The following is a 57027-nucleotide window of genomic DNA, read 5'->3' as shown; positions in this document are numbered from 1 at the left end:
TGGGGTCGGGCGGCTCGACGAGGGACAGCGCCTCGGTCGGGTCCCCGTAGTCCAGCTCGGCGAGGTCGACGCCCCCGAGGTCGTCCGGCGACGTGCCGGGGACGTCGTCGAGCGTCCCGACGGCGGGGTCCGCGAGGGGCTCCGCGACGCCGGGTGCCGCGGTGAGGGTCACCACCAGGGCGGCCGAGGCCGCCATCGCGGTGGCCGTGGTCCATCGTCGTGCCGCCGTGCGTCGCTCGCGCCGGGCAGGTCCTGCGGCCATGGGAGTCCCCTCTCGCACGGCCGAACGCCCGCCCGACCTCTCTCGAGACTACGGATGTGATCTGCGCCACGGTCGGGCGGGACGGCCCCTCGCGCAGATCTCACCCGGGTGAAGCCGGCCCACGGTGCACCTCTGGGAGGATGGAGCCATGTCCACGACGCTCGCCGACCTGGGCATCGACGTCGACCTGCGGGTGACGCCCTGGCACTACCCGGGCCCGGCCGCTCCCACGTCGGGCCTGCTGCACGACGGCACCTTCGGTGCGCTCCGGCACGACGGCGGCACCTGGGTCGGCGAGGACGGCACCTCCCTGGACGAGCTGCTGGCACGCGCCCGCGTCCCCGCGCGACGCCACCGGCACGCGGTGGTCGCCATCGGCTCCAACGCCGTTCCCGGGGTGATGCACCGCAAGTTCACCCGGCTGGGCGTGAGCACGACGGTGCCCATGCTGCACGGCGCGCTCTCCCACGTGTCGGTCGGGCACATCCCCCGCGTCAACCCGGCGGGCTACGTCGCCGCCGTCCCGCGCAGGGCGTCCGACGTCCGCAGCGCCGTCGTCGTCTCCCTCCTCACGACGGAGCAGGTCGTGGCGCTGGACGTGACCGAGCACAGCTACGTCCGCCGCTCGGGCGCGGACGGCCTGCACCTGGCCGGGCACGACGGGCCGTGGTCGCTGTACGTCTCCACGATCGGTGCGATCTCCGGCGCCGACGGCGCGGCCGTGCCGCTGGGCACCCAGTCGGCGCTGTGGGACCTGCTCCACGTCGACGCCGACCTGGCGGCGGTGACGGGCCGGGGCGGTCACCGGGCGGTCGCCCGACGGCTCGCCGCCGACCGGTGTCGCCGTGACCGCGTGAGCCGCCACCTCCTCGAGCGCGGCCGGGTCACCGGGACCGGCCTGGAGTCGCTCGCGGCCGCGGCCTGAGGAGATCATCGCTGGTCAGACCTATCGCCCGGAGTGTCCGCCCCGCTACGATTCAGGCGTTTGAGACCGAATCGATCCAAGGACGCTCATGAAGATCGCTGTCGTCGGGGCCGGGTTCGCAGGACTGGCCAGCGTGAAGACCCTCCGCGAGTTCGGCCACGAGGTCGCCGTGTTCGAGAAGGCCCCCGACGTCGGCGGCGTCTGGAGCTCGACCCGCCGGTACCAGGGTCTGTTCACCCAGAACAACAAGGACTCGTACTCCTTCACCGACCTGCCCATGCCGAAGGACTACCCCGAGTGGCCCAGCGGTGAGCAGGTCCAGGCCTACCTCGAGCAGTACGTCGCGGTGAACGACCTGGCCGGGTCGCTGCGGCTGTCGACCGAGGTCGTGCGCGCCGAGCTGACGGACGCCGAGGACGGCTGGCTGGTCACCGCGCGCCGCAGCGGCGAGGCGGTCGGCGACCCGGAGCGCTTCGACCACCTGGTGGTGGCCAACGGGATCTTCTCCGACCCCGTCATCCCCCGGTTCGAGGGGATGGCGCAGCTCCTGCGGGCCGGCGGGAAGGTCGTGGCCTCCGGCCAGATCGGGTCGGTCGAGGACGCCCGCGACAAGCACGTCGTGGTGGTCGGCTACGGCAAGTCCGCCTGCGACGTGGCGGCCGAGATCGGCCCGGTCGCCGCCTCGACCTCCGTCGTCGCACGCCAGCTGCTGTGGAAGCTGCCCAAGAAGCTGGGCAAGGCGCTGAACTACAAGTACCTGCTGCTGACGCGCCTCGGGGAGGCGCTGTTCCGCTACCAGACGCTCGACGGCTCGATGGAGCGTTTCCTGCACGGAGCGGGCGACCCGGTCCGGCGGTCGATGGTCTCCAGCGTCGGCACCGTCTCGCGCAAGCAGCTGCACCTGGACGAGCTGGGTCTGGTCCCGCGCGGCGAGTTCTCCGACATCGCCCGGTCGACGGTCTCCCTCGCCACGGACGGCTTCTACGAGCAGGTGGCCGACGGCACGATCGTCGTCCACCGGGACACCGAGATCGAGCGGTTCGCCACGGACGACGACGGCGCCCCCGTGGCCGTGCTCAGCGACGGCGACACCGTGCGCGCCGACCTCGTGGTGTGCGGCACCGGGTTCCACCAGCGCGTGCCGTTCCTGGACGCCGACCTGACCGCGCGGCTCCTCGACGACCGGGGCAACTTCCAACTCTACCGGCAGGTGCTCCCCCACGACGTGCCGCACCTGACCTTCGCCGGGTACAACTCGTCCCTGTTCAGCCCGCTGTCGGCCGAGATGGCCGCCGTCTGGACCGCCGCCCACCTCGCGGGCGCGATGGACCTGCCCCCGGACGAGGTCCGGCGCGAGCACGTCGCCGACAGGGTCGACTGGATGGAGAAGCGCACCGAGGGCCGGCACGCCCGGGGCACGAACGTCATCCCCTTCTCCCTGCACCAGATCGACGAGATGATGCGCGACCTCGACGTCGACCTGCCGCGCCGGACCCGGGTGGCCCAGTGGCTGCTGCCGGTGGACCCGGGTGCCTACCGTCGGGTCGCGGACACGGTCCGGGAACGGGTCACGACGTCGGCCTGAGCCGCGGTCAGCGGAACCGGACCGGGAGCTCGCGCGGGTAGCGGAACCACGCGGAACGCACGACGGGCACCTGGTCCGGTTCCGTCGCCAGCTCGATCTCGTCGACGCGCGCCACGACGTGCCCGACGATCAGCCGGGTCATCAGCGGGGCGGTGCGGTGCGCCGGGCAGGCGTGCGCGCCCAGGCCCCAGGTGAGGTGGAACCGGGAGTCGACCTGCTCCCACGGGTCCACCGCCTGCACGGCGTCGTCCCCGTTGGCCGCCACCACCGCGGGCACGACCGCGTCGCCGGCGGCGATCGGCTGGCCGCCGAGCACCGTGTCCGTGATCGCGTAGCGCGGCAGGAGGTGCGGCATCGGCGGCTCCCGGCGGGAGATCTCGTCGAGTGCGTCGTCCAGGGACAGCCGCCCGCCGTGCAGCCGCGCGCCGAACGTCGGGTCGGCCACGACCCGACGGATCGCGCTCGCCGCGGCGGCGGTCGCGGCGTCGTGCGCGGTCCGGAACAGCGCGCCGACGGCGCCCATGAGCTCCAGGTCGTGCTGGTGGCGCGGGTCCGCGATGAGGGCCGAGGCGAGGTCGTCGCCGGGCTCGGCGCGCCGGCCGGCGACCATCGTGGCCAGCAGGTTCTCCATCTCGTCCGCCGCGTCCGGGGCGTCCTCGCCGCCGGCGCCGAGGGCGACGGTCAGCTCGTGCATCCGGCGGGAGTCGGCGAGGTTCATCCCCAGCAGGTCGGCGAGGACCCGGACCGGCACGTCGACGGCGTAGTCGGCGACCAGGTCACCCCCGCCGCGCGCCGCCAACCGGTCGAGGGCCGACGTGCAGGCCACGGTCACGGTGCGGGCGAGACGGCGCTCGTCGAGCGTCGCGAGCGCGTCCTGGACCGGCCCGCGCAGCCGCCGGTGCTCGGCCCCGTCGACGTCGAGGAGCGAGTCACGGGAGGCCAGGACGGCCCGGACCGGCGACCTCCAGGCGACCAGGCGTTCCTGCTCGTAGCGCCAGCGGCGGAACTCCCGGGTGAAGTGCACCTCGTCGCGCAGGAGGCTGCTGACCTCGTCGTAGCCGAGCGCGAGCCAGGCGGGCACCCCCGGTTCCAGGTCGACCGGGGCGACGGCACCCCACCGCGACCGCAGCGCGTCGTAGCGCTGGTGCGGGTCGGGTGCGCCCGCGAGATCGGCCAGCAAGGGCCGGTCCGCCACATCCTCGAGGCGGACCATCCGTCCCGCGGCGGTGATGCTCATGCCGCCGCGGCCTGGCGTGCACGCTGCTCGAGCGCGTGGGCGACCAGCGTGGTGAGCGCCTGGACGGCCCGCGGGCGACCCCGGACGTCACCGCTGACCACGGGCGTGCCGGCCGGCAGGTCCAGCGCGGTGCGCACCTCCTCGACGCTGTGCCGCGGGGCGCCGGGGAACTCGTTGACGACGACGGTGAGCGGCAGCCGCGTGTGGTCCTCGAGCTGGTCCAGGACCTCGAAGCTGTCGGCGAGGTTGCGGGTGTCGACCAGCACCAGGACGCCCACCGCACCGTCCGCCAGGCCGGACCACAGGTCCCAGAAGCGGCGCTGCCCCGGGGTGCCGAACAGGTAGAGCGCGGTGTCACCGCCGACCGTGACCCGCCCGAAGTCCATCGCGACGGTGGTGGTGGACTTCTCCCCCGTGCGTCGGTCGACGCCGACGCTCGCCGTGGTGATGCTCTCCTCGGTGCTGAGCACCGGGATCTCGCTGACGGACTGGATCAGCGTCGTCTTGCCGACGCCGAAGGGGCCGACCACCAGCACCTTGACGGATCGCTTGACCGTCGCGGCGAGGTGTCGCGCCCGGGCCGGTGCGGTGCCGGCCGGGTCAGAGGCTGCGGAGTCCATCGAGCACCTCCTCGAGCAGCTCGGTGTCGGGCAGGTCGTGCGTCGCCGTCGAGCGCAGCGCCAGGAAGCCGCCGTCGAGCAGGTCGGAGGCCAGCACCGCCACCAGGCTCACCGGCAGACGCAGGTAGGCGGCGACCTCGGCCAGCGCCAGCGTCCCGCGGCAGGTGCGCAGCAGCGTGTGCTGGTGCCGGCCGGCGTGGCTCGGCAGCTCGCGGCCGTCGTCGACCGTGCACAGCAGCGTCTCCGGGCGCAGGGTGTTCCGGGTCGGGCGGGACCGCCCGCCGGTCAGGACGTACGAACGCACCGGGTGGTCGCGGTAACCCTCGGTGTCCATCGTCCGCCCCCCTCAGGCCCCGACCGGGTCCGTGCCGAGCGCCCGCTCGCCGATCATGAGCACCTGGGCCTGCATCTGCTGGGCGACCAGGCCCGGGTCGACGCCGGCGTCGGTCACCACGGCGAGCCGGGACCCGTCGCCGGCACCGCGGACGAAGAGGAACCCGCCGCCGAACTCGACCACGACCTGGCGCAGCCGGTCGCCCTCGCCGAACTCCCGGCCCATCGACAGCCCGAGCGCGACGAGGCCGGCGCAGGCCGCGGCGACCTTGTCGGCGGTGTCGGGGTCCGTGACGTCCGTGCGGACCTTGACCAGGCCGTCCGAGCTCAGCACGACGGCGTGCCGGACCCCGCGGACCCCCGAGACCAGGTCGAGCATCCAGCTGTCCGGGTGGTCGGTCGCGGGCGGCGTGTCAGCGCTGCTCTGCGTCGTCATCTGTCCTCCGAGGTCCCGTCGCGTCGGACGGATCATGGGTGTCCGTGTCCTGCAGCGGCGCTGCGTCGGTGGCGGCGAAGAAAGCGCCGATCCAGGCACCGGCCTCCTCGGCCGTCGGTTCCGGCGCCGGGGGCGCCGACGGTGCGGTGGAAGGTGCCTGGACAGAGGGGATGCCGGGGCCGCTGGTCGGGGTGCGGTCCGTCGCGGCGCGACGGGAACGGCGCTGCGGCAGCACGGGCGGGCCCGCGGAGGAGACCGGGTCGGAGGCGGACCGGGGGTCCGTCAGCGCCTCGGGGACGTCGGCGCCGACCGGTGCGGGGACCGGCGGCGGCTCGTCGACGCTCGCCGCGAGCACGTCGGGCACGTTGTCGACCGTCTCGGTGATCTCCTCCGGGATGCGGACGACCGCTCGCAGACCGCCGTAGACGGAGTCGGCGAGCTCGACCCGGAGGCCCAGCGAGCGGGCGTACGTCCCCACGACCGCGAGCCCGGTCTGCGGGACCTCGCCCAGGTCGGAGATCGTGATCTCGTGCTCGCCGGCCGCGATGCGCCGCACGCGGTCCAGCTCCCGCGGGTCCATGCCCACGCCGCAGTCGTCGATCTCGATGACGGCGCCGCGCTGCACCTGCCGGATCACGACGAGCACCTGGGTGTTGGGCGGCGAGCACTGCGTCGCGTTGGCGAGCAGCTCGGCGATCACGTGGATCAACGGTTCGACGGCCCGACCGGTCACCGCGAGCCCGGGGTCGCCGGAGACCTCGACGCGCCCGTACGCGGTGATCCTCCCGGCGGCCCCGCGGACCACGTCCGGCAGGGCGAGCGGGGCGTCCCAGGCCTGGCCCGGCCGGCGCTGGCCGCAGAGCGCGACGAGGCTCTGCGCCTGGCGGGCGTGCTGGGCGGCCGCGTGGTCGACACGCATGGACGTCTCGAGGACGTCGTGGTCGGCCGCGTGCCGCTGCGCCATCCGGGTGGCCTCTTCCTGGATGCGGTGGGCGGACGCCTGCACCTTGCGGCTCAGGGCGATGACCGCCGTCTCCACGGCGGCACGCTCATCGGCCCGCTCCGCCTCCAACGCCTCCGCGGCGCGCCGGGTGTCGTCGAGGTGGCGGGACGTCCGGTCCAGGGCGGCCGCGAGCTCGTCGCGCTCGGCGGCGAGCGCACGGAACGCGGCGTCCTCACGGCGTGCCGCCCCCGACAGCAGGACGGCGGCGAGGACCGGCAGCAGCAGCGCGGCGGCGCCCACGACCCACACGGACCAGCCGGGACCCCGCTGGCCGAGCAGCGGCAGGGCCGCGATGCACAGCACCATCGCGGCGACGCACACGGCCGCCAGGACGCGACCCATCACGGGCGGTCTGACTGAGGTCGTCGTGCTCACCGCACCCCCGGTCGGCAGGATGGCGGGTTCCGCGAACCCCCCGGACGGACTGTGGGGGTGTCGGCCCCCTGACCAGGGTGTTTCTACCACAGGGGATCCGCGCGCGAAAGGGCGCCCCACCGTCGGGCGGACGACACCGGGATAGGGTCCCCGCATGAGTGCCGACCCGCTCCCGCCAGCCGCCCGTCCCGACGCCCCGGACCCCGACACCGACCCGTTCGCCTGGCTGGAGGACGTCGTCGGCGACGAGTCGCTCGACTGGGTCCGGCAGCGCAACGAGCACGCCCAGCAGGCGCTCGGCGGGGCGGACCTGACCAGGACGCGAGCGGCGGTCCGCGAGGTGCTGGACTCGGACGACCGCATCCCCGCGGTGTCCCTGATCGGCGACCACCTCTACAACTTCTGGCGCGACGCCACGCACGAGCGCGGTCTGTGGCGTCGCACGACGCCGGACTCGTACCGCAGCGAGGACCCTGCGTGGGAGACGGTCCTCGACCTCGACGCCCTGGCGGAGGCCGAGGACGAGTCGTGGGTCTGGCACGGCGCCTCGGTGCTGCGCCCGACCCCGGAGCAGCTGGCGGCCGGGGAGCCGTGGCGCCGGGCGCTGGTCGACCTGTCCCCCGGGGGTTCGGACGCCGACGTGACGCGCGAGTTCGACCTGGTCGAGAAGCGGTTCGTCCCGGTCGCCGACGGCGGGTTCCACCGCCCCCTGGCCAAGGGCGGGCTCGCGTGGGCGGACGAGGACACCGTGTACGCCTTCACCGACCTCGGCGAGGGCACCACGACGTCGTCCGGCTATCCGCGCACCGTCGTGCTCTGGCGCCGCGGGACGGAGCTGGCGTCGGCCCCGGTCGTCTACGAGGGCTCCACCGACGACATGGCCGTCATGGGCAGCCGCTCGCGCACGCCCGGCTTCGAACGCGACCTGGTCCGCCGGTCGATCGCGTTCTACCGGTCCGAGACGTACCTCGTCGAGGGCGTCGGGACGCCCGACCAGGAGCTCGTGCGCCTCGACGTGCCCCTCAGCGCCGAGACGGGTCTCCATCGCGAGTGGCTGACGATCGAGCTGCGCGAGGACTGGGAGGTCGACGGCCGCACCTACCCCGGCGGCGCCCTGCTCGCCGTCGTGCTCGACGACTTCCTCGCCGGCTCGCGGGACCTCACCGTGCTCTTCGAGCCCACCCCGTCGACGTCGCTCGTCGGCGGTGCCTGGACGCGGCACCACCTCGTGGTGACGGTCCTCGAGGACGTCGCGCACTCCGCGTACACCCTCACCCCGCCGGACCTGGACGCCGGGGAGGACCCCCGGGCCCCCTGGGCCCGCGGCGACCTGCCCGTCGGGGGCGAGCTGCTCACCGTCGGTGTCCGGGCGGTCTCGGCCGTCGACAGCGACGACGTCTGGGTGACCCGCAGCGGGTACCTCGAACCCACGACGCTCGCGCTCGCCACCGTCGTCGGGCCCGGGCAGGAGCCGCGCGAGCCGGAGGCGCTGAAGACGGCACCCGCGTTCTTCGACGCCTCCGGGATGGTCGCCGAGCAGCACTTCGCGACCTCCGACGACGGCACCCGCGTGCCCTACTTCGTCGTCGGACGCTCCGACCTCGTGCGGCCGGCCGACGGGTCGGGGCCGGGGACGGCACCGACGCTGCTGTACGGGTACGGGGGGTTCGAGATCCCGCTGCTGCCCGGGTACTCCGGCACGGTCGGCCGTGCCTGGCTCGCCCGGGGCGGGGTGTACGTCGTCGCGAACATCCGCGGCGGGGGCGAGTACGGGCCGTCGTGGCACCAGGCCGCCCTGCGCGAGAAGCGGCACCGCGCGTACGAGGACTTCGCCGCCGTGGCCCGCGACCTCGTCGCGCGCGGCGTCACCACGCCCGAGCACCTCGGTGCGCAGGGCGGCTCCAACGGCGGCCTGCTCGCCGGGAACATGCTCACCCGGTACCCCGAGCTGTTCGGTGCCGTGGTCATCCAGGTCCCGCTGCTGGACATGCGGCGGTACTCCCACCTGCTGGCCGGCGCCTCGTGGATGGCGGAGTACGGCGACCCGGACGTGCCCGAGGACTGGGACTTCCTGCAGACCTTCTCGCCGTACCACCGGCACGACCCGGCACGGGAGTACCCCCCGGTGCTGCTCACGACCTCGACGAAGGACGACCGGGTGCACCCGGGCCACGCGCGGAAGATGGCGGCGAAGATGCTCGCCGCCGGCCAGGACGTCACGTACTACGAGAACATCGAGGGCGGGCACGGCGGCGCGGCGAACAACGCCCAGGCCGCGCACATGGCCGCTCTCGCGTGGACGTTCCTGCGCGACCGGCTCTCCTGACGGGCCCGCGCGGCGGGCCGCCGGTCAGGCGTGCGGGACGATCGCCGTGATGAGGGTGCCGTCCGCACGGCGGTGACCCGCCAGCGCCCGGCGGCCCGGACGCCCGTGGCGCACGGGTCCCTGGCCGGCGAGCGGGACCGTCGCGGGCACCCCGGGACGGACCCTGACCTCCTCGCCCCGCACCGCGACCGTGACCTCGTCGCCCGACTCGGCCACGAGCTCGATCGATCCCGGCAGCACGGTCACCCGCAGCCGCGTGCCCTTCCAGGTCAGGCGGTACCTCAGGGACTCCCAGCCGCGCGGCAGCCGCGGGTCGAACGTCAGGTCGCCGTCGTGGTCGCGCATGCCGCCGAACCCGCTGGCCAGGACGGCCCACGTCCCGCCGGCCGAGGCCACGTGCACACCGTCGGCGGCGTTGCCGTGCAGGTTCGCGAGGTCGACGTAGAGGGACGACAGGAAGTAGTCCAGCGCCAGCCGGTGGTACCCGACCTCGGCCGCGATGATCGACTGCGCGACGCCGGACAGCGTCGAGTCCCCCGTCGTCAGCGGGTCGTAGTACTCGAAGTTGGCGAGCTTCTGCGCGGGGGTGAACAGGTGGCCCTGCAGGACCATCGCGGCGACGACGTCGGCCTGCTTGAGCACCTGGAAGCGGTAGATCACCAGCGGGTGGTAGTGCAGCAGCAGCGGCCGCCGGTCGCGCGGGGTGCGGGCCAGGTCCCAGATCTCCCGCTCGAGGAAGTGCGAGTCCTGCGGGTGGATGCCGACGCCCTCCTCGAACGGGATGGCCATCCGCTCGCCCGCGCGCGCCCACTCCATCGGCTCCGAGGGCTCGAGCCCCAGCCGCTTGACCAGGTGCTCGTACTCGTCGGGGTCCTCCCTGCGCAGGGCACCCACGACGTGCGCCGCGGCGCGGAGGTTGAAGCGGGCCATGACGTTCGTGAAGAGGTTGTCGTTGACGACCGTCGTGTACTCGTCCGGGCCGGTGACACCGTGGATGTGGAAGAGGTGGTCGCCGTTGGCACGCCAGAACCCCAGGTCCGCCCACAGCCGGGCGGTCTCCACGAGGATGTCCACGCCCTCGCGGTGCAGGAAGTCCGTGTCACCCGTCGCCCGGGCGTACTGGAGCAGCGCATAGCTGACGTCGGCGTCGATGTGGTACTGCGCCGTGCCCGCCGCGTAGTAGGCCGACGCCTCCTCCCCGTTGATCGTCCGCCACGGGAACAGCGCACCGCGCTGGGACAGCTCCCGCGCCCTCCGGCGGGCGGCGTCGAGCATGTGGTAGCGGACACGGAGCGCGTTGCGGGCGAACCGCGGGCTCGTGTACGTCAGGAACGGCAGGACGTAGATCTCGGTGTCCCAGAAGTAGTGGCCGCCGTACCCCGACCCGGTCAGCCCCTTGGCCGGCACCCCGCTCCCCTCGCTGCGCGCCGTGGCCTGCGCGACCTGGAACAGGTTCCAGCGCACCGCCTGCTGGATCTCCTCCTGGCCGCCGACCTCGACGTCCGACCGCTCCCAGAAGGCGTCCAGCCAGGCCCGCTGGTCGGCGTACCGCGCCGCCAGCGCGCCGTCCGCCGCCCGGTCGAGCGTGCGCCGGCAGCGGTCGACCAGCTCGCGCGGCGGGACACCGCGCGAGGTGTGGTACGCGACGGTCTTCGTCAGGCGGATCGGACGTCCCGGCTCCGCCTGGACGCGGAACACGTGCTTGGCGAGGTCCTCCTCGACCTGGGTGCGGACGGTCCACTGGTTCTCGGTCTCGAACCGGTCGTCCGCCGCCACCGCGAGGGTCATCCCGGAGTTGGTGCACCGGTAGCCCAGCACGAGACGCTCGTCGTCGCCCCACTGCGCACGGGGCTGGAGCACCCGGCCCCGGAAGTCCTCCGCCTTGCGGGGGTCGAACCCCTCGCCGAGGGCGGCGGAGCTGACGTGGTACTCGTCCTCCCCGTCCTGCCGGTTGAGGATCTGCGAGGAGATCGCGACCGGCGCGGCCGCGTCGAGGAGGGTCACCTCGAAGGTCATGACGGCGAGGTGCCGTTCGACGAACGAGACCATGCGGTCCGAGCGCACCCGCACCAGCTTGCCCGACGGCGTGCGCCACAGCAGGTCGCGACGCAGCATCCCGTCACGCAGGTCGAGCGACCGCTCGTACTCGAGGAGGTCGGCGACGGACAGCAGGAGCGGCTCGTCGTCGACGTAGAGCCGGATGACCTTGGTGTCGGGCACGTTGACGATGGTCTGGCCCACCTTGGCGAACCCGTAGGCCTCCTCGGCGTGGCGGATCGGCCACGTCTCGTGGAAGCCGTTGACGAAGGTCCCGTGCGCGAAGGACTCGCGCCCCTCCTCGACGTTCCCGCGCATGCCGAGGTAGCCGTTCCCGACGGCGAACAGCGTCTCCGTCGTGCCGAGGTCCTCGTCGGAGTACCTCGTCTCGACGAGGCGCCACGGTTCCGCGGGGAACCGCTGCCGGTCGACGGTCCTCTCCTCGTCAGGGGTCTTGAAGCTCACGCCGCACCCCGGGGGCTGGGTCCGTCGAGCACCGAGGCGTCGACCTCGCCCAGGTCGGCCACGACGAGGTCGGCGCCGTGCTCGCGCAACGCCTCGGCGCCCACACCGCGGTCGACCCCCAGGACGAGGCCGAAGGGTCCGGCGGCGCCGGCGCGGACGCCGGAGATCGCGTCCTCGACGACGACCGACTCCGCCACGGGGACGCCGAGCAGCTCGGCGGCGCGCACGTAGGTGTCGGGCGCCGGCTTGCCCGCGATGCCCTCCCGGGTCGCCACGTTGCCGTCGACGACCACGTCGAACCGGTCGGCCAGGCCCGCGGCGGCGAGCACGGCCGGCGCGTTCCTGGACGACGAGACGACGGCGACCCGCGCACCCGCGCCGGTGACGGCGTCCAGGAACCGCACCGAGCCGGGGTACGGGTCGACACCCTCCTCGACGAACATCCGGTTGACGATCTCGTCCTTGCGGTTGCCGAGCGCGCAGACCGTGTCCTCGCCCGGGGGGTCGTCGGCCGTGCCGTGCGGGATCCGGACACCCCGGGACGCGAGGAACGTCGCGACACCGTCGTAGCGGGGCTTGCCGTCGATGTGGGCGAAGTAGTCGGCCTCGGTGTAGGGCTCCAGGCCGTGGGCCGTGGCGTAGGGGGCGAAGAGCCGCTCCCACGCCCGCATGTGGACCTCGGCCGTCGGGGTCAGGACCCCGTCGAGGTCGAAGAGCACGGCACGCAGGGCGGGCATCCGGGGTCCTTCGGGTCGGCACGGGAACCGGCCGGCCCCCACCCCAGGTTATCGGCACCTGGGGCGCGAACCGCCGGTGAAGCACGCCGCGCACGCACGGGACAGGGCACCGGCTCGTGGTCCGGTGCCCTGCCGGGACGTGCGGGGGGCGTCGTGGTCAGCGACCGAGCGAGGTGTACCCGCCGTCGGACTTCCGCGCCTCGGCAGCCGCCTTCTGGGTGGTGCCGTAGTAGGCCGCGACCATGATGTCCTTCATGTCCTGCAGCATCGGCAGCCGCGGGTTGGCCGGTGCGCACTGGTCCTCGTAGGCCCGCATCGCCAGCGTGTCGAGCCCGCCGATGAAGGCCTCCTCGGCGACACCCTGCGCCCGGAACGACGGCTCGATGCCGATGCTCCGCGTCAGCTCCTCGACCGCCCGGGCGTAGGACTCGACGCCCTCGGCCGGGGTGGCGGCCGGCAGCCCGAGGTGCTTCGCGATCTGCTGGTACCGCTCCGGGGCGACGTACCGCTCGGCCTTCGGCCAGCCGGTGACCTTGCCCGGCATGAGGCCGTTGTAGCGGATCGCGTGCGGCAGGAAGATCGCGTTGGTGCGCCCGTGCACGAGCTTGAACGTGGCACCGACGGTGTGCGACATCGCGTGCACGATGCCGAGGAACGCGTTGCCGAACGCCATGCCCGCCATCGTCGCGGCGTTGTGCATCTTCTCCCGCGCCTCGATCGCCTCGCCGCCCTCGAGGACGGAGGTGCCGATGTTCTCGAACACCAGCTTGATCGCGTGCAGCGCCAGGCCGTCGGTGAAGTCGTTCGCGTAGACGGACACGAAGGCCTCGGTGGCGTGGGTCAGCGCGTCCATGCCGGAGTCGGCGGCGAGCTTCGCCGGCATCGTGGCGGTGAGCACCGGGTCGACGATCGCCACCGACGGGGTCAGTGCGTAGTCGGCCAGCGGGTACTTGAACCCGGTCGAGTGGTCGGTGATCACGGCGAACGGGGTGACCTCCGCCCCGGTGCCCGAGGACGTCGGGATGCAGACCAGCTGGGCCTTCTCGCCGAGCTCCGGGTACCGGAACGCCCGCTTGCGCACGTCGAAGAACTTCTCGCGCAGGTCGCTGAAGGCCACCTCGGGGTGCTCGTACTTGAGCCACATGACCTTCGCGGCGTCCATCGGCGAACCACCGCCGATCGCGATGATCGTGTCCGGGCGGTGGTCACGCATCAGCAGGGCACCGCGCTCGACCGTCTCGACGCTCGGCTCGGGCTCGACGGTGTCGATGATCTGCACGGCGACCTTGTTCGCGCGGCGCTGGAGCACGTCGAGGATCTTGTCGACGATCCCGAGGGACTGCATGACGCCGTCGGTCACCACGGTGACGCGCTCGACGTCCGGCATGTCGACCAGGTACTGGATCGCGTTGGGCTCGAAGTACGTCTTCGGCGGCACCTTGAACCACTGCATGTTGTTGTTCCTCCGCGCGACCCGCTTGATGTTGACGAGGTTCACGGCGCTGACGTTGTTCGACACCGAGTTGTGCCCGTAGGAGCCGCAGCCCAGCGTCAGCGACGGGATGAGCGCGTTGTAGATGTCCCCGATGCCGCCCAGGGCGCTGGGCTGGTTCCACAGCACCCGCACCGCCTTGACGGCGTGCCCGAACCGCTCGGCGAGCCCGGCGTCCGTGGTGTGGATCGCCGCCGAGTGGCCGAGACCGTCGAACTCGACCATCTGCTCGGCGAGGCGGACACCCTCGTCGGTGCTGCGCGAGCGCAGCACGGCGAGCACGGGCGACAGCTTCTCGCGGCTCAGCGGCTCCTGCGGCCCGACGCCGGAGATCTCGGCCAGGAGCACCGAGGTGTCCTCCGGGACCTCGAAGCCGGCCTGCTCGGCGATCCAGGCCGCCGACCTGCCGACGGCGGCGGCGTTGAGCTTGGCACCGCTGCAGGCGGCCGTGTCGGCGCAGGCGCCGAAGAGGTACTCCTCGAGCCGGGCCTTCTCCTCGGGGGAGGCGACGTGGGCGTGCATGGTCCGGAAACCGTCCATCACCTCGTCGTAGACCTCGTCGTCGATGATGACGGCCTGCTCCGAGGCGCAGACCACGCCGTTGTCGAAGCCCTTGGACAGGACGACGTCGTTGACGGCACGGCCGATCTTCGCGGTCTTCTCGATGTAGGCGGGGACGTTGCCGGCGCCGACGCCGAGGGCGGGCTTCCCGGCGGAGTAGGCGGCGCGCACCATGGCGTTGCCGCCGGTGGCCAGGATCAGCGAGACGCCGTCGTGGTGCATCAGCGCGCTGGTCGCGGCGAGGCTGGGCTCGGTGACCCACTGGATGCAGTCCTCGGGCGCGCCGGCCTCGATCGCGGCGTCGCGCACGATCCGGGCGGCCTCCGCGGAGGAGCGCTGGGCGTTGGGGTGGAAGGCGAAGATGATCGGGTTGCGCGTCTTGAGGGCGATGAGGCTCTTGAAGATCGCGGTCGACGTCGGGTTGGTGACCGGGGTGATGCCGGCGACGACCCCGACGGGCTCAGCGATCTCGACGATGCCGCGCAGCTCGTCGCGCGCGACGACCCCGACCGTCTTGAGCTCGGCCATCGAGTGGGTGACGTGCTCGCAGGCGAAGATGTTCTTGGTGGCCTTGTCCTCGAAGACACCACGCCCGGTCTCGTCGACCGCGAGCTGGGCCAGGTTGCCGTGCTCCCGCAGCGCCGCGACCGACGCCTTCTTGACGATGTGGTCGACGTCCTCCTGCGTCAGCGTCGCGTAGGCCGCCAGCGCCTTGAGCCCGCGCTGGACCATCGCGTCGACGGCGACCTCCGGCGCCGGGGGCTCGACCGTCGGGACGTCGGTCGGCGTGACCTCCGGTGCGGCGCTGGTCGTGGTGGTGTCGGTGCTCATGTCGCCCTCCCCTGAGGGGCTGTGGCCGTTCCTCGGCCTCCGGATCTGACAAGTGAAGACTTTCACAAGATGTGGTCAGACCACAAGTCGCCCAGGGCGAGAGACAGGACACATCCGCAGGTCAGATGGCTGAGGCAACCATCTGCGAGGGGTGGCGCGGGGTCAGTCCGCGGCGCGCTCGGCGAGCGCCTCGGCCACCCGGCCCAGGTTCGCCAGTCCCGCCCGGTGGTCGTCCACCGAGCCGGGGGTGCGCCGCGGGGCCGCCAGGACGGTGACCGACTCCAGCCCGGCGGCGGGCAGCCCGATGCGGCGCCACGGCTCGGCGACGAGCCGCACGAGACCGCCCAGCTCGGGGCCTGCGCACTGCGACACCCTGGCCGGGGGCAGGCCCGCCCAGAGCCCGACCTTGCGCTCGGTCGCCCGCGCCACGAGCTCCCAGGCACGTTCGTTCCAGCCCTCGGGGGCGACGTCGGCCAGGTCCAGACCGATGGCGTCGGCTCCGGCGAGCACCACGGGCGGGATCCCCACCCACGTGCCGCCGAGGTGGACGACGACCCGGGCACCGGCGTCGTGCACCGCCTCGACCACGGGGCGCAGACCCTCCACGATGTCCGGACCGGGCACCCCGCGGAGGCGCGAGAAGCCGGAGAAGGTCGGCAGCACGCCGGCGTGCACCTGCCCGAGCAGCGGCTCGGCGAGCTGCACGACGACGTCCGCGCCGGGCACCTGGTCACGCACCTGCGCGACATGGTCGGCCAGTCCCACGGCCAGCGCCTCGGTGAGGGCCGCCCGCCCGCCGACATCGGCCAGCACCCGGTCGCCCCGCGCGGACCACAGCTCGGCGGCGAGGGTCCACGGGCCCGTCACCTCGACGGCCAGCGGCCCCGTGTACCCGTGCCCGGTGATCGCCAGGGTGGCGAGGTCCTCGGCCAGCAGGGACCGAGCGCGGCGGGCGTCGACGCCGTCGTGGTCCGCGAGCTTCCAGCCGTGCGGGCCGAGCTCGACGGCGTGCTCGGCCAGCAGCAGCGAGGTCCGGGCGGTCGCCCCTGCGCCGGGACCGCGGCCCGTGAGCTGGACGAGGAAGGGGATCGGCTCGACGCCGGTGGGCAGGTCGGCGAGGTCCCCGAGCACGGTCTGCTGGGCCTCGAGCACGTCGCGCTCTCCCCCGGGCCAGGGCCCGTGCCCGCTGACCGCCGTCACGCGTGCACCACGGTGGCCGTGGGTGTGGCCGACGCGGCGGTGTCTCGGCGCGCGCCGGAGACGGTGCCCTGGCCCAGCACCTGCGTGCCGCGGTAGACCACGATCGACTGCCCGGACGCGATCCCGCGCAGCGGCTCGCCGAGCCGGACCTCCAGGCCCGCCGCGCCGTCGGACGTCGCCCGGACCTGGGCGGGGACCGCCCGGCCGTGGGCGCGCACCTGGACGGTGACGTCGGTCCAGTCGTTCGGGGCCGGGACGAGCCACGTCGCCCGGCCCGCGTCGATGTGGTCGACCGTGAGCAGCTCGGAGGGGCCGACGACGACGGTGTTGGACTCGGTGTCGACGTCGACGACGTAGCGGGGCTTGCCGTCGGCGGCGGGGCGGCCCAGGCCGAGGCCCTTGCGCTGGCCGATCGTGTAGGCGAAGGCGCCGCGGTGCTCGCCGACGACGGTGCCGTCGGTGTCCACGACCTCGCCGGGCTTCTCGCCGAGGCGGTCGCGCAGGAACCCGCGGGTGTCGCCGTCGGCCACGAAGCAGATGTCGTAGGAGTCCGGCTTGGCGCTGACCGAGAGCCCGCGGCGCTCGGCCTCGGCGCGCACCTCGTCCTTGGTGGCGAAGTGGCCCAGCGGGAACACCGAGCGGGCGAGCCGCTCGGGGCCCATGACGGCGAGCACGTAGGACTGGTCCTTGGCGTCGTTCGGCGAGCGGTGCAGCTCGGGGCCGTCGGGGCCGTGCTCGATGCGCGCGTAGTGGCCGGTGGCCACGGCGTCGAAGCCCAGCGCGGTGGCCTTGTCGAGCAGCGCGGTGAACTTGATGTGCTCGTTGCAGCGCACGCACGGGTTGGGCGTGCGGCCGGCCGAGTACTCGGACAGGAAGTCCGCGACGACGGTCTCCTCGAAGGTCTCGGACAGGTCCCACACGTAGTACGGGATGCCGAGCACGTCGGCGGCGCGGCGGGCGTCCCCGGCGTCCTCGATGGAGCAGCAGCCCCGCGACCCGGTGCGGAACTGGTCCCGGTTGCGGCTCAGGGCCATGTGCACCCCGACGACCTCGTGCCCGGCCTCGACGGCGAGCGCGGCGGCGACGGCGGAGTCCACTCCCCCGGACATGGCGGCCAGGACCCTCATGCGGCACCTCCGGTCAGCGGGCGGGTGGAGACCAGACCCGCGGCACGGGCGCGGTCGGCGACCTGGGGCAGCGCCTCGAGCAGCCGGTCGACGTCGGCGCGCGTGGACGTGGCGCCCAGGGAGAACCGTAGGGCACCGCGGGCGTCGGCCTCGGCGACCCCCATCGCGAGCAGCACGTGGCTGGGCTGGGGCACCCCGGCCTGGCAGGCCGAGCCGGTCGACGCCTGCACCCCGGCGGAGTCGAGCAGGTACAGCAGCGAGTCCCCCTCGGCGCCCGGGAACGTGAAGTGCGCGTTGGCCGGCAGCCGGGCCGGGCCGCCCGAGGCCGTGGTGGCGGCCGGGTCGGGGCCGCGCAGGACGGCGTCGGGCACCACGGAGCGGACGCCGTCGACCAGGGCGTCGCGCAGCGCGGCGAGGCGCTCGGCACGCTCGGCGCGGTGGGTGACGGCGTCGTGCAGGGCGACCGCGAACGCGTGGATGGCGGCGCCGTCGAGCGTGCCGGACCGCACGCCGCGCTCCTGGCCGCCGCCGTGGGAGACGGCCTCCAGCGGCAGGTCGCGGCGGGCGAGCAGCGCCCCGACGCCGACCGGTCCGCCGAGCTTGTGCCCGGTGACGGTCAGGGCGTCCACGCCGGAGGCGGCGAACCCGACCTCGACCTGGCCGACGGCCTGGATGGCGTCGGTGTGCACGGGGACGCCCTGCTGGTGGGCCAGCCGGACGACCTCGCGGATCGGCTGGACGGTCCCGACCTCGTTGTTCGCCCACATCACCGAGACGAGCGCGATCTCCTCGGGGGCGTTCGCGAGCTCGGCCTTGAGCGCGTCGAGCTCGATGCGGCCCTCGTCGTCGACGTCGAGCAGCGTGATCTCGGCCCCGGCGTGCCCGGCGAGCCAGAAGGCCGGGTCGAGCACGGCGTGGTGCTCGACGGCGGAGATCAGCACGCGCCGTCGGCGCGAGTCCTGGGTGCGACGCCCCCAGAAGATGCCCTTGACCGCGAGGTTGTCCGACTCGGTGCCACCACCGGTGAAGATCACCTCGCTGGGGCGGGCGTCGAGGGCGGCGGCGACGGTCTCGCGCGACTCCTCGACGGTGCGCCGGGCGGAGCGGCCGGCCGAGTGCAGGGACGAGGCGTTCCCGGTGCGGGAGGCCTCGGCGACGTACGCCTCGAGCGCCGCCGACGACATGGGTGTCGTCGCGGCGTGGTCGAGGTAGGCGCCGGGCGCCCGGGGGTCTGTCACGGTCATCAAGTCTACGAACCGTGACGCCCCCGTCCCGCATTCCGCGAATCAGGACCGATCACGCCGGGTCAGGGCACTTTTCCGCGGGTCAGGACAGATCTTCGCGGGTCAGGACAGATCTCCGCGGGTCAGTACCGGTCCTGGCGAGTCAGGGGCCCTTCTCCGGCCACCGCTGACGGATCCGCACGGGCCGGGCCCTGACTCGTGCGGATCCGCCCTGACTCGGCGAGGCGTGTCCTGACTCAGCGGCCGCCGCGGGGCTCGCGGAAGGGGCCGGGCCCCTGGTGCTGCCCGCGCGGCGTCTCCCCGGCACCGGCCGGGAACACCTGGATCGTGGACGGCCGCGGCCCGCGCCAGGCACCGGCCGGGACCGTCTCGCCGTCGGCCAGGTAGTCCGGGAAGTACGACGTCTGCGCGCCCCAGCTGCCGTCGTCGCCCGGGTGCTGGACGTTGACGTACGCCATCGAGTCCCGCACGTCGACGACGGGACCGCAGGTCTCGGCGCTGCGCGGCACGGCGAGGAACTGCTCGACCCGGCCCCGCTGCGCGCCGTCGAGCGTCACCTTGAACAGGCCGTCGCTCTTCTGGATCGACGACGGCTGGCCGTCGGTGGAGATCCACAGGTTGCCGTCGGCGTCGAAGGCGACGTTGTCGGGGCAGGAGATCGGCGAGACCTTGTCGGCCGGGAAGCCGGAGAAGTAGGTCGAGTCGTTGACCTCGGGGTCGCCGGCCACGATGAGCAGGTTCCAGGTGAACGTGGTGGCCGTCTGGTCGCCGCCGTCCTCGATGATCTCCACGACGTGGCCGTCGCGGTTCGACCCCCGCGGGTTGGCCTCGTCGACGCCGGGGTAGCCGTCGCGAGCGCGGTTCGAGTTGTTGGTGCAGGCGACGTAGATGCGGCCCGTGAACGGGTTCGGCTCGACGTCCTCGGGGCGGTCCATCTTGGTGGCACCGACGGTGTCGGCCGCCACGCGGGTGAAGACCAGCACCTCGGCCAGCGACATCCCGTCCACCTGCGACTCGCCGTCGAGCACCAGCGGCAGCCACTCGCCGGTGCCGTCGAAGGCGCCGTCGGAGGGCACCGCGCCCGAGCCGTCGATCTCCGAGGCCGGGGAGTCGCCGTCGAAACGCGCGACGTACAGGTCGCCCGAGGACAGCAGGGTCTTGTTGTGCTCGCGGGCGGCGGCGCTGTTGCCCTCGCGCATGCGGTCGGTCGAGACGAACTTGTAGACGTAGTCGAACCGCTCGTCGTCGCCCATGTAGACGACGGCGCGCTTGTCCGCGGCCAGGATGACGTTGGCCCCCTCGTGCTTGAACCGGCCGAGCGCGGTGTGCTTCACCGGCGCGGCCGTCGGGTCGTACGGGTCCATCTCGACGACCCAGCCGAAGCGGCGGTTCTCGTTCTCGTAGCCGGGGTTGTTGCCGTCGAACCGCGGGTCGTCCAGCTCCCAGCCGTAGCGGGTGGCCGTGTTGCGCAGGCCGTAGCGGGCGTCGCGCGCGTCCTGACCGTTGACGCGCAGGTACCCGTGGAAGTTCTCCTCGCCGGAGACGACGGTGCCCCACGGGGTCGTGCCGCCGGCGCAGTTGTTCAGCGTCCCGTAGACCTTCGTGCCCGTGGGGTCGGCGACGGTCTTGAGCAGGTCGTCGCCGGCGGCGGGGCCGTCGATCGTGAACGCGGTGCCCAGGTGGATGCGACGGTTCAGCGGGGCGATGCGGGAGTACTCCCACGGGGTGCCGGTTCTGTCACGGGTCACCTCGACCACCGACATGCCGTGCGCGGCCCGCTCGATGGCCCGCCGCGTCGCGGCGTCGTAGGAGGCGTCGAACATGATGTCCGGGTTGGTGTACTCGTGGTTGGCCACGAGCAAGCCCTTCGTCCCGCGGCGGGTCTCGACCATGGACCGGATGTGCTGCGGGTCCTCGGGCAGGATGTCCAGGTAGTCGCAGTTGTAGCCGAACTGCCGGGCCTGCTGCTCGGGGGTCTGGTGCGCGGGGTCGAACGCGCGTCCGCCCGGCAGGATCGGGTCGCCCCACCGGATGATCGGCGACCACGCGTAGCCCTCGGGGACGACGACGGCGTCCTGCTCCATGGGCTGGGCGGCGATGGCGCCGAACGCGAGGCCCTTGACCGGCTTCTTCCCCGCGACGGAGGCCGCAGCGGGCGGGGCGCCGAGGGCCTGGGCACCGACGACGACGGCCGCCGCCGCAGCGGCAGCACCGCCGAGCATCACGCGGCGGCTCAGCGCCCGCGAGGCGATGTCACGGAAGTACTCGTTGGCGCTGAGGTTCGGCGCGGGGTGCGCGCAGGCGTCGGCGCACTTGAACCGGCACGTCGCCGCGGCACGCTTGCCGCGGGCGTAGTGGGGCGTGGCCACCACGGGCAGCTGCGGCCGGGACTCGGGCGTGATCGTCATCAGGGCTCTCCTGGGCAGAGGGGGCATGACCAGCCCTGACGCTAGGAACGCTGCGTGGCGGGACGGCGTCAACCACCTGTCACCAGGGTAAACAGCGGATGAGTGCCCGGGGTCAGCCGAGCGAGGCCACCCACTCGCTGGAGCCGTCGGTGAACCCCTGCTGCTTCCAGATCGGCACCTCGGCCTTGAGCTCCTCGATGAGGTCGCTCGCGGCGGTGAAGGCGCCCTGGCGGTGCCCGGCGGCCACGGCGGCGACGACCGCGACGTCCCCGACCTGCAGGTCCCCGGTGCGGTGCACGACGGCGGCGCGCACGGTGTCGCCGGTCACCGCGGCCGTGCGGGTGGTCACCCGCTCGGCGACCTCGTGGAGGATCTCGGCGGCCTGCGGGTGCGCCTCGTAGTGCAGGGCGGTCACGCCGCGGCCCTCGTCGTGGTCGCGGACGTGCCCGACGAACGTGGCCACCGCCCCGCAGGTGTCGTCGCGGACGAGGTCGCTCAGCTCGACCAGCAGGCCGTCGAGCGGGGTGTCCAGGACGTCGGCGCGCAGGACGGTCGCCCGGTCCGTCGCCGTGGCGGCCTCGCTCGCGACTCCTGCCTCACCACCGTCCGCCGCGGTCGTACCCTGTGTCACGGCGTCGTACCCGGCGGGTGCGACCCCGTGACGGACGGTACGACCGGGCGCGACTTCGTGGTGGTGGCCGTGGCCATGACCCTGGGGGTGTCCGCCGTCGTGGTCGCGGCCGGCGAGCTGGTCGACGGCGTGCGGCAGCACGTCGGCGAGGGCGTCGAGGCCGTCGACCACTCCCCCGACCGACCCCGGCAGGTTGACGATCAGGGTGCGGTCGGCGACCCCGGCGATCCCGCGGGAGAGGGCGGCACCCGGGACGGCCTTCTTCGCCGGGTCCGTGGGCGCCAGCGACCTGGCGCGCACGAGCTCGGCGATGCCGGGCACCTCACGGTCCAGCACGGCACGGGTGGCCTCGGGGGTGGCGTCCGTCGGCGAGATCCCCGTCCCGCCGGACGTGACGATGACGTCCGGGGCGGCGTCGTCCCCCTCGACCAGCTCGAGCAGGGCGTCCCGGACAGGTTCGCCGTCCGGCACGACGACGACGGGCAGCACCTCCCAGCCCCGGGCGGTGAACCACTCGGTCGCTGCCGGTCCGGAACGGTCCTCGTAGACGCCGGCGGCGGCGCGCCCCGAGGCGACGACGATCGCGGCTCTCATGCCTGCTCCTCCCGGGTCCAGTCGCCCGACTTCCCGCCGGACTTGGCGACGACCTCGATGTCGGTGAGGACGGCGGCCTTGTCGACGGCCTTGATCATGTCGTACAGCGTGAGCCCGGCAACGGTGACGGCGGTCAGCGCCTCCATCTCGACACCGGTGCGGCCGGTGGTCTTCACGGTCGCGGTGATCTCGACGGATCCGGAACCGTCGTCGGCCGGGGTGATGTCGAGGTCGACGCCGGAGAGCGGCAGCGGGTGGCACAGCGGCACGAGGTCCGGGGTGCGCTTGGCGCCCATGATCCCCGCGATGCGGGCGGTCGCGATCGCCTCGCCCTTCGGCAGGTCGCCCGACGCGATCCGGTCGACGACGTCGGCCCGGGTGCGCAGCACGCCCCGGGCGGTGGCGCGGCGTTTCGTGACGTCCTTCGCGGTGACGTCGACCATGTGGGCGGCGCCGTCGTCGCGGTAGTGGGACAGGTCGCTCATCGGATCTCCCAGTAGTCGACGTCGTCCCCCGCGTCGAGGTGCGCGACGCCGGGCGGTACGTGTACCAGCAGCGTAGCCATCGCGAGGTGGGCCAGGAGGTGGGATCCCGGCCCGCCGACCATCTCGACCCGGCCGTCGGCGTCGAGGCGGCCCCGGCGGACCTGGTGCAGGTGCTCGGGTGAGTCGATCGCCTCGGCGAGCGGCGCCCGGCCGCGGGGCCGGTGGGCGGGGACGGCGCCGGTGGCCTCGGCGAGCACCGGGCGCAGGAACAGCTCGAAGGAGACCAGGGCGCTGACCGGGTTGCCGGGGAACGCGACCAGCGGCACGTCGCGCGGCGCCGTCGGGTCGCGCAGCGCGATCGTGCCGAGTCCCTGCGGCCCGCCGGGCTGGACGGCGACGTGGCCGAACCAGGCATCCGCGAGGGTCTGGCGGACCACCTCGTACGCACCGGCGGAGACACCGCCGCTGGTGACGACGAGCGCGACGTCGTCCGGCGGCTCGGCCAGGGCCGCACGCAGCGCGGCCGGGTCGTCCGGGACGACCCGGTGCGTGACGCGGCACCCCACCTCGGCCAGGGCGGCGGTCAGGGCGGCGCCGTTGGCGTCGTAGAGCTGTGCCGGGCCGAGCGGCTCGCCGGCCGCGACGAGCTCGGACCCGGTGGAGATCAGCAGCACGTGCGGCGGCTCGGCGACCTCGACCTCGGTGACGCCCGCGGCGACGAGGACGCCGAGCTGTGCCGGACCGAGCCGGGTGCCCGCGGGGACGACGACGTCACCGGCGGCGACGTCGGAACCCGCGCGGCGGACGAAGGTGCCCGGCGCCACCGGTGCGCTGAACCGGACCGTCGCTGCCATGCCGGGCTCGGGAAAGGCCGGCGGGTCGGCCTCCTCGATCTTGATGACGGCATCGGCGCCGTCAGGGATCGGGGCACCCGTCATCACGGGGGCCGCGGTGCCGGGCGTGAGAGGTGGCGGCTGCGTGCCCGCCGGGACCGGCGCCCCGACCGGCAGCTCGACCGGGTCCGACGGGGTGGCGTTGGCGAGGTCTGCGGCGCGGACCGCGTACCCGTCCATCTGCGAGTTGTCGAAGCCCGGCAGGTTGATCACTGCAACGGCATCGGCAGTCAGGAATCGCGGCGCCTTCCCTACGCCTGGCCGCTGGACGGCAAGGAGTCCCGTCAACTGAACCGTCGAGCGCCGCGGGGCCTTTAGACCGGCACACACCGCCTCTCTGACGGCTCGTTGATGCCTCTCCACAGTCCGCCGGCCAGCCTCGTGATCCACAGGCAAAGCATACGAGCGCCACACACGCGACCCGAGGAGCACTCCTTCCCGGCAGTCGCCGCAAGCTGCCCGCGAGGCCGCAGATACACGACTCGCATGGAGTGCCATGATGGCCCTGCAAGATGCAGTCGAACACCAAAACTCAGATCGCTGATCGCGCATCTCGAACGATCCGCCAATGATTGGCCGCTGGCGAACTGAAGAGGTCCTGATAGAGCAGACGCAGGCCGAATGCCTGCACTCAGCCCGCCGACTTTCTCCAGCGACACGAAAATCAAGCACCAGCCAATGCGCCTTGTGGGCCACCTATCATCACGCTAGCGCACGCCAGCTCGTCGGCCAAGACATGCCACGCCGCCGCGCGGACCGTCGCACTATTCATCTAGACTTTCGTCAGCATCCCGCCGGCGCCGGTAGGCAAGATATCCTGGCGTACCCTGCCCTTCGGGGGGTACCAGCACGCTGGGCCAGGCGAACAGGCCTTCGATCACCGCCCAGAGGCAAAAGAGCCCGGTGAACGCCAAAGTCACGACCAAAGCCTTGTCATACATGGGCAACACCGCTGGCCCCAAGATCCCGGTCCAACCCAGGAGCAATCCCCACGTCAGCATGATAAGAGATGTCTGCGCCCTAATCCTTACCAGGACTAGGGCGACCTCCACGCTTCCGGCGCCAATTTCTGAGGCAAACCTGGCCACGTCAATGCGGCCCGCTTTTGGACCAAAGGCTCGTAGAACGCCGCCGCCGATTGCATAAACACTTACCAGGACCGCCAGCACCCCCGCAACCAACCACAGAGCCCTGCGGATTGGAGAGGTTAGCATCAATTCGAACTTGCCCATACGTTAGTCCATCCATTCCCTTCCATCTCAACCTAGCGGCGCCAACATCTGCACAAGAGAATCTTCGAGGTTCTTTCAACCTCTCAGGGCCCGCTGTGCACAACCTCCGCCCAACGCTCAAGAAGATCAGCCGAGAGGTCCCTGTTCAGGAAAGCATCGAGTGCGAGTCGAATGTTTGCGCGACCAAGTTGGACCGCGGAACCCGCGTCGAGCGGACCAGAAGTTCGGAGCCTCGACAAGGTGGGTAATATTCCCGTTCAACGAGACAAGAGACTCCAGGAGGCTTCGGTGATCGAGATGTGCGCTCATGGGTTCAACACGTTCTTCGCGCGAAGAATTCATGGCGCGGAACGAGGGCAGGCCCTTCAGGCCGCACCGCGCGAGGATGTTGCCATCATTCTTCCCAGGAGGAACGTCGACAGCCCGACGAGGACGCATGCGACACCAGCCGCCGCCGCTCCCCAAAATTCAGAGGCGAGATAGACGACGCCCACTGATGACACCAGTGCAGAAACTGCTATCAACCACACAAAGCCATTCCTGAGCGCCGGGAATGGTCGTGAGGCCTTCTTGCTGACGGCGTACGATCTGGCGAGCGCCGTCCCCGGAAACACTCCGGCGAACGCAATCCACGGAATCCCACCCGCCCAGTCTATCGCTACCAACATCACGATGGCGGCCGCCGCAACCAGTGAAGACGCCAATCTGCTGGCATGGTTAATTCTCGCCATTCGCGCGTGCTGCCTGGCCCAGAACTCGTCAGCAGTGACCATTCTTCTCGAATCTCCCGCTCGCCGTCGTGGACACACCGGACGCACACGCACCTTCCGTGAAGGATGACGCCCTATCGCTTCCGCCCGGTTGCCGGCCACAACCTAGCCATGCCCTGGACTCGGCACAAGGGAATCTTCAACACTCCTTGACGCTCTTCGACGCCGCCGCCTGCAGGAACGACGTTCAGCCGCAGCCCGACCGAGGCCACGGCACGCAATCGCGCCGCGTATCCTCGAGGAATGCCGCAGATGAGGATCAGCGAAGCCGCCGTCTACCTCGGCGTCAGCGACGACACCGTCCGCCGCTGGGTCGACCGCGGGCTGCTCACCGCCGACCGCGACGACTCCGGCCGCAAGGTCGTCGACGGCTACGAGGTGGCCGTGGTCGCCCGCGAGCACGCCACCCCGCCCGGGCTGCCACACGGCATGAAGAGCTCGGCCCGCAACCGGTTCGTCGGGCTGGTCACCGACCTGACGGTCGACACCGTCATGGCGCAGGTCGAGCTGCAGTGCGGCCCGTTCCGCGTCGTCTCCCTGATGAGCAGCGAGGCCGTCCGCGACCTCGGGCTGGAACGCGGCTCGGTCGCGGTGGCCACCATCAAGTCGACGAACGTCGTCATCGAGACCCCCCACCGGGGCCACGCATGACGACGGCACTCCCCCGCCGCACGACGCGCGCCACCGCAACGCTGGCCGTCGCCGCGAGCGCCACCGTCGCGCTCACGGCCTGCAGCACCGGCACGGCGGCCACCTCGGACGGTGAAGCGGACACCACGCTGACCGTCTTCGCCGCCGCGTCCCTGACCGCGGCGTTCGACGAGATCGCCATGGACTTCGAGGCCGACCATCCCGGCGTCGAGGTCCGACTCAGCCTCGCCGGGTCGTCCAACCTGGTCGCGCAGGTCCAGCAGGGCGCCCCCGCCGACGTCGTCGCCACCGCCGACACCGCGACCATGAACACGCTCGTCGCGGACGAGCTCGTCGGCACCCCCCAGGCTTTCGCCACCAACACGCTCGAGATCGCCGTCCCGGCCGGCAACCCGGCCGGCATCGCCGACCTCCAGGACCTGACGGACCCGACCGTGAACCTCGTGGTCTGTGCCCCGGAGGTGCCGTGCGGCGCCGCCACGACCGCCGTCGTCGACCACGCCGGCCTCACGCTGCAGCCGGTCAGCGAGGAGCAGAGCGTCACCGACGTGCTGGGCAAGGTGAGCGCGGGCGAGGCCGATGCCGGGCTCGTCTACGTCACCGACGTCGCCCGGGCCGGTGACCAGGTCGAGGGCATCGCGTTCGACGAGTCCGACGCCGCGGTGAACACCTACCCGATCGCCACGGTCGACCGGACCGGGCAGAACCCCGACCAGGCCGACCTCGCCCAGCAGTTCGTCGACGCCGTCCTCTCCCCCGACAGCCAGGCCGTGCTCGCCCACCTCGGGTTCACCGCACCATGACCGCCCCGGCCACCGCCGAGCGCGCCGCAACCGCCCGCGCGCGACACGACCCGGCCGAGGTCCCCGCCGGGCTCCCCCGCTGGGCCTACCTGCCCGCCGTCGTCGGCGGCCTGTTCATCGTGCTGCCCCTGGTCGCGATGGGCACCCGCGTCGACGGGTCGAACTACGGGGCCCTGGTCACCAGCGAGTCGGCCCGCGCCGCCCTGGTGCTCAGCCTGCAGACGGCGACGGCGAGCACGCTGCTGTGCCTGGTGCTCGGCATCCCGATGGCACTCGTGCTGGCGCGTGGCCGGTTCCCCGGCCAGCGCCTGCTGCGCTCCCTCGTCCTCGTCCCCCTGGTGCTCCCGCCCGTGGTCGGCGGCGTCGCGCTGCTGTCCACCTTCGGCCGCCGCGGCCTGCTCGGGGAGTCGATGGAGGTGCTCGGCCTGCAGATCGCGTTCTCGACGACGGCGGTGGTGCTCGCCCAGAGCTTCGTCGCCCTGCCGTTCCTCGTCGTCAGCCTGGAGGGAGCCCTGCGCACGGCCGGCGGGCGGTACGACGTCGTGGCGGCGTCGCTCGGCGCGAGCCCGACGACGGTGCTGCGGCGCGTCACCCTGCCGCTGGTGTGGCCGGGCCTGGTCTCCGGGACGGTGCTGGCGTTCGCGCGGGCGCTCGGCGAGTTCGGCGCCACCATCACCTTCGCGGGCAGCCTGCAGGGCGTCACGCGCACGCTCCCGCTGGAGGTCTACCTGCAGCGAGAGACCGACCCGGACGCAGCCGTCGCGCTGTCCTTGCTGCTGGTGGCCGTCGCCGTCGTCGTCATCGCCGCCACGCACCGCCGGGGCGCTGGAGGTGTCGTGCGATGACGTTCACCCTGTCCGCCACCGTCCCCTCCCGCGGGCTCGACGTCCGCCTCGACGTCGCCGAGGGCCGCACGCTCGCGCTGCTCGGACCCAACGGGGCCGGCAAGTCCACGGCCCTCGGTCTCGCCGCCGGGACGCTGCGCCCGCACGACGGCGAGATCACCCTGGACGGCCGGGCGCTCGCCGGCGCGCGGGACGGACGCCGCACCGCGTGGGTGCCCCCGCACCGCCGTCGGGTCGCGCTGCTCGCCCAGGACCCGATGCTGTTCCCGCACCTCAGCGTGCGCGAGAACATCGCGTTCGGCCCCCGGGCCCAGGGCGCGACCCGCCGCGAGGCCGTCGCACGGGCCGACCGGTGGCTGGCAGAGATCGGCCTCACGGAGCTCACCGACCGCCGCCCGGCGGCGCTGTCCGGCGGGCAGGCGCAACGCGTCGCGATCGCCCGGTCGTTGGCCGCCGCGCCCCGGCTGCTGCTCCTCGACGAGCCGATGGCGGCCCTCGACGTCGACGTCACCCCCGCGCTGCGCCAGACGCTCCAGCACCTGCTCGCCGGGCAGACGACGATCCTGGCGACCCATGACGTCCTGGACGCGCTGCTGCTCGCGGACGAGGTCGCCGTCGTCGACGGCGGGCGCGTCGTCGAACGCGGCCCGACGGCGGAGGTGCTGTCCCGCCCGCGCAGCGCCTTCGCCGCGTCGATCGCCGGCCTCAACCTGCTGTCGGGGACCTGGACGTCCGACGGCGTCGCCACCGTGGGCGGCGAGGTGGTGCACGGTCACGGCGCCCCCGACGTCGCCGTCGGCACCCCGATGACGGCGGTGTGCCGGCCGGCCGCCGTCGCCGTCTACCTCGACGCCCCGCACGGGTCCCCGCGCAACACCTTCCGCGCCACCGTGCGGTCCCTCGCACCTCACGGCGACCTCGTCCGCGTGCGCACCGACCGGCTCGCCGCCGACGTCACCCCCGGGTCGGTGGCCGAGCTCGGGCTGGTTCCCGGCCGGGAGGTCTGGCTGGCGGTCAAGGCCGCCGAGGTCGACGTCTACCCCGTGTGAGGGTCTGTCCACGTCCGGCGAAGCCCGCGGGCAGTCTCTTCCACCGCGGTCAGGTCGACGGTCACCGCAGTGCGTAGGAGCTCGACATCCAGCACCGCGTACTCGTGGACCAGGAGGTTGCGCATCCCCACCATCCTGCGCCAGGTGTCCCCGAAGGCCTCGGCCACTTCTCCTGCACCGACCGTCTCGGCGGCGATCAGGGCGTCGATGGTCGCCACGAGCTGCATCGCCACCGCGTCCTGGAGCAGCGGATCATCCAGGTCGAGGCCACGGTGCAGGTGCTCCCGCAGCTGTCCGACGTGCTGCAGTGCCCGGTCGACATGCCACTCCGGGCTCCGGCGCGCCGCACTCACAGCTCGACGGCCTCTCGCGAGATCGTCTCGGCCACCTCGGGTCGCACCGCTCGGGAGTTGATGATGTCGACCGGAACTCCCAGAAGGTCCTCGGCATCAGCCGCGAAGGCACCGAGGTCAGCGAACGAGCGCCCCCGCGGGACGTCGACCAGCAGATCGACGTCCGAGTCCGGACGATCTTCGTTGCGCGCCACCGACCCGACGAGGCGGAGCCGCAGTAGACCGTGCGTCGCGGCGAGCTCACGCAGCCGTGACCGATGTCGCGCCACGACCCAAGCGAGCGGGGACGAGGGCCTGAACCTGCCGGTCGCCGTCGCGCCGAGCATCATCTGGAGGCCAGGCACATAGGGCGAGGACTCGTCGAACGAGACCAGCATCCGCCGCCCGGCCCGACGCCCCGTGAGCACACCGGCTGCCATCAGTGATCGGACCTCGCGGGATACCGAGGACACGGGCTCCCCCAGCCGACGGGCGATGTCGGACGACGTCAGCGCGCTCGACGACCGGAAGATCTCGCGCAGCACCTGCTCCTGGAGGCCGGAGCGGAACAGCGGTGCGGTCGTCGTCACGGCCCCAGTATATTGCTCATCTGGTGAGCAATACCAGCGTCAGGACGACACGTCCGCCGTCGTGAACCGGCTCCAGGCGAGCGCCCCGAAGATCGCGACCCACGCCCCCTGCACGGCCAGGCCCGCCAGCAGCGTCGAGGCGTCCACCTCCAGGCGGAGGAACTCCCCGAAGTCGAGCCAGTGGTGCGTCAGCAGCCCGGGGTGGATCGCGGAGAGCTGCGGCAGGGCGTCCAGCACACCGCTGACGATCGCCACGACCACCGTCGAGGCCATCGCGGCCACCGGCACCTCGGTGAGCGTCGACAGGAACAGGCCCACGGCGACCAGACCGGTCAGCGACGCGATGACGTAGCCGACCACGCCCAGGGTGCGCAGCATCCCCTCGGCCAGCGGGATCGTGTCCCCCGAGAGCAGCACGACGTCCCCCACCCCGAAGTAGGCCGCCCCCGCCGCCAGGCCCACGACGGCGATCGCCACGACCGCCGCTCCCGCGAACGTCAGGGCGGCGACCGCCTTGGCCAGCAGCAGCCGGGTGCGTGGGACGGGCACCACCAGCAGGTAGCGCAGGGTGCCGGTGGACGCCTCCCCCGCGACCGCGTCGCCGGAGACGATCGCCACGCACAGCGGCAGCAGGAACGGCAGGCAGCTCACCAGCGCGGCGAACACGAGGAACACCCCGTTGCCGGTCACGCGGTCCAGGAACGGCGGCCCCTGGCCGGCCACCGGCGTGCTCTGCGTGACGAACAGGACGGTCCCGATGAGCAGCGGGACGGCCGCCAGGCCCGCCAGGAGCACGAGGTTGCGCACCCGGCCGAACACGAGGCGCAGCTCGCTGCGCAGCAGGCGGGCGGTCGCGCGGGCCGGTGCCGCCGGGGCCACGGGGGCGGGCGCGTCAACGATCGACATCGAAGCCCTCCCCCGTCAGCCGGACGAACACGTCCTCCAGGGTGGGCCGGCGGACCTCCAGACCGAGCAGGTCGATGCCGTCGCCGACCACCGCCTGGGCGACCTTCTCCACGGCCGTGCCGCCCAGCGGCGCGGCGACCACCTCGCCGTCGACGCGCACGTCCTCCAGCCCGAGCCCGGTCAGGACGCGGGCCACGTGAGCGCGCTGGTCCGGGCGGGTCATCACCCGGACCTCGGTGGTCCCCGTCTCGGCGATCTCGGCGCGCGTGCCCTGCGCGAGCAGCTCGCCGCGGCTCATGATCCCGACGTGCGAGCACACCTGCTCGATCTCGCTGAGCAGGTGGGAGGAGACGAGCACGGTGGCCCCGCCGTCGGCGAGCTCGCGCACCAGCGCCCGCACCTCACGCGTGCCCTGCGGGTCCAGGCCGTTGGTGGGCTCGTCGAGCAGCAGCAGGTCCCGCGGCCGCAGCAACGCCGCCGCGAGCCCGAGCCGCTGCTTCATCCCCAGCGAGTACTGGCGGTACTTCTTGGCCGCGGCCGCCGTCAGCCCGACCCGCTCCAGCGCGGCGTCGATCCGGCCCGGGCGGGACCGCGGCGATGCGGTGGCGTCCACGGCGTCCAGCCGCTCGAGGTTCGCCCGCGCCGACAGGTACGGGTGGAACGCCGGACCCTCGACGAGGGCGCCGACGCGCGGCAGCACCACCGGACCCCCGCCGGGCATCGCCGAACCCAGCAGCTCCACCGACCCGGCCGTGGGTGACACGAGCCCGAGCAGCATGCGGATCGTCGTCGTCTTGCCCGACCCGTTGGGGCCGAGGAACCCGTAGACGGCACCCCGCGGGACGACCAGGTCGATGTGGTCGACGGCGACCTGCCCCGAGCGGAACCGCTTCGTCAGGCCACGGGTGCGCACCGCGGGTTCCGCGGCGGGCCCGCCTGCCGTCATCCGGCGAGCTCCTCGAGCGTCGCCGGCGGCACCGCCCCGGCCAGGACCCGGCCGTCGTCCGTCACCAGCACGGACAGCAGCGCCGAGGTCAGCAGCCGCCCGCCGTCGACGGGCGTGGTGAGCTGGTCGTAGAGGGCCTGTGTGTCGAGCTCCGGGATGCCCGGCAGCTCGCCCTCCTCGGCGTCCGTGAACTCCTCGAGCAGGTCGTCGGCGCCGCTGGACCCGGTGCTGCCCTCGGGCAGCCGGCCCTCGGCCGTCGCGCCGAGGATCTCCTCGACGTCCACGTCGGAGACCTCGACCACGGTCTCCCAGCCGGTGCCCGAGACCGCGAACCCGGCGTCCTCGCCCAGCGCCTCGCTGCCGGGCTTCTCCATCGTGCCCGGCTCGGGCAGCGGGACCTCGACCTCGCGCACCTCCGCACCGGCCGGCGGCGAGAAGTCGAACACGCTGGGGTCAGGGGCGTCGAACGACACGTCGGTGAAGCCCACCTCGAGCGCCGGGTCCTCGGTGTCCTGGACGCTCCAGACCTGGGTGCGCAGCACCACGGAGGTCTCGGCGTCGACGGCGACACGGATCCGGTCGACCAGGGTGCCGTCGGTCTGCGGGCGCAGCTCCACCTGGTAGGCGGAGCGCCCGGCGACCTCGACGGGGTCGGTCGTGGTGATGTCGGTGTAGATCCGTGCCTGGGCCAGGGCCAGGTCGGCCGCCTCGGACGGCGTCGGGACGTCGCCCTCCACGCTCGGCTCGGCCGCCTCGTCCGCGAGCGCCTCGTACCGCTCGAGGTCCGCGGGGTCGACGACGTAGTGGACCGCCTCGTCGTCGGCGCTGGAGTACGTCCACGCCTCCGGCCCGGAGCGGACCACCGAGTACTCCGAGACGTCGCCGAGCAGCGCGGCCCGCGAGGAGTCCTCGCCGTCGGACCAGACCCGCATCGTGGTGCTGCCCCCGAGCAGGTCGAGCGGGCCGGCACCCTGCAGCTCGGAGACGGTGACGTCCGGCAGCCCGAGGCGGGCCGTGTAGACCACGGTGCCGGAGACCGGGACCTTCTCGGCGGCGGCGACGCGGTCCACCAGCTCGTCGGCGGTGACCGCGGGCAGGTCGTCGCTGGCCACGGCACCGACCGTGGCGGGGACGAGGAAGGCGGCGGCGACGGCGCCGGCGGCGACCGCCGGGACCGCCCACCGCACCCGGGGCGAGAGGCTGCGCGTGGTGTCCATGGGACCACTGTGGCCGAGGGTGCCTGAGACCAGGCTGAGAACGACCGGCCTGGGCACGCGGACGGTTCCCGTCGGTGCCATGCTGCGGTGGTGCGCATCCTGGTGGTGGAGGACGAGGCGGTGCTCGCGCGGGCCCTGCGTCGTGGCCTGCAGGCGGAGGGGTTCGCCGTCGACGTCGCGACCGACGGCGACACCGGGCTGCAGCTCGCCCTCGAGGACGACCACGACGCGGTCGTCCTGGACCTCATGCTCCCCGGACGGTCCGGCCTGGAGATCCTGCGGGAGATGCGGCGCGCGGAGATCTGGACGCCGGTGCTCGTGCTCAGCGCGAAGGACTCCGACGACGACGTGACCCGCGGCCTGGACGTCGGCGCCGACGACTACCTGGCGAAACCTTTCGCGTTCAGCGTGCTGCTCGCCCGCCTGCGCGCGCTGCTGCGCCGCGGGGCACCGCCACGCCCGGCCGTGCTGCAGGTCGGGAACCTGACCCTCGACCCGGCCACCCGGGAGGTGCGACAGGGCGACGTGCCCGTCGAGCTCACGACGCGGGAGACGGCGCTGCTCGAGCACCTCATGCGCCGGCCCGGGGAGGTGCTGACGAAGGTCGAGCTGCGCGACCACGTGTGGGACGCCGCGGGTGACGACCTCAACGTCGTCGAGGTCTACGTCGGCTACCTGCGCCGCAAGCTCGGCCGGGCGGCGGTCGAGACCGTGCGCGGCGCCGGGTACCGGGTCGTGGGACGGTGAGTCGCCGGGCCGGGGCCCCGGGCTCGTCGCTGCGTCTGCGGCTCACGCTGGTCGCCGCCGGCCTGACGGGCGCCGCCCTGGTCCTCGGCGCGCTGGCGCTGACGACCGTGGTGTCCCAGAGCCGCATCGCCGCGACCGACGCCGTGCTCGTCGGCACGGCCGACCAGGTCGCCGAGCTCGTCGCCGAGGACCGGCTGCCCCGGGTGCTGGCCGCCGACGAGCCCGGCGAGATCGTGCAGCTCGTCGACGCGTCCGGTCGCGTCGTCGCGTCGTCGCCGAACGCGAGCCGGACGCTCCCCCTGCTGGCCCCCTCCGTCCTGGACACGACGTCCGACGGGGCGCAGACCCGCCAGGACTCGGCCTACGGGTCGGGTCCGGTGCGCGTGCTGGTGGACACGCTGCCCACGGGAGAACGGGTCGTCGCCACGCTCCCGCTGGCCACCGTCGAGGGCGTGCTCGGGGCGCTGCGCCTCTCCCTGGGCCTCGTCGTCCCGCTGCTGACCCTGGCGCTGGGCCTGGTCACGTGGGTGCTGCTCGGGCGGGCGCTGCGACCGGTGGAGGAGCTGCGCGCCGCCGCGGACCGCGTCAGCGGTGTCGGTGGTCCGGGCACGCTGCCGGTGCCGCAGGCCCAGGAGCTCGCCGCGCTGGCCCGGACCCTCAACGCGATGCTCGACCGGCTGGAGACGTCGGCGCAGCGGCAGATCGACTTCGTGGCCGACGCCGCCCACGAGCTGCGGTCCCCGATCGCCGCGCTGCGTACCAGCATCGAGGTGGCCGGCGAGCACCCCGAGGCGTACGAGCGCACCGAGCTGATGGCCGACCTCCAGCACGAGGTGGTCCGTCTGCAGAACCTGGCGGACGACCTGCTCGTCCTCGCCCGGGTCGGCGCGTCCCCGCTGGAGGTGCAGGACGTCGACCTGCGCGAGGTCGTCCGTGAGGCCGCCGGGGACGTCGACCTGCGCGGCGAGGGCCGGGCGGTGGTCGACCCCTCGGCGGTCGTGCGGGTGGTGCGCAACCTGGTGGACAACGCCCGGCGGTTCGCCGACGGGCGGGTCCGGGTCGAGGTGAGCGACGGGGTCGTGACGGTCGACGACGACGGTCCCGGCATCCCGGCGGCGGACCGCGAACGCGTCTTCGACCGGTTCACCCGGCTCGGGTCCGGGCGGGGGCGCGACGCGGGCGGGGCGGGCCTGGGACTGGCCATCGCCCGCGAGATCGCCCGCGAGCACGGCGGCGAGGTCACGCTGGACGACGGCGCCCTGGGCGGGTTGCGTGCCACGGTCACCCTGCCGACGAGCGCGGACCAGGACACCTGAGCGGCGGTGGCCGGCGGTGGTCAGCGGTGCGCCAGCTCGAGGCGGTAGCCGCGTTTGACGACCGTCTTGACCAGGTCCTTGCGCCCGGTGGCCTCGCGCAGCCGGGCGATCGCGACCTCCACGGCGTGCCCGTCGCGGGACACGCCCGGCAGGACGTCGAGCACCTGGTCCCGCGTGACGACGTCCCCGCCGGCGGCGGCCAGCAGGCGCAGGACCTCGACCCCCGTCGGCGACAGCGGCAGCACCTGCCCGTCCAGCACGGCGACGCGGGCCCGGATCACCAGCGGGCCGGCGACGGTGCCCAGCGCGACGGAGTCGATGTGCTCGTAGTGCCCGACCAGCGTCCGCACCAGCGCCCCGAGCCGGCCACGCTCGGGCTCCAGCGGCGCCACGCCGCGGGCGGCCAGCGGCCGGGACGTCACCGGGCCGACGGAGGCGGCGACCATCTCGCCGCTCGCGCACCGCGCGACGACCTCGTCGAGGACGCCCGCGTGCTCCACGGCCTCCATCCAGGCCTCGGCCCCCGGGGCGGAGGTGAACACCACGGCGTCGATCTCACCCTCGGCGGCGGCCCGGACCGACGCCGTCACGGCCTCCGGGTCGGGCGCCGGGCCCCAGCGGTACACGACCAGCGGGGACACCCGCGCACCGGCCGTGGCGAACACCTCGTCCAGCCCGTCGGCCCCGGCACCGTGGTGCTGGATCGCGATGTGCAGCCCCTGCACGCCCTCGCTGAGCAGCACCTCGGCGACCTCGGCCGACGTCTCGGACTCCGCCACCCAGTCGGTGGCCAGCCCGGCGGCCTGGACGGCGCCGCGCGCCTTGGGGCCCCGGGCGACGATGCGGGCCTCGCCGAGGACGCGCAGCAGGTCGTCGGCGAGCCCGTGGGCGTCCGCCGCCTCGATCCAGGCCCGGAAACCCACCCCGGTGGTGGCCACGACGACGTCCGGCGGGTCGTCCACGAGGGTCCCCGTCGCGGCGATCAGGGCGTCGTCGTCCACGTGCGGGACCATGCTCAGCGCCGGCGCGTGCCGGATGGTCGCGCCCCGGCGCTCCAGGGCGGCGGCGAGCTCACCGGAGCGCCGGTCGGCCGTGACGAGCACGGTGCAGCCGGCCATGACCTGTCCGAGGGCAGGTCGCGCCGCGGTCTCAGCCACGCGTGCTCCCCACGACGGGGTCCCCGGGCTCGGCACTCGTCGCCCCTTCCAGCAGTCCCGGTGCCGCGACGGCACCGATCACGATCACGGCGGGCGCCCGGACCCCGGCCTCGTCGGCCCGCTTGGCCGCCAGGTCGAGGACCGTCCGGGTGACCCGCTGGTCGGGTGTCGAGCCCCGCTCGACCACCGCCACGGGCGTCTCCGGACCCGCCCCGGCGTCGAGCAACCTGGTCACGATCGCCGGCAGGGAGGACACTCCCATGAGGATGACCAGCGTAGCCGTCCCGTCCGTGACGCAAGACACCGCGGTGTCGTCCAGCTGCTGCTCCCCGACGCGGGTGTGCGCCGTGACCACGTGGAACGCCGTCGTCGTCCCCCGGTGGGTCAGCGGGATCCCGGCCAGCGCCGGGACCGCGAGCGCCGCGGACACCCCGGGCACGACCTCGACGGCGACCCCGGCCCGTCGGCAGGCCGCGTACTCCTCTCCCCCGCGGCCGAAGACGAACGGGTCGCCGCCCTTGAGCCGCACCACCCGCCGCCCCCGGAGCGCCCGGTCGACCAGCAGCGCGTCGATCTCGGGCTGCGGGACCTTGTGCTTCCCGGGGGCCTTGCCGACGTCGATCACCTCGACGTCGTCCCCCAGGTCCTCGAGGACCTCGAGCGGCACGAGGCGGTCGTGCAGGACGACGTCGGCCCGCGCGATCGCCCGCCAGGCCCGGTAGGTCAGCAGGTCGGCGGCGCCGGGGCCGGCGCCGACGAGGGAGACGTGCCCGGGCTGCGCGGCCATCTCAGGTCACCCGCACGTGCACGACGCCGTCGCGCACCTCGGCGGGAAAGGACTCCAGGTGCACGCCGAGACCGGCCTGCGGGCTCTTGCCGCCGGATTCGAGGCACTCGCCCGTGCGCAGCGCGAAGACCTGCTTGTAGACCGGTGAGGCCACGGTGGGCTCGCCGCCGCGGGTGCCCACGATGCCGCGGGACATGACGTTCGCGCCGGAGTACGGGTCGAGCTGCTGGACGGCGTGCACGGCGTCGTCGAGCAGCCGGAACACGGCGACCTGCACGGGCGAGCCGTCGGCGCGCTCCAGCAGAGCGGCCGCGCCTCGCTCGGGCACCAGGTCGGTGAGCCCGCACACGGCCGTCCAGGTCGGCGCGGCGGTGTCGGTCGCGGTCATGGTGGCCTCCGGGTCGGTCGGTCGGTCGGTGGACAGCTCGGTCGGGGTCATGCGCGGACCTCCAACGTGGGACCGGTCACCAGGACCGGGCCGGAGAGCTCGGGGTCGACGGGGCCGGCGGGGCCGGCGGCGATCTCCTCGGGGGTGGCCGGGCGCTTCTGGCCGCGCTCGGCGACGTAGGCCAGGTCCGGGTCCGGGGTGGTCGGCGCGTTGACGAACGAGCCGAACCGGGCCAGCTTGTCCGGGTCCTCCAGGACGGCCCTCCACTCGTCCTCGTAGGCGCCGACGTGGGCGGCCATCGCCGCGTCGAGGTCGGCGGCGATGCCGAGGGAGTCCTCCAGGACGACCTCGCGGATCGCCTCCAGGCCACCCTCGTACTCCTCGACCCACGGCGCGGTGCGCTGCAGGCGGTCGGCGGTGCGGACGTAGAGCATGAGGAACCGGTCGATGGTGCGCAGCAGCGTCGCGGAGTCCAGGTCCTCGGCCAGGAGCTGGGCGTGCTTGGGCGTCTGGCCGCCGTTGCCCGCCACGTAGAGGTTCCAGCCCTTGTCGGTGGCGATGACGCCGACGTCCTTGCCGCGGGCCTCGGCGCACTCGCGGGCGCAGCCCGAGACACCGAGCTTGAGCTTGTGCGGGCTGCGCAGGCCGCGGTACCGCAGCTCGAGCTCGACGGCCATGCCGACCGAGTCCTGCACGCCGTAGCGGCACCAGGTCGACCCGACGCAGGACTTCACCGTGCGCAGCGACTTGCCGTAGGCGTGACCGGACTCGAACCCGGCCTCGACCAGCACCTTCCAGATCTCCGGGAGCTGCTCGACGCGGGCGCCGAACATGTCGATGCGCTGCCCGCCGGTGATCTTCGTGTAGAGCCCGAAGTCCTTCGCGACCTGCCCGATGACGATGAGGCCCTCGGGGGTGATCTCGCCGCCCGGCACCCGCGGGACGACGGAGTAGGTGCCGTCCTTCTGCATGTTGGCGAGCATGTGGTCGTTGGTGTCCTGCAGGGCGGACTGCTCGCCGGCCAGGATGTGCCCGTTGCCCTGGCTGGCCAGGATCGAGGCGACGACGGGCTTGCAGATGTCGCAGCCGCGCCCCGGGCTGCTCGCGCCCTGGGGGACGGTGCCGAAGCGCTCGATGATGTCGCTGAAGGAGTGCAGGTCGGCCACCCGGACGGCGTCGAAGAGCTGGGCGCGCGTCATCGCGAAGTGCTCGCACAGCGCGGTCGAGACCTCGATGCCGGCGCGCTCCATCTCGGTCTCGGTGATCTTCTTGACCAGCGGCAGGCAGGCGCCGCAGGTGGTGCCGGCCTGGGTGCAGCTCTTGACGTCCCCGACGGAGGAGCAGTCGTGCTCGGTCACCGCCCGGCGGATCGTGCCGGCCGAGACGTTGTTGCACGAGCAGACGTTGGCGTCGTCGGGCAGCTCGATGTCCGGTGCGGCGCCCGCGCCCTCGGGCAGCAGGAACGCCGCCGGGTCCCCCGGGAGCTCGGCACCGAGCATCGGGCGCAGCGAGGCGTACGGCGTGGCGTCACCGACGAACACGCCGCCGAGCAGGGTCGTGGCGTCGTCCGAGAGCACGAGCTTCTTGTAGACGCCGGCGGTCGGGTCGGCCCAGACCACCTCGACGCAGTCCTCGGTGCGACCGTGGGCGTCACCGAAGGAGGCGACGTCGACGCCGGAGAGCTTGAGCTTGGTGGCGGTGTCCGCGCCGGGGAACTCGGCCTCGCCGCCCAGCAGCCGATCGACCACGACCTCCGCCATGGTGTTGCCCGGAGCCACGAGCCCGAGGCAGCGTCCCTCGATGCAGGCGACCTCGCCGATCGCCCAGACGTGCGGGTCCTCGGTGCGGCAGGTCAGGTCGACGACGGCGCCGCCGCGCTCGCCGACCGGCAGGCCTGCGGCGCGGGCCAGCTCGTCACGGGGGCGCACGCCGGTGGCCACGACGACGACGTCGACGTCGAGGCGGCCGCCGTCGCCGAAGTCCAGCCGTCCGACGTGCCCGGTGCGGCGGTGCGGCGCCATCTTCTTCGTGGCGGTCTCCGGACGGACCGCGATGCCCTTGTCGTTGATGAGGCGCTGGAGCGCCTGGCCGCCGCCGAGGTCGCACTGCACGCCCATGAGGTGGGTGCCGAACTCGATGACGGTGGCCTGCGCGCCGAGCGCCTTGAGCGCGCCGGCGGCCTCGAGCCCGAGCAGGCCGCCGCCGATGACCGCGCCGCGCACCGGCTTCTCGACGACGCCGCCGCGGGTCTCGACCCGACCTGCCTCGCGCTTGGCCTCGACCCAGCCGCGCAGGGCGGCCACGTCGTCGATCGTGCGGTAGACGAAGACGCCGGGCAGGTCGTTGCCGGGGATCGGCGGCATCGCCGCGTTCGACCCGGTCGCCAGCACCAGCTCGTCATAGGGATGCACCCGCCCGAGCCGGTCGGTGACGGTCCGGTGCTCGCGGTCGATCGACTCGACGAGGCAGTCGCGGTGCAGCTCGACGAGCGGGTCGTCCCACAGCGCCGGGTCGCCCAGGGTGAGCTCCTCGGGGTCACGGACCTCGAAGTAGCGGGTCAGGCCGACCCGGTCGTACGGCTTGCGCGGCTCGTCGGCGAAGACGCTGACGCGCCACGCGCCGTCGGTGTCGCGCGAGCGCAGCGCCTCGACGAAACGCTGCGCGACGGGGCCGCCGCCGACGACGACCACGTGCCGGCGCCCGTCGGTCTGCTGGGAGGTGGTGGGCTCGCTGCTCATGTCGTCGACGGTAGGCAGCCACCGTGACCGCGCCGTCAGGGAGGGGTTACCTGATGCGAACATCTTGCTCACGCCGGCGGGCGGCACGGTGAGAGAAGCGGACGGACGTCCGGGGCGCCCGACGGCGAGGGGTCCGTCGGGCGCCCCGGAGCTCGGGGCGGCTCAGACCGTGGCGAGTCCGGCCGGTGCGGGGTCCGCGTCGGGTTCGACGTCGGCGCCGCGGGTGGCGGCCAGCCAGTCGGCGAGCCCGCACACGGCCTCGGTGCAGCTGCCGCACCCCGTGGTCGCCCGGGTGGCGGCCGCGATGTCGTCCGTGCTGCGGGCCCCGTCGTCCCAGCAGGCGGTGATGTCGTGCTTGCTCACCCCGTTGCACCGGCACACGATCGCGTCGTCGGGCATGTGCTCGGGCGACGTGGCCGGCTCCGCGCTCGGCATCACGGGGGTGAGCAGGAGGAACGCCGGGTCCACCGGGACCGGCGTGCGCCGCGTGTAGGCGGCGGTGAGGTCGGCCGCCACCCGGGCGTCGCCCACGCAGGTGGCCCCGACGAGCAGTCCGCCGGCGACCACGGCCTCGACGAACCGGCCGCCGGCCGGGTCCGCCAGCCGCACGGCCCGCTCCCCCGGACGCGGCTGTCGACCCGTGCCCGCCGCCCCCATGGACACCACGCTCAACGGACCGGCTTTGACCTTGACGACGTCGGTGCCGCGGGTGTCGATGCCGTCTTCCGTCGGGGCGCGGGTCGCGAGCAGCGTGCCGAGACGCACCGCCATCGAGGGCCGCTCCCCCTCGTGCGGGAAGCGCAGGTGCTCGCGGGGCCGGTCCGCCGCCCGCCGGGAAGCGTCCTCGCGGGCCGTGACCAGGGAGGACAGGTGGTCGGCGAGGCGACGTGCGTGGTCCCAGCCCTCGGCGACCAGACCGCGCGAGCCCTGCGGCGGCTGGGCGCAGTCGCCGATCGCGAAGACCCTCCGGTCGGCCGGGCTCGCCAGGTCGTGCCCGACGACGATCCCGCGGTCCGTCGGCAGACCCGCGTCCGCGGCGATCCCGGTCTCCGGGACCGTGCCGGTGGTCAGCACCACGAGCCCGGCGGCGAGCACCTCGCCGTCGCCGTCGGCGCCCGTGTCGATCCGCACCCCGACGGCCCGGCCGCCGGCCACGAGCACCTCGCTGGGCCGCACCCCGGACCGGACCGTCACACCGTGGGCCTCCAGCCCCGCGGCCAGCACCGCGCCGGCGTCCGTGTCGAGCTGGCGGTGCATCGGCGCCTCCCCGGTGTCCACCAGGGTCACCGCCAGCCCGCGAGCGGCCAGCCCGTAGGCGGACTCCACCCCGAGCACGCCCCCGCCGACCACGACGGCGCGCGTGGTGTGGAGGCTGCCCGCCACGATGTCGCGGGCGTCGTCGAGAGTGCGCAGCGCGTGCACACCGCCGGGCAGGTACGGGTCGCCGTCGGCCGAGCGCAGACCCGGCAGCGGCAGGACGCGGGCCCGGGAGCCGGTGGCCAGCACCAGGTGGTCGTAGGGATGCACCGCACCGGCGTCGTCGGTGACCGTGCGCCGGATCCGGTCGATCGACACCGCCGTGACCTCCCGCAGGGTGGTCACGTGCTCGCCGCCGACCTGCGGCATCGAGATCGCGGCCACGTCGGTGCGCCCCGCCACGACGTCGCTGAGCAGCACCCGGTTGTACGGCTCGTACGGCTCCGCGCCGAGCACCGTGATGTCGAAGGCGCCCGTGCTGCGGCGCACCAGCTCGTCGACCAGCCGGGAGCCGACCATGCCGTTCCCGACGACGACGATCTTCGTCGGTACGTGGAGCGTCATACCGGCACCTCCTGGGTGTCGTGGTCGTCCTGCGCGGACGCGGTGGCGGGCCCGGCAGGGGTCACCGCCACCGCGCACACCTTGAACTCGGGCATGGAGCTGATCGGGTCGACGGCGTCGCTGGTGATCCGGTTGACGCCGCCGAGGCCGCCCCAGTGGAACGGCATGAACACGACCTCCGGACGCACCGCGTCGGTCCAGCGGGCGACCGCCTCGACCACGCCGCGGGCCGAGGTCAGCCGGACCCGGTCGCCGTCGGCCACCCCGACGCGCAGGCCGAGCTGCGGGTGCAGCTCGACGTACGGCTCGGGGACCAGCCGGTCCAGGTCGGGCACCCGGCGCGTCTGGGCGCCGGACTGGTAGTGCTGCAGGACGCGGCCCGTGACCAGGTAGGTCGGGGCGTCGCCGCGCACGTCGTCGGCCGGTCCGCCGTGGTCGACCGGGACCATGCGTGCCCGCCCGTCCGGAGTACCGAAGGAGTCCAGGAACATCCGCGGGGTGCCCGGGTGCTCGGCCCCGTCCGCCGGGGCCGGGCAGGGCCAGTACAGCCCCGCGCCGCCGCTGTTCTCGTGGGCGTCCAGCCGGGCGTGCGACAGCCCGGAGTAGTCCGCCGGTCCTCCGGCGGAGGCGCGCGCGAGCTCGTCGAAGACCTCGGCCGGGTCCGTGCCGAAGTGGACCTCCGAGCCGAGGCGCCGCGCCAGCTCGGCCAGCAGCCACAGCTCCGAACGCGCCTCGCCCGGCGCGTCCACGGCCTGCCGCCGCCGGATGACGCGCCCCTCCAGGGACGTCATCGTGCCCTCCTCCTCGGCCCACTGCGTCACCGGGAGGACGACGTCGGCGATCCGGGCGGTCTCGGAGGGGACGAAGTCGCACACCACCAGCAGGTCCAGGGCCTCCAGGCGCTCGCGGACGCGGTCGGCGTTCGGCGCCGAGACGAGCACGTTCGAGCCGTGCACGAACAGCGCCTGCGGCCCGCCGGGGGTGGCCAGCGAGCTGAGCAGCGCCACGGCGGGCTTGCCCGGCCCGGGGATCGTCGCGGGGTCCACGCCCCACACGGAGGCGACGTGCTCACGCGCGACCGGGTCGTCGATCTTGCGGTATCCGGGCAGCTGGTCCGACTTCTGCCCGTGCTCACGCCCGCCCTGGCCGTTGCCCTGCCCCGTCAGGCAGCCGTAGCCGGAGCCCTCGCGGCCGATCAGGCCGAGCGCGAGCGACAGGTTGATCGCCGCGGTCACCGTCGCGGTGCCCTGGGTGGACTGCTCCACCCCGCGGCCGGTGAGGACGTAGGCACCGCGCCCACCGCGTGCCGGGGAGGCGGCCGCGAGCCGCCGCGCCAGTCCACGCAGCTCCTCGGCGGGGACGCCGCAGACGGTCTCGGCACGCTCCGGCCACCAGGCGGCCACGGACCGCACGACGTCGTCGTACCCGCTGGTCCGCTCGGCGAGGTAGGCGCTGTCGACGAGCTGCTCGGCGACGACGACGTGCAGCAGGGCCAGCAGCACCACCAGGTCGGTACCGGGGACCGGCTGGACGTGCGCTCCCTGGCCGTCCTCGGCGAGCCGGGCGGTGGCCGACCGGCGCGGGTCGACGACGACGAGACCGCCGGCCCCGCGGGCACCGGCCAGGTGCTGGACGAACGGGGGCATCGTCTCGGCGGGGTTGGAGCCGAGCAGCAGGATCGCCTCGGCACCGCCCAGGTCGGTGAGGGGGAACGGCAGGCCCCGGTCCACGCCGAACGCCCGGTTGCCGGCGGCCGCCGCGGACGACATGCAGAACCGCCCGTTGTAGTCGATGTTCGGCGTGCGCAGCACCGTGCGCGCGAACTTGCCGAGCGCGTACGCCTTCTCGTTGGTGAGCCCGCCGCCCCCGAAGATCGCCACGCCCTCGGGGCCGTGCTCGGCCTGGATAGCGCGGACCCGGGCGGTGACGAGCTCGAGCGCCTCGTCCCAGGTGGACGGGGCGAGCTCCCCGTCGGCGCCCCGGACCAGCGGGGTCGTGATGCGGTCCGCGACGTCCAGCACCGCGGCGCTGGTCCAGCCCTTCTGGCACAGCCGTCCCGCGTTGGTGGGGAAGTCGCGCGGGTTCACGGCCACGGGCAGGGGCGCACGCCCGCCGGGGGCCGGCGTCGACGACGCCGTTCCCTCGACGGGCGTGAGCTCCATGCCGCACTGCAGGGCGCAGTAGGGGCAGTGCGTCGCCGCGGACGCTGTCGGAGCGGCGCTGCTCATACCCGAGCAGCCCCCATCGTGCTGCCGCGGCGGCCGTAGACGGTCCAGGTGACCAGCGCCATCACCACGTAGACCCCGATGATCGCCCACAGGGCCGGGACGAGGGAGCCGGTCGCCGTCGTCGACATCGCGAAGCCGCGGGGGATGAGGAACCCGCCGAAGGCGCCGACCGCGCCGGCGATGCCGATGCAGCCCGCTGCGGCCTTCGCCGTCCCGGCCCCGCCGCCCGCGACGTCGGCGATCCGGAACGTGGCCGGGATCATCCGGTAGACCGAGCCGTTGCCGACGCCGGTGGCGACGAACAGCAGCATGAACGACCCGAAGAAGAGCCCGAAGGAGCCGGAGCCGAGCGCCTGGATGGCACCGAAGGCGCCGACCATCATCACCACGAAGCTGGCCACCGTGATGACCGCACCGCCGGTGCGGTCGGCGATCCAGCCGCCGAGCGGGCGGGTGACGGAGCCGACGAGGGCACCCATGAAGGCCAGCGAGAGCGTGACCTCGGGGAACTCCCGGGCCAGCAGGGTGGGGAAGGCACCGGCGAAGCCGACGAAGCTGCCGAAGGTGCCGATGTAGATGAAGGAGATCAGCCAGGTGTGCTTCTCCCGCGCCGCGACGCCGAAGGAGCGGGGGTCGGCCTTGGCGGTGGACAGGTTGTCCATGAACCGCCACGCGAGCAGCACCGCCAGCAGGATGAACGGGATGAAGACCCAGCCGGCCCGCGGCAGGGAGACGCCGGCCGCGGTGACGATCACCAGCGGGACGACGAACTGCACGGCCGCGGTGCCGATGTTGCCGCCGGCCGCGTTCCAGCCGAGCGCCGCACCCTTCTCCTTCTCGGGGAAGAAGAACGAGATGTTCGCCATCGACGAGGCGAAGTTGCCGCCGCCGAAGCCCGCGAGCGCCGCGACGGCCAGCAGGAGCCCGAAGGACGTCTCGGGTCGCTGCACCACCCACACCAGGGACAGGGTCGGGATCAGCAGCAGCGCCGCGGAGATCATGGTCCAGTTGCGTCCGCCGAAGACGGGGACGGCCAGGGTGTACGGGATGCGGAGCGTCGCGCCGACGAGCGCCGGCAGACCGACGAGCCAGAACATCTGGTCGGCGGTGAGGGCGAAGCCTGCCGCGGGAAGCTGCGGGACCACGATCGACCAGATCGCCCAGACGCAGAACCCGAGGAACTCCGCGAAGACCGAGATCCACAGGTTGCGCCGCGCGATGGCGCGCCCTCCGTCGCGCCAGAAGACGGGGTCCTCGGGGTCCCAGTGGTCGATCCACCGCCCGGAGCGGTGGACCGGGCGGGCCGGGGCCTCGCCGGTGTCGATCCCCGGGCCGGCGGTCGCCGGCTCGGACTCGGTGGTGCCACTCGTCGGTGCAACCATCGACGTTCTCCCATCCGTGGTCGTACCCGGCGGCGCCGGGCGTGAGGGTCACGGTCCCCGGCGGGTGCCGGGGTCCGGACCGGCTCGACGTCGGGCCGGTGGGACGACCGTAGGAAGCGGGTGTTTCACGTCACGGTCTCGGGCCGTGAACTTCCCATGAGCCAAAACTCTCAGGGGTTCCCGGGGTGCTGTGAGAAGTCCGCCCACCATGCGGACAGCGGTGCCGCGGTCCCGCGCCGACCGGATCGGCGCTCCCGCAGGTGGCGGGCGTCGGGATGGCCGCCGGAGCACCGAGCGTCTCACAGCGGCCCCGATCGTGCTGTGAGATCGGTGCTGCACCCGCGACACACGGCGTCCCTACAGTGACGGACATGACCACCGGACGCCCGCGCACGATCGCCGAGCACACCCGCGCGGCGCTCGCGCGCGTGCAGCCGCTGCCGGTGACTCCCGTGCGCCTGGACGACCCGACGGTCGTGGGCCTCGTCCTCGCCGACGACGTCGCGGCGGCGGCCCCGGTCCCGGCGTTCGACCACGCGGCCATGGACGGGTACACCGTCCGGCTCGACGACCTGCCGGCCGACGGGTCGGCCGTCACCCTGCCGGTGCTCGCCGACCGCCGGCCCGGCCGACCCTCCCCCACTCCCACCCCCACCGACGTTGTGGGCATGAAATCTGCAACTCCGGACCCACCCGGAGTTGCAGATTTCCCGCCCACAACGGCCGACGGCGGAGCAGCCGACGGCGGAGCGGTCCGGATCATGACCGGAGCACCCGTGCCCGACGGGTTCGACGCCGTCGTGCCGGTCGAGCGGACCTCCACCGGACACTTCGTGGCCGGGGGGCCGACGACGGAGCGCACCGTCACCCTCTCCCGACAGGCCCGCGACCACGTACGTCGCGCGGGCACGGACCTGCGCCGAGGCGACCCGATCGCCCGCGCCGGGGACGTCGTCGGCCCGGGTCTGGTCGCCACCGCGGCCGCCGCCGGGCTCGTCGAGCTACCGGTGCGCCGCCGTCCCCGGGTCGCCGTGCTGTCCACGGGCTCCGAGCTCGCCCCGCTCGGGACCACCGAGACCGGCACGATCGCCGACTCCAACTCCCTCATGCTCGCCGCGCTCGTGCGCGCCGCCGGCGCCGACGTCGTACGCATCGGCGCGGTCCCCGACGACGCGGACGCCCTGCGCGCCGCCCTGGACCACGTTGTGGGCATGAAAAACGCGGGTCCGGACCGGCCCGAGGCTGCAGATTTCATGCCCACAACGGGAGTGGTGGACCTGATCGTCACGTCCGGCGGGGTGTCGGCAGGGGCCAGCGACGTCGTGCGCGAGCTCCTCGACTCCCCTGATGTCGCGGACGTCGACGTCGCCACCGTCGCCGTGCGCCCCGGCAAACCGCAGGCCCTGGCCACCTGGCGCGGCACACCGTGGATCGCCGTGCCCGGCAACCCGGTCAGCGCCTTCGTCTCGACCGTGCTCTACGCGCTGCCCGCGGTCCGGCGCCTGGCCGGACTCGACGTCCCGCCCGCGGCCACCGCCCGCGCCGCCGTCGGGTGGCCCAGCCCGTCCGGCACGGAGCAGGTGGTCCCCGTCGTGACCGGACCCGACGGCGTCGCCCCGGCCGGGCCGGACGTGCACCGGCTGTCCGCCCTGACCGCCGCGGACGCGCTGGTGGTCGTCCCCGCCGACGTCGAGCACGTCGCCCCGGGCGACCGGCTCCCCCTGGTCCCGATCCCGGGGGCGCGATGAGGTACGACGCCGTGGTGCTCGCCGGCGGCCGCGCCTCCCGGCTGGACGGTGCCGCCAAGCCCGGGGTCGTGGTGCGGGGACGACCCCTGTTCGACCACGTCCTGGCGGCGACCACGGCCGCCGAGCGCACCGCCGTCGTCGGGCCGGAGGCCCTGCGCCATGCCACCGACCGCACGGACGTCGTCGTGACCCGGGAGGACCCGCCCTTCGGCGGTCCGGTGGCGGGTCTGGCGGCGGGTCTCGCCGCGCTGGACCGGCCGGACGCCCCTGCCTGGGTCCTCGTGCTCGCCGTCGACGTCCCCGGCGCGCCGGACGCCGTCGGTCCGCTCGTCGCGGCGGCCTCCGCCTCCGCCGCCGCCGACGTCGACGGCGTGCACCTGCACCGTGGCGGTCGGGCGCAGTGGCTGACCGGGCTGTACCGGCGCGCGGCCCTGACCCGCACCCTGGCGGGGACGGACCCGCACGGCGCCCCCGTCCGCCGGCTGGTCGCCGACCTCCGGCTGCTCGCGCTGCCCGACGAGACAGGGGTGAGCGACGACGTGGATACCTGGGACGATGTACGCAGGCTCTCCGGGCGCCCGGCGGGGAGCGGCAGCGAGGAGGAGACGCCATGACCGACGAGATCCCCGCCGTGCTCGCGGGCTGGGTGACCGCCGTCGAGCAGGAGCTCGGTCTGCCCGCGGACAGCATCGACGTCGGCGAGGTGCTCGACCTCGCCCGCGACGCCGCCCACCACGTGGCGCGGCCCGCCGCGCCGGTGACGACCTATCTCGTCGGGTACGCCCGGGGGCTCGCCGCCGCGGCCGGCCGGGCCACCCCCGACGACGACACCGCCGAACGCGCCGCCCGCCTGGCCCTGGGCTGGCGGCCCGAGGGGACGTGAGGCCATGACGCTCGTCGACCTGGGCATCCCCCGCCTGCCGACGTCCTGGCGGGACACCTCCCTGCCCGGCGACCGGCCGAGGACCCCGCAGCTCGTGGACTCCTTCGGCCGGGTCGCCACGGACCTGCGGGTCTCGCTCACCGACCGGTGCAACCTGCGCTGCACCTACTGCATGCCCGCCGAGGGGCTGCCGGCCCTGGCGCGGGAGAAGGTGATGACGCGCGCGGAGATCGCCCGGCTGGTCGGCATCGCCGTGCGCGACCTCGGGGTCCGGCAGGTGCGGTTCACCGGCGGCGAGCCGCTGCTGCGCCGAGACCTCACCGAGATCGTGGCCGACGTCGCGGCGCTCGACCCCCGTCCGGAGATCAGCCTGACCACGAACGCCGTCGGCCTCGACTCCCGCGCCGAGGCGCTGCGCGACGCCGGGCTGGACCGCGTCAACGTCTCCCTGGACACGCTCGACCCCGACACCTTCGCCCGCCTGGCCCGGCGCCCGTTCCTGGAGCGCACCCTGGCCGGGATCGAGGCGGCAGCGCGGGTGTTCGACCTGGTCAAGATCAACGCCGTGCTGGTGCGCGGAGTGAACCTGGACCACGCCGCCGACCTGCTGTCCTGGTGCCTGGAGCGCGGTTTCGAGCTGCGGTTCATCGAGCAGATGCCGTTGGACGCCGACCACGCGTGGGACCGCACCGCGATGGTGACCGCGGCCGAGGTGCGCGAGCTGCTCGGGGAGCGGTTCACCCTGGCACCGGACGCCGAGCCCCGCGACGGAGCCCCGGCGGAACGGTTCGTCGTGCGGTCCCGCGACACCGGCGAGCGGCTCGGCCGGGTCGGCATCATCGCCTCGGTGACCGAGCCGTTCTGCGGCGACTGCCGCCGCACCCGGCTCACCGCCGAGGGCGGGATCCGCGACTGCCTGTTCGCGCACACCGAGACCGACCTGCTCGGGCCGTTGCGCGAGGGCGCGCCGGACGACGTCGTCGCGGACCTGTGGCGCACGGCCATGTGGGGCAAGCGGGCCGGTCACGGCATGGACGACGCGTCGTTCGTGCAGCCGGAGCGGACGATGAGCGCGATCGGAGGCTGAGGACGTGCTGGAGCTGCGCTACTTCGCGGCGGCCCGGGCCGCGCTGGGACTCTCGGGCGAGTCCCTCACGATGCCCGACGGGGCCACCGTCGGCGACGTCGTCGGGCGCCTCGGCGCCCGCACGCCCGGGGCCACGCCGGTGCTGGCCCGCTGCTCGGTGCTGGTCGACGGCCGCCGGGCGGCACCGGACGACGTCGTGCCCGACGGCGCGACGGTCGACCTGCTGCCGCCCTTCGCCGGCGGCTGAGCCCGGGGCGCCGGGCGCTCCGCGCCCGGACAGCGCTGTGGGCATGAATTCTGCGGTCGCGGATCGCTCCGCGGCCGCAGAATTCATGCCCACAGCGGGAGAGAGGGGGCTACCGGGCGGCCTTGTGCTCCCGGATGACCTCGGCGGCCTGGGTCAGCACGTCGGACAGCTCCCCGACGACGGCGAAGTCGCAGATCTCGAAGATCGGCGCCTCGGGGTCGTTGTTGACCGCGACGATGACCTGCGAGGCCTGCATGCCGCCGCGGTGGTGCGGCGCGCCGGAGATCCCCGCACCGACGTAGAGGCGCGGGGCGACGGTGACGCCCGTCTGGCCGATGTACCGGTCGTACCAGCCCTCGAACACGGCGTCGCGGGTCGCGCCCACGGCCGCGCCGACGGCGTCGGCGAACTCGTGCACGGGCCCGAAGTCGCCGTCGGTGCCCCGCCCGCCGGCGACGACGATCGCCGCCTCCTCGAGCGTGGGACGGTCCGTGTCCCGCACGGTCTCGGTGCGGGAGGTGACCGTCGGCAGGTTTCCGGCGACGTTGACGACGAACCCCTCGACCTCGGTGGCCACGGCGGTCTCCGCCGGCTGCGGGACGACGGCGTTGGCCCGGACGGTCAGCGCGGCGACGTCGGTCGTGACGCGGCTCGCCGTGTCCCAGGACCCGGCGAAGACCCGCTTGGTGCCGACGATGTGCCCCTGGTCGTCCTCGGAGACACCCGCGGCGTCGATGATGACGCCGGCCCCGAGCTCGCGCCCGGCCAGGGCCACCGCCTCCTTCGCGCCGAACGTCGCCGGCGCGAGCACGACGTCGGCGTCGGTCAGGCGCACGGCGGCCGCCAGCACGGCGGCGACGACGGCGGACAGGTGACGGGAGTCGCCCCGCAGGTCGGCGGGCAGCTCGGCCTGGTGGACGGTCTCGACCCCGTACGCGCCGAGCTGGGCGAGCGCCTCGACGCTCGGCGCCTCCAGGGTCACGGCCTCGACGCGGCCCAGGGTGCGGCCGATGGTGAGCAGCTCCAGGACGCTCGAGCGGACCTCGCCGGCCGGGTCGAGCAGGACCAGAACGGTGCGGTTGTGCGTGGGTTCAGCCATGTCGTCGACTCCGTTCAGACCAGCTCGTGGCGGATGAGGTACTCGGCCAGGGCCTTGCCGCCCTCGCCCTTGTCCTGGACGAGCTCGACGGCGGGCTTCTCCGGGCGGGGCGCGGCGTGCGTCGTCTCGGTGCGGGCACCGGCCGTGCCCACCTGCCCGGGGTCCAGGCCCAGGTCGGCCGCGGTCCACGCCTCGATCTCCTTGGAGCGGGCGGCCATGATGAGCTTGAAGTTGGGGAAGCGCGGCCGGTTCGCGGTGTCCGCGACCGACAGCACGGCCGGCAGCGGGGCCAGCAGCGACTCGGCGGCCTCGTCGGTCTCGCGGGTGACCTCCACGGACCCGTCGAGCAGGGCGATCTTCTTGGCGAAGGTGACCGCCGGACGGTCCAGCTCGGCGGCCAGCAGTGCCGGGACCACGGAACCCAGGCCGTCCAGGGCGGCCATGCCCGTGATGACCAGGTCGACCGGTCCCTCGGTCTCCAGGCGGCGGACCGCGGCGGCGAGCGCCGTGGCGGTGCCGAAGTAGTCCGACCCGGCGAGCGCGTCGTCGGAGACCCGCACGCCGCGGTCGACACCCATCTGGAAGGCCTTGCGCAGCGCCATGTCGCCCTCGGGCGGGGCCACGGTGACGGCCACGATCTCGCTCGACGCCTGCTCGGCCTCGTCCAGCGACTCGACGAGGCGCAGCGCGGCCTCGAGCGCGTTCTCGTCGAGCTCGTTGAGCGTCCCCACGCCCGGGTCGCGGTCGACCCGACAGTCCACGAACTTCCGCTCGGCGTTGATGTCCGGCACGTACTTCACGGGAACGGCGATGCGCACGAGGAACCCTTCCGACGGTCTCGAGGATCAGGGTCGGGGTGGCGGACACCACCCTCGGCCCGAGCCTACTCGTCGCCGCGCGACCCTCCGACACGAGTCCACGTCGGACGACGTCGACGTGACCATCGGCCTCCCACGGTCCACCATGGGTCCATGGAGGCCGCCAGACCGAAGGTCACACCCCTCACCCGTCCCACCCGGACCCGGAGCCACGTCCCCCCGCTCGGGGTCCGTCCCACACCCGACGGCGGCATCGACGTCGCCGTGCTCGCCTCGCACGCCCACGGCGTCGAGCTGTGCCTGGTCGACGTCGTCGACCCGGACAAGGACCAGCACGACCCCGAGCGGTACACCGAACGTCGCATCACCCTCGACGGGCCGACGTACGGCGTCTGGCACGGCCATGTGGCGAACGTCTCACCCGGTCAGCGGTACGGGTTCCGCGTGCACGGTCCCTGGGACCCGGGCGCCGGGATGCGGCACAACCCCGCCAAGCTGCTGCTGGACCCGTACGCGCGGGGCATCGAGGGCGAGGTCGCCTACGTCCCGGCGACGCTGGACGGCGGCGCGGGCGACGACGGCGGCCCGGACGAGCAGGACTCCCTGCCGTACGTGCCGCACGCGGTGGTCATGCCCGCCGAGCAGGGCCCCCGGTCCTCGCAGCGTCCCCGTGTGCCGTGGGCGGACACCGTCGTGTACGAGGCACACGTACGGGGCCTGACGCTGCTGCACCCGGAGGTCCCCGAGGAGCTGCGCGGCACCTACGCGGGGCTGGCGCACCCGGCCGTGATCGAGCACCTGACCTCGCTGGGCGTGACGACGTTGGAGCTGCTGCCCATCCACGCCTCGACCGCCGAGCCCTGGCTCGCCGGCCGCGGGCTGACGAACTACTGGGGCTACTCCACGATGGGGTTCTTCGCCCCGCACCCCGCCTACGCCACGGCGGCGGCCCGCGAGGCGGGTCCCGCCGCCGTCCTGGACGAGGTCCGGGGCATGGTGCACCTGCTGCACGAGGCCGGGATCGAGGTGATCCTCGACGTCGTCTACAACCACACCTGCGAGGGCGGCGACGACGCCCTGCACCTGTCCTGGCGCGGCCTGGACAACACGCTCTACTACCTGCACGACGGCGGCACGCCGGCCCGGCTCGCCGACGTCACCGGCACGGGCAACACCCTGGACTTCCGGCGCACCCGGGTGGTGCAGATGGCCCTGGACTCCCTGCGGTACTGGGCGGAGGTCGTCGGGGTGGACGGCTACCGGTTCGACCTCGCCGTCACCCTCGGGCGCGACCACGACGGCTACAACCCGGACCACCCGTTCCTGTCCGCGCTGCGCACCGACCCGGTGCTGTCGGGGCTCAAGCTGGTCGCCGAGCCCTGGGACGTCGGACCGGGCGGCTGGCGGACCGGCCGGTTCCCCGCCCCGATGGCGGAGTGGAACGACCGGTTCCGCAACGCCGCCCGGTCGTTCTGGCTGGAGGCCGCCCGGGCCGGGTCGCACGGCGCCCCCATGCACGGGCTGCGCGAGCTCACCACGCGCCTGGCGGGTTCCGCCGACCTGTTCGGGCACTCCGACCCGCCGCTGATGCGGGGGCCCGTGGCGTCGGTCAACTACGTCACGGCGCACGACGGCTTCACCCTCGCCGACCTCGTGGCGTTCGACCACAAGCACAACGAGGCCAACGGCGAGGACAACCGCGACGGCACCGACGACAACCGGTCCTGGAACCACGGTGTCGAGGGGCACACGCCCGAGGGCGACGACGCCACGACCGAGCCGTGGTCCGCGGTCGTCCCGCTGCGCCGGCGCTCGCAGCGCAACCTGCTGGCCACCCTCCTGCTCGCCGCCGGTACCCCGATGATCACCGCCGGTGACGAGATGGGTCGCTCGCAGGGCGGGAACAACAACGCCTACGCCCAGGACACCGCGATCTCCTGGGTGGACTGGGACCTAAACGCCGCCGACCGGGAGCTGCTGGCCACGGCCCGCTACCTGGTCGGCCTGCGCAGCGAGCACGCGGCGCTGCGCGCGGAGTCGTTCTTCCTCGGCACCCCGCGGCCGGGCGAGGACCACCCGGACCTGTTGTGGTTCGGCACCGACGGCGTCCTGATGGACGCCGAGGCCTGGGCGGTGGACGGGCGGCGCCTCATCCAGATGCTGCGTCCCGGCCCCGGCGACGACGAGGCCGACGTGCTGTGCGTCCTGCACGGCGGGCTGGAGGACGTCGTGCTGACGCTCCCGGAGCCGCTCGAGGGCGCCGGACCGTGGCAGCGCGTCTGGAGCTCGACCTGGGACACCCCCGACGGACCGGAGCAGGCCGACGAGGAGGAGACCCCGGGCACGGCGCTGGTGGAGTCGCTGAGCGTGGAGGTGTTCGTGGCGCGCCGCTGACGGCACGACCCTGGGCGAGCCGTCCCGGCTCTGCCAGACTGCGCGCATGACAGACGCCGAGGTCATCGTCATCGGGGCCGGGCTGTCCGGCCTGGTCACCGCCACCGAGCTCACCGCCGCCGGGCGGCGCGTGGTGCTGCTCGACCAGGAGCCGGAGGCCTCCCTGGGCGGGCAGGCCTGGTGGTCCTTCGGGGGGCTGTTCCTCGTGGACTCCCCCGAGCAGCGGCGGCTCGGGGTCCGCGACTCGGCTGAGCTCGCCTGGGCGGACTGGCTGGGTTCGGCCCGCTTCGCCCCGGGCGCCGAGGACGGCGAGGGGCCCGACCGGCACGGGTACGCCTGGGCCAAGCACTTCGTCGAGGCCGCCTCGGGGGACCTGCGCTCCTGGCTGCACGCCAAGGGGGTGCGCTGGTTCCCGCTGGTGCAGTGGGCCGAGCGCGGCGGGTATCCCGCCGGCGGGCACGGCAACACGGTGCCGCGGTTCCACGTCACCTGGGGCACCGGGCCGGCGATCGTCGAACCGTTCGTCGCCGCCGCCCGCGAGGCCCGCTCCGCCGGGCTGCTGGACCTGCGCCTCCGCCGTCGGGTCACGGAGCTGGTCGTCACCGACGGCCGGGTCACCGGGGTGCGTGCGGAGATCCTGGCCGACGACGAGGCGGTCCGTGGGGCGCCGTCGTCGCGCGAGGTGGTGGGCACCGAGGAGCTCTCCGCCGGCGCCGTCGTCGTCGCCTCCGGCGGCATCGGTGCGAACCACGACCTGGCGAGGGCCCGCTGGAACCCACGGCACGGCGAGCTGCCCGCCCGGATGCTGTCCGGCGTCCCCGACTCCACCGACGGGCTCATGCTCGGTCACGCCGCCGACGCCGGGGCTGCCCTCGTGCACGAGGACCGCATGTGGCACTACCCCGAGGGCATCGCCAACCACTCCCCCGTCTGGACGAACCACGGCATCCGCATCCTGCCGGGACCGTCCTCGCTCTGGCTGGACGCCGACGGCGGACGGCTCCCGGCGCCCCTGTTCCCCGGGTTCGACGCGCTCGGCGCGCTGCAGCACGTGACCGCCCGCGGGGACGACCACTCGTGGTTCGTGCTCAACAAGGCGATCATGGAGTCCGAGTTCGCCCTGTCCGGGTCCGAGCAGAACCCCGACCTCACCGGCAAGGACCTGCGGCTGCTCGCCCAGCGGGTGCTGCCCGGCGCCGTCGGGCCGGTCGCGCGGTTCGCCGCCGAGTCGCCGGAGTTCCTCTGGGCCGACACCCCCGAGGAGCTCGCCGGGCGGATGAACGCGCTGACCGCGGCGACTCCCGGGTCGCGCGGGCACGTCGACCCGGCAGCGTTGGCCGCCGTCGTCCGTGCCCGCGACGCCCAGGTCGCCTCCGGGCTCGGCAAGGACCCCCAGGTCGTGGCCACGCGGGCCGCCCGCGACTTCCGGGTGGACCGGATGATCCGCGTCTCGCCGCCGCGGCCCCTGACCACGCCGAAGGACGGCCCGCTGCTCGCGGTGCGGCTGTCGGTGCTGACCCGCAAGACCCTCGGCGGGCTCTGGTGCGACCCGTCGGGCCGGGTCCTGCGCGACGACGGCTCCGTCGTCGACGGGTTGTGGGCCGTCGGCGAGGCCGCGGGCTTCGGCGGCGGCGGCGTCCACGGGCACCGGGCGCTGGAGGGGACGTTCCTGGGCGGGTGCCTGCACACCGGCCGCGTCACCGGCCGGGCGCTGGCCGCCGACGGCTGACCGGCCCCTCGTCCTCTGGCCCTGCGCCCGCTGCCGCCTGCCCCCTGGCCTCATGGCCCCTGGCCTTCGCTCCGTGTCGCGGGGTCGTACCGTGCGTCGGGCGGTCGTACTCCGCGGGTACGACCGCGTGACGCACGGTACGACCGGGCGGCGGCGTCCACAGGTGTCCGTCGACCACCGGCTGTCCACAGACGAGCCACCCCAGCCGTCATCGGCCGCCCGGCCGGTGGCAGCGTCGCCCCATGCCGAACGACGACGTTCCCACCGCCGCCCGACCCACCCGGCCACGACGCCCCGGTGACACCGCGCCGGTCCGCCCGCGCGACGTGCCGACGGCGCTGCGGTTCCGCGACGACCGGCGAACGGCCGTCGAGCGCCGACGACGACGGGGCGAGCTCGTGCGACGCCGACGTGGCCGGTACTTCCCCCCGGTGGCCGACGACGGCGGGGTCGCGCTGCGTCGAGAGCGGACCGTGCTGCAGCTGGTCGGCGCCGTCGCCTCGACCCTGCGGACGGACTTCGTCTTCTCCCACGAGACGGCTGCGCTGCTGCACGGCCTGAGTCACTATCGCCTCGGCGAGCAGGTCCACGTGTCCCAGGCCTGGAAGCCGCCGGCCCGGCCGAGCAGCAGACAGCTCCGCAGGCACGCCGTCGACGTCCCGCCCGGCGACCGCACCCTGGTCGGCGGGCGACCCGTCACGACGCTGGAACGCACGCTGGTCGACTGCGCACGGTCGCTGCCGGGCGACCGATCCCTGGTGATCGCGGACTCGGCGCTCCGGGCGGGCGCCGACCGGCGCCGGGTCGATCGGGTGCTGGCCGAGGCGGCGGGGCGGCCGGGTGTCCGCCGCGCCCGCCGGATCGTCGCGCTGGCGGACGCCCGCGCCGAGTCCCCGGGCGAGTCCCTGGTGCGCTGGCACCTCGACGAGCGCGGGTTCGCACCGCCCGACCTCGCCGTCCCGGTGCTCACCGAGGTCGGCACCTGCTGGGTCGACCTCGGGTGGCCGGACCGTCAGGTCGGGATCGAGTTCGACGGTGCCGTGAAGTACTCCGGGGGCACCTACGGCGACCCCTCTCGTCGGCTGGTCGCCGAGAAGCGACGCCACGACGCCCTCGTCGAGGCGGGATGGTTCATCCTGCGTCTGGTCTGGGCGGACCTGACCGATCCTGCACGGCTGGTCGCTCGTATCTCACGTGCCCTGGCATCGGCTGAGGTCCGGCGATGACGCCCGGTCGTACCTCCCGTCGTGCGGTCGTACGCGGCGGGTACGACCGCACGACGGGAGGTACGACCGGGGAGTCGGGGATGG

49 protein-coding genes (1 of these 49 running past the window's edge) are annotated in these 57027 nt (G+C 73.8%); 17 read left to right on the top strand and 32 right to left on the bottom strand.

Features of this window, described 5'->3' with window-relative positions:
• Positions 1-262 carry the start of a SpvB/TcaC N-terminal domain-containing protein gene (locus Q6347_RS05510; protein ID WP_304606865.1) on the bottom strand. It extends 9461 nt beyond the left edge of the window, so 262 of the gene's 9723 nt are visible here — the first part of the coding sequence; the start codon lies at positions 260-262; the stop codon falls past the left edge of the window.
• Positions 263-410: 148 nt separating this feature from the next.
• Here Q6347_RS05510 and Q6347_RS05505 point away from each other — a divergent pair, with 148 nt between their 5' ends.
• On the top strand, positions 411-1187 hold the full coding sequence (locus Q6347_RS05505; protein ID WP_304606864.1) for a hypothetical protein: 777 nt from the start codon (positions 411-413) through the stop codon (positions 1185-1187).
• Between the two features lie 88 nt (positions 1188-1275).
• Positions 1276-2772, top strand: a complete 1497-nt coding sequence (locus Q6347_RS05500) for an NAD(P)/FAD-dependent oxidoreductase (RefSeq protein ID WP_304602357.1) — start codon at positions 1276-1278, stop codon at positions 2770-2772.
• Positions 2773-2779: 7 nt separating this feature from the next.
• On the opposite strand, the gene Q6347_RS05495 is transcribed toward Q6347_RS05500, so the two are convergent.
• The 5 genes from Q6347_RS05495 to Q6347_RS05475 are packed head-to-tail and all read right to left on the bottom strand — an operon-like array spanning position 2780 to position 6743.
• The gene (locus Q6347_RS05495) at positions 2780-4009 is read right to left on the bottom strand and encodes a hypothetical protein (RefSeq protein WP_304606863.1); all 1230 of its coding nucleotides are present in this window, start codon (positions 4007-4009) and stop codon (positions 2780-2782) included.
• Positions 4006-4629: an ATP/GTP-binding protein gene (locus tag Q6347_RS05490; RefSeq protein WP_171245553.1), complete on the bottom strand. Its 624-nt coding sequence runs from the start codon at positions 4627-4629 to the stop codon at positions 4006-4008. The genes Q6347_RS05495 and Q6347_RS05490 overlap by 4 nt, the downstream gene beginning before the upstream one ends.
• Positions 4610-4963, bottom strand: coding sequence for a DUF742 domain-containing protein (locus Q6347_RS05485; protein WP_171245552.1), 354 nt, complete (start codon positions 4961-4963; stop codon positions 4610-4612). Before Q6347_RS05485 ends, Q6347_RS05490 begins: the two co-directional genes overlap by 20 nt.
• 12 nt (positions 4964-4975) lie before the next feature.
• A complete protein-coding gene (locus Q6347_RS05480; protein WP_216077205.1) occupies positions 4976-5398 on the bottom strand; it encodes a roadblock/LC7 domain-containing protein in 423 nt (140 codons plus the stop codon).
• Positions 5376-6743 carry an ATP-binding protein gene (locus tag Q6347_RS05475; RefSeq protein ID WP_304606862.1) on the bottom strand — a complete coding sequence of 456 codons (1368 nt, stop codon included), beginning with the start codon at positions 6741-6743 and terminating at the stop codon, positions 5376-5378. Before Q6347_RS05475 ends, Q6347_RS05480 begins: the two co-directional genes overlap by 23 nt.
• Before the next feature lie 187 nt (positions 6744-6930).
• On the opposite strand from Q6347_RS05475, the gene Q6347_RS05470 reads away from it, so the two are divergent.
• A complete protein-coding gene (locus tag Q6347_RS05470; RefSeq protein ID WP_304606861.1) occupies positions 6931-9102 on the top strand; it encodes a prolyl oligopeptidase family protein in 2172 nt (723 codons plus the stop codon).
• A 24-nt stretch (positions 9103-9126) separates the two neighbouring features.
• On the opposite strand, the gene Q6347_RS05465 is transcribed toward Q6347_RS05470, so the two are convergent.
• The 12 genes from Q6347_RS05465 to Q6347_RS05410 form a co-directional block, all read right to left on the bottom strand.
• Positions 9127-11604 (bottom strand): glycoside hydrolase family 65 protein, encoded by a 2478-nt coding sequence (locus Q6347_RS05465; RefSeq protein WP_304602362.1) that lies wholly within the window; start codon positions 11602-11604, stop codon positions 9127-9129.
• The gene (locus tag Q6347_RS05460) at positions 11601-12341 is read right to left on the bottom strand and encodes an HAD family phosphatase (protein WP_304606860.1); all 741 of its coding nucleotides are present in this window, start codon (positions 12339-12341) and stop codon (positions 11601-11603) included. Before Q6347_RS05460 ends, Q6347_RS05465 begins: the two co-directional genes overlap by 4 nt.
• A gap of 157 nt (positions 12342-12498) precedes the next feature.
• Positions 12499-15225 carry a bifunctional acetaldehyde-CoA/alcohol dehydrogenase gene (gene adhE, locus Q6347_RS05455; protein WP_304606859.1) on the bottom strand — a complete coding sequence of 909 codons (2727 nt, stop codon included), beginning with the start codon at positions 15223-15225 and terminating at the stop codon, positions 12499-12501.
• Between the two features lie 162 nt (positions 15226-15387).
• Positions 15388-16425: a hypothetical protein gene (locus Q6347_RS05450; RefSeq protein WP_304606858.1), complete on the bottom strand. Its 1038-nt coding sequence runs from the start codon at positions 16423-16425 to the stop codon at positions 15388-15390.
• A complete protein-coding gene (gene mnmA, locus Q6347_RS05445; RefSeq protein ID WP_304606857.1) occupies positions 16422-17552 on the bottom strand; it encodes a tRNA 2-thiouridine(34) synthase MnmA in 1131 nt (376 codons plus the stop codon). Before mnmA ends, Q6347_RS05450 begins: the two co-directional genes overlap by 4 nt.
• Complete coding sequence (locus tag Q6347_RS05440; RefSeq protein WP_304606856.1) at positions 17549-18796, bottom strand: cysteine desulfurase family protein; 1248 nt, start codon at positions 18794-18796, stop codon at positions 17549-17551. The genes mnmA and Q6347_RS05440 overlap by 4 nt, the downstream gene beginning before the upstream one ends.
• A gap of 236 nt (positions 18797-19032) precedes the next feature.
• A complete protein-coding gene (locus Q6347_RS05435) occupies positions 19033-21204 on the bottom strand; it encodes a PhoX family phosphatase (protein ID WP_304606855.1) in 2172 nt (723 codons plus the stop codon).
• A 112-nt stretch (positions 21205-21316) separates the two neighbouring features.
• The gene (locus Q6347_RS05430) at positions 21317-22429 is read right to left on the bottom strand and encodes a molybdenum cofactor biosynthesis protein MoaE (protein ID WP_304606854.1); all 1113 of its coding nucleotides are present in this window, start codon (positions 22427-22429) and stop codon (positions 21317-21319) included.
• Positions 22426-22914 carry a cyclic pyranopterin monophosphate synthase MoaC gene (gene moaC / locus Q6347_RS05425; protein ID WP_304606853.1) on the bottom strand — a complete coding sequence of 163 codons (489 nt, stop codon included), beginning with the start codon at positions 22912-22914 and terminating at the stop codon, positions 22426-22428. The genes Q6347_RS05430 and moaC overlap by 4 nt, the downstream gene beginning before the upstream one ends.
• Positions 22911-24137, bottom strand: a complete 1227-nt coding sequence (glp, locus tag Q6347_RS05420) for a gephyrin-like molybdotransferase Glp (protein ID WP_369810808.1) — start codon at positions 24135-24137, stop codon at positions 22911-22913. Before glp ends, moaC begins: the two co-directional genes overlap by 4 nt.
• A gap of 434 nt (positions 24138-24571) precedes the next feature.
• A complete protein-coding gene (locus tag Q6347_RS05415; protein ID WP_304606851.1) occupies positions 24572-25039 on the bottom strand; it encodes a hypothetical protein in 468 nt (155 codons plus the stop codon).
• A 365-nt stretch (positions 25040-25404) separates the two neighbouring features.
• Positions 25405-25812, bottom strand: a complete 408-nt coding sequence (locus Q6347_RS05410; protein ID WP_304602372.1) for a hypothetical protein — start codon at positions 25810-25812, stop codon at positions 25405-25407.
• A 240-nt stretch (positions 25813-26052) separates the two neighbouring features.
• Here Q6347_RS05410 and Q6347_RS05405 point away from each other — a divergent pair, with 240 nt between their 5' ends.
• From Q6347_RS05405 to Q6347_RS05390, 4 genes are read left to right on the top strand one after another with little or no spacing between them, the layout of a single operon-like run.
• On the top strand, positions 26053-26460 hold the full coding sequence (locus Q6347_RS05405; RefSeq protein WP_304602373.1) for a molybdopterin-binding protein: 408 nt from the start codon (positions 26053-26055) through the stop codon (positions 26458-26460).
• On the top strand, positions 26457-27263 hold the full coding sequence (gene modA, locus Q6347_RS05400; protein WP_304606850.1) for a molybdate ABC transporter substrate-binding protein: 807 nt from the start codon (positions 26457-26459) through the stop codon (positions 27261-27263). Before Q6347_RS05405 ends, modA begins: the two co-directional genes overlap by 4 nt.
• Positions 27260-28108, top strand: a complete 849-nt coding sequence (locus tag Q6347_RS05395; RefSeq protein WP_304606849.1) for an ABC transporter permease — start codon at positions 27260-27262, stop codon at positions 28106-28108. The genes modA and Q6347_RS05395 overlap by 4 nt, the downstream gene beginning before the upstream one ends.
• On the top strand, positions 28105-29157 hold the full coding sequence (locus tag Q6347_RS05390; protein ID WP_304606848.1) for a sulfate/molybdate ABC transporter ATP-binding protein: 1053 nt from the start codon (positions 28105-28107) through the stop codon (positions 29155-29157). Before Q6347_RS05395 ends, Q6347_RS05390 begins: the two co-directional genes overlap by 4 nt.
• Here the strand turns inward: Q6347_RS05390 and Q6347_RS05385 are convergent.
• The 5 genes from Q6347_RS05385 to Q6347_RS05365 are packed head-to-tail and all read right to left on the bottom strand — an operon-like array spanning position 29145 to position 33148.
• Positions 29145-29510, bottom strand: a complete 366-nt coding sequence (locus tag Q6347_RS05385) for a HepT-like ribonuclease domain-containing protein (RefSeq protein WP_304606847.1) — start codon at positions 29508-29510, stop codon at positions 29145-29147. The genes Q6347_RS05390 and Q6347_RS05385 overlap by 13 nt on opposite strands.
• Positions 29507-30079 carry a nucleotidyltransferase domain-containing protein gene (locus Q6347_RS05380; protein WP_304606846.1) on the bottom strand — a complete coding sequence of 191 codons (573 nt, stop codon included), beginning with the start codon at positions 30077-30079 and terminating at the stop codon, positions 29507-29509. Before Q6347_RS05380 ends, Q6347_RS05385 begins: the two co-directional genes overlap by 4 nt.
• A 39-nt stretch (positions 30080-30118) precedes the next feature.
• Entirely contained in the window at positions 30119-30985 is an 867-nt protein-coding gene (locus Q6347_RS05375) for an ABC transporter permease (protein ID WP_304606845.1), read from the bottom strand.
• The gene (locus Q6347_RS05370; RefSeq protein ID WP_304606844.1) at positions 30972-31931 is read right to left on the bottom strand and encodes an ABC transporter ATP-binding protein; all 960 of its coding nucleotides are present in this window, start codon (positions 31929-31931) and stop codon (positions 30972-30974) included. Before Q6347_RS05370 ends, Q6347_RS05375 begins: the two co-directional genes overlap by 14 nt.
• Entirely contained in the window at positions 31928-33148 is a 1221-nt protein-coding gene (locus Q6347_RS05365) for a hypothetical protein (RefSeq protein WP_304606843.1), read from the bottom strand. Before Q6347_RS05365 ends, Q6347_RS05370 begins: the two co-directional genes overlap by 4 nt.
• Before the next feature lie 90 nt (positions 33149-33238).
• On the opposite strand from Q6347_RS05365, the gene Q6347_RS05360 reads away from it, so the two are divergent.
• A complete protein-coding gene (locus Q6347_RS05360) occupies positions 33239-33895 on the top strand; it encodes a response regulator transcription factor (RefSeq protein WP_304606885.1) in 657 nt (218 codons plus the stop codon).
• On the top strand, positions 33892-35211 hold the full coding sequence (locus Q6347_RS05355) for a HAMP domain-containing sensor histidine kinase (protein WP_304606842.1): 1320 nt from the start codon (positions 33892-33894) through the stop codon (positions 35209-35211). The genes Q6347_RS05360 and Q6347_RS05355 overlap by 4 nt, the downstream gene beginning before the upstream one ends.
• A gap of 20 nt (positions 35212-35231) precedes the next feature.
• Here the strand turns inward: Q6347_RS05355 and Q6347_RS05350 are convergent, their stop codons facing one another.
• From Q6347_RS05350 to Q6347_RS05320, 7 genes are all read right to left on the bottom strand, one after another.
• Entirely contained in the window at positions 35232-36329 is a 1098-nt protein-coding gene (locus Q6347_RS05350; protein WP_304606884.1) for a uroporphyrinogen-III synthase, read from the bottom strand.
• 31 nt (positions 36330-36360) lie between these two features.
• Positions 36361-37155, bottom strand: coding sequence for a uroporphyrinogen-III C-methyltransferase (gene cobA / locus Q6347_RS05345; RefSeq protein WP_304606841.1), 795 nt, complete (start codon positions 37153-37155; stop codon positions 36361-36363).
• A 1-nt stretch (position 37156) separates the two neighbouring features.
• The gene (nirD, locus tag Q6347_RS05340; RefSeq protein ID WP_304603066.1) at positions 37157-37543 is read right to left on the bottom strand and encodes a nitrite reductase small subunit NirD; all 387 of its coding nucleotides are present in this window, start codon (positions 37541-37543) and stop codon (positions 37157-37159) included.
• Positions 37544-37590: 47 nt separating this feature from the next.
• Entirely contained in the window at positions 37591-40281 is a 2691-nt protein-coding gene (nirB, locus tag Q6347_RS05335; protein WP_304602386.1) for a nitrite reductase large subunit NirB, read from the bottom strand.
• 162 nt (positions 40282-40443) lie between these two features.
• Positions 40444-42102 (bottom strand): FAD-dependent oxidoreductase, encoded by a 1659-nt coding sequence (locus Q6347_RS05330; protein WP_304606840.1) that lies wholly within the window; start codon positions 42100-42102, stop codon positions 40444-40446.
• Entirely contained in the window at positions 42099-44330 is a 2232-nt protein-coding gene (locus tag Q6347_RS05325) for a molybdopterin oxidoreductase family protein (RefSeq protein WP_304606839.1), read from the bottom strand. Before Q6347_RS05325 ends, Q6347_RS05330 begins: the two co-directional genes overlap by 4 nt.
• Positions 44327-45712, bottom strand: a complete 1386-nt coding sequence (locus tag Q6347_RS05320; RefSeq protein ID WP_304602389.1) for an MFS transporter — start codon at positions 45710-45712, stop codon at positions 44327-44329. Before Q6347_RS05320 ends, Q6347_RS05325 begins: the two co-directional genes overlap by 4 nt.
• Before the next feature lie 371 nt (positions 45713-46083).
• Between Q6347_RS05320 and Q6347_RS05315 the strand changes: the two genes are divergently transcribed.
• From Q6347_RS05315 to Q6347_RS05295, 5 genes are read left to right on the top strand one after another with little or no spacing between them, the layout of a single operon-like run.
• Positions 46084-47460: a molybdopterin molybdotransferase MoeA gene (locus tag Q6347_RS05315; RefSeq protein WP_304606838.1), complete on the top strand. Its 1377-nt coding sequence runs from the start codon at positions 46084-46086 to the stop codon at positions 47458-47460.
• Positions 47457-48074, top strand: coding sequence for a molybdenum cofactor guanylyltransferase (locus Q6347_RS05310; RefSeq protein ID WP_304606837.1), 618 nt, complete (start codon positions 47457-47459; stop codon positions 48072-48074). The genes Q6347_RS05315 and Q6347_RS05310 overlap by 4 nt, the downstream gene beginning before the upstream one ends.
• Positions 48071-48343 (top strand): DUF6457 domain-containing protein, encoded by a 273-nt coding sequence (locus Q6347_RS05305; RefSeq protein WP_304602392.1) that lies wholly within the window; start codon positions 48071-48073, stop codon positions 48341-48343. Before Q6347_RS05310 ends, Q6347_RS05305 begins: the two co-directional genes overlap by 4 nt.
• A gap of 4 nt (positions 48344-48347) precedes the next feature.
• The gene (moaA, locus tag Q6347_RS05300) at positions 48348-49430 is read left to right on the top strand and encodes a GTP 3',8-cyclase MoaA (RefSeq protein WP_304606836.1); all 1083 of its coding nucleotides are present in this window, start codon (positions 48348-48350) and stop codon (positions 49428-49430) included.
• 4 nt (positions 49431-49434) lie between these two features.
• Entirely contained in the window at positions 49435-49677 is a 243-nt protein-coding gene (locus tag Q6347_RS05295; protein WP_171245526.1) for a MoaD/ThiS family protein, read from the top strand.
• Positions 49678-49786: 109 nt separating this feature from the next.
• On the opposite strand, the gene Q6347_RS05290 is transcribed toward Q6347_RS05295, so the two are convergent.
• A complete protein-coding gene (locus tag Q6347_RS05290) occupies positions 49787-50776 on the bottom strand; it encodes an electron transfer flavoprotein subunit alpha/FixB family protein (RefSeq protein ID WP_304602395.1) in 990 nt (329 codons plus the stop codon).
• 14 nt (positions 50777-50790) lie between these two features.
• On the bottom strand, positions 50791-51594 hold the full coding sequence (locus tag Q6347_RS05285) for an electron transfer flavoprotein subunit beta/FixA family protein (protein WP_304606835.1): 804 nt from the start codon (positions 51592-51594) through the stop codon (positions 50791-50793).
• Between the two features lie 153 nt (positions 51595-51747).
• Here Q6347_RS05285 and glgX point away from each other — a divergent pair, with 153 nt between their 5' ends.
• From glgX to Q6347_RS05270, 3 genes are all read left to right on the top strand, one after another.
• Complete coding sequence (gene glgX / locus Q6347_RS05280) at positions 51748-53988, top strand: glycogen debranching protein GlgX (RefSeq protein ID WP_304606834.1); 2241 nt, start codon at positions 51748-51750, stop codon at positions 53986-53988.
• Between the two features lie 46 nt (positions 53989-54034).
• The gene (locus tag Q6347_RS05275; protein ID WP_304606833.1) at positions 54035-55717 is read left to right on the top strand and encodes an FAD-binding dehydrogenase; all 1683 of its coding nucleotides are present in this window, start codon (positions 54035-54037) and stop codon (positions 55715-55717) included.
• 242 nt (positions 55718-55959) lie between these two features.
• Positions 55960-56943 (top strand): hypothetical protein, encoded by a 984-nt coding sequence (locus tag Q6347_RS05270; protein WP_304606832.1) that lies wholly within the window; start codon positions 55960-55962, stop codon positions 56941-56943.
• The last annotated feature ends 84 nt before the right edge of the window (positions 56944-57027 follow it).

The sequence above is a fragment of the Isoptericola sp. b408 genome, assembly GCF_030588085.1.
In the GTDB taxonomy this organism is placed as follows: domain Bacteria; phylum Actinomycetota; class Actinomycetes; order Actinomycetales; family Cellulomonadaceae; genus Isoptericola; species Isoptericola sediminis.
This window is presented reverse-complemented; position numbering and strand designations above follow the sequence as displayed.

Excerpts from the sequence above, each read along its gene's own strand:
- Q6347_RS05505 (WP_304606864.1), top strand. The coding sequence starts at position 411 with ATGTCCACGACGCTCGCCGACCTGGGCATCGACGTCGACCTGCGGGTG.
- Q6347_RS05500 (WP_304602357.1), top strand. The coding sequence starts at position 1,276 with ATGAAGATCGCTGTCGTCGGGGCCGGGTTCGCAGGACTGGCCAGCGTG.
- Q6347_RS05495 (WP_304606863.1), bottom strand. The coding sequence starts at position 4,009 with ATGAGCATCACCGCCGCGGGACGGATGGTCCGCCTCGAGGATGTGGCG.
- Q6347_RS05490 (WP_171245553.1), bottom strand. The coding sequence starts at position 4,629 with ATGGACTCCGCAGCCTCTGACCCGGCCGGCACCGCACCGGCCCGGGCG.
- Q6347_RS05485 (WP_171245552.1), bottom strand. The coding sequence starts at position 4,963 with ATGGACACCGAGGGTTACCGCGACCACCCGGTGCGTTCGTACGTCCTG.
- Q6347_RS05480 (WP_216077205.1), bottom strand. The coding sequence starts at position 5,398 with ATGACGACGCAGAGCAGCGCTGACACGCCGCCCGCGACCGACCACCCG.
- Q6347_RS05475 (WP_304606862.1), bottom strand. The coding sequence starts at position 6,743 with ATGGGTCGCGTCCTGGCGGCCGTGTGCGTCGCCGCGATGGTGCTGTGC.
- Q6347_RS05470 (WP_304606861.1), top strand. The coding sequence starts at position 6,931 with ATGAGTGCCGACCCGCTCCCGCCAGCCGCCCGTCCCGACGCCCCGGAC.
- Q6347_RS05460 (WP_304606860.1), bottom strand. The coding sequence starts at position 12,341 with ATGCCCGCCCTGCGTGCCGTGCTCTTCGACCTCGACGGGGTCCTGACC.
- adhE (WP_304606859.1), bottom strand. The coding sequence starts at position 15,225 with ATGAGCACCGACACCACCACGACCAGCGCCGCACCGGAGGTCACGCCG.
- mnmA (WP_304606857.1), bottom strand. The coding sequence starts at position 17,552 with ATGAGGGTCCTGGCCGCCATGTCCGGGGGAGTGGACTCCGCCGTCGCC.
- Q6347_RS05440 (WP_304606856.1), bottom strand. The coding sequence starts at position 18,796 with ATGACCGTGACAGACCCCCGGGCGCCCGGCGCCTACCTCGACCACGCC.
- Q6347_RS05435 (WP_304606855.1), bottom strand. The coding sequence starts at position 21,204 with ATGACGATCACGCCCGAGTCCCGGCCGCAGCTGCCCGTGGTGGCCACG.
- Q6347_RS05430 (WP_304606854.1), bottom strand. The coding sequence starts at position 22,429 with ATGAGAGCCGCGATCGTCGTCGCCTCGGGGCGCGCCGCCGCCGGCGTC.
- moaC (WP_304606853.1), bottom strand. The coding sequence starts at position 22,914 with ATGAGCGACCTGTCCCACTACCGCGACGACGGCGCCGCCCACATGGTC.
- Q6347_RS05415 (WP_304606851.1), bottom strand. The coding sequence starts at position 25,039 with ATGGGCAAGTTCGAATTGATGCTAACCTCTCCAATCCGCAGGGCTCTG.
- Q6347_RS05410 (WP_304602372.1), bottom strand. The coding sequence starts at position 25,812 with ATGGTCACTGCTGACGAGTTCTGGGCCAGGCAGCACGCGCGAATGGCG.
- Q6347_RS05405 (WP_304602373.1), top strand. The coding sequence starts at position 26,053 with ATGCCGCAGATGAGGATCAGCGAAGCCGCCGTCTACCTCGGCGTCAGC.
- modA (WP_304606850.1), top strand. The coding sequence starts at position 26,457 with ATGACGACGGCACTCCCCCGCCGCACGACGCGCGCCACCGCAACGCTG.
- Q6347_RS05395 (WP_304606849.1), top strand. The coding sequence starts at position 27,260 with ATGACCGCCCCGGCCACCGCCGAGCGCGCCGCAACCGCCCGCGCGCGA.
- Q6347_RS05390 (WP_304606848.1), top strand. The coding sequence starts at position 28,105 with ATGACGTTCACCCTGTCCGCCACCGTCCCCTCCCGCGGGCTCGACGTC.
- Q6347_RS05375 (WP_304606845.1), bottom strand. The coding sequence starts at position 30,985 with ATGTCGATCGTTGACGCGCCCGCCCCCGTGGCCCCGGCGGCACCGGCC.
- Q6347_RS05370 (WP_304606844.1), bottom strand. The coding sequence starts at position 31,931 with ATGACGGCAGGCGGGCCCGCCGCGGAACCCGCGGTGCGCACCCGTGGC.
- Q6347_RS05365 (WP_304606843.1), bottom strand. The coding sequence starts at position 33,148 with ATGGACACCACGCGCAGCCTCTCGCCCCGGGTGCGGTGGGCGGTCCCG.
- Q6347_RS05350 (WP_304606884.1), bottom strand. The coding sequence starts at position 36,329 with ATGGCCGGCTGCACCGTGCTCGTCACGGCCGACCGGCGCTCCGGTGAG.
- cobA (WP_304606841.1), bottom strand. The coding sequence starts at position 37,155 with ATGGCCGCGCAGCCCGGGCACGTCTCCCTCGTCGGCGCCGGCCCCGGC.
- nirD (WP_304603066.1), bottom strand. The coding sequence starts at position 37,543 with ATGACCGCGACCGACACCGCCGCGCCGACCTGGACGGCCGTGTGCGGG.
- nirB (WP_304602386.1), bottom strand. The coding sequence starts at position 40,281 with ATGAGCAGCGAGCCCACCACCTCCCAGCAGACCGACGGGCGCCGGCAC.
- Q6347_RS05330 (WP_304606840.1), bottom strand. The coding sequence starts at position 42,102 with ATGACGCTCCACGTACCGACGAAGATCGTCGTCGTCGGGAACGGCATG.
- Q6347_RS05325 (WP_304606839.1), bottom strand. The coding sequence starts at position 44,330 with ATGAGCAGCGCCGCTCCGACAGCGTCCGCGGCGACGCACTGCCCCTAC.
- Q6347_RS05320 (WP_304602389.1), bottom strand. The coding sequence starts at position 45,712 with ATGGTTGCACCGACGAGTGGCACCACCGAGTCCGAGCCGGCGACCGCC.
- Q6347_RS05315 (WP_304606838.1), top strand. The coding sequence starts at position 46,084 with ATGACCACCGGACGCCCGCGCACGATCGCCGAGCACACCCGCGCGGCG.
- Q6347_RS05310 (WP_304606837.1), top strand. The coding sequence starts at position 47,457 with ATGAGGTACGACGCCGTGGTGCTCGCCGGCGGCCGCGCCTCCCGGCTG.
- Q6347_RS05305 (WP_304602392.1), top strand. The coding sequence starts at position 48,071 with ATGACCGACGAGATCCCCGCCGTGCTCGCGGGCTGGGTGACCGCCGTC.
- moaA (WP_304606836.1), top strand. The coding sequence starts at position 48,348 with ATGACGCTCGTCGACCTGGGCATCCCCCGCCTGCCGACGTCCTGGCGG.
- Q6347_RS05290 (WP_304602395.1), bottom strand. The coding sequence starts at position 50,776 with ATGGCTGAACCCACGCACAACCGCACCGTTCTGGTCCTGCTCGACCCG.
- glgX (WP_304606834.1), top strand. The coding sequence starts at position 51,748 with ATGGAGGCCGCCAGACCGAAGGTCACACCCCTCACCCGTCCCACCCGG.
- Q6347_RS05275 (WP_304606833.1), top strand. The coding sequence starts at position 54,035 with ATGACAGACGCCGAGGTCATCGTCATCGGGGCCGGGCTGTCCGGCCTG.
- Q6347_RS05270 (WP_304606832.1), top strand. The coding sequence starts at position 55,960 with ATGCCGAACGACGACGTTCCCACCGCCGCCCGACCCACCCGGCCACGA.